The sequence below is a fragment of the Microbulbifer sp. ABF4_143 genome (assembly GCF_056160225.1).
In genome coordinates this window covers 113,679-170,984 of sequence record NZ_JBSWWT010000006.1, presented here as the reverse complement: position 1 = coordinate 170,984, position 57,306 = coordinate 113,679, and the positions used below count along the sequence as shown (strand labels likewise).

The following is a 57,306-nucleotide window of genomic DNA, read 5'->3' as shown; positions in this document are numbered from 1 at the left end:
AGGACGACGCGGCCAGCCCGAACGCAAAGGCCACCACCTGGGCGACGAAGCCCGGTGGATTGATACCCAGATAGCCGGCGATACAGATGGCCACCGCCGACGCGATGCGCGCGTAGCGCAGCTCCTGCTTGTCGGTGATATGCGGCATCAGGTTGCGCTTGAGCAGGTCGTGGGAAATCGATGTGGAGATCACCAGCAGCAGGCCCGCCGAAGTCGACAGCGCCGCGGCGACACCGCCGGCCGCCACCAGCGCGATCACCCAGGCCGGCAGATCGGCGATTTCCGGGTTGGCCAGCACCATGATGTCGCGGTCGATGCTCATCTCATTGCGCTCGTCGCCGGAGTAGAACATCTTGCCGTCGCCGTTCTTGTCCTCCCACGAAATCAGGCCGGTGCTCTCCCAGTTGGTTATCCAGCCGGGTGCCTCCTCATAGGCGGTGCCCTCGGCATCCGGACCGTTGATGGTGTCGATCATGTTCACCCGCGCAAAGGTCGCGATGGCCGGCGCGGTGGTGTACAGCAGCGCGATAAACAGCAGCGCCCAGCCGGCGGACTTGCGCGCGTCGCGCACCTTGGGCACGGTGAAGAAGCGCACGATGACATGGGGCAGGCCGGCGGTGCCCACCATCAGCGCGGCGGTGATAAAGAACACATCGATGGTGCTCTTGGTCCCCGAGGTGTACTCGGCGAAACCCAGTTCCGTCGAAAGCCCGTCGAGCTTGTCCAGCAGGTAGGTGCCGGAGCCGTCGTTCAGTTCCGCACCGAAACCGATCTGCGGAATCACGTGGCCGGTCATCATGATGGAGATAAAGATGGCCGGCACCAGGTAGGCGCAGATCAGTACGCAGTACTGGGCCACCTGGGTATAGGTGATGCCCTTCATGCCGCCGAGCACCGCGTAGAAGAACACTATCGCCATACCGATGATGACACCGGAGGTGATATCCACTTCCAGGAAGCGCGAGAAGACCACGCCGACGCCGCGCATCTGTCCGGCCACATAGGTGAAGCAGACAAACACCGCGCAGATCACCGCGACGGTGCGCGCGGTGTTCGAGTAGTAGCGGTCGCCGATAAAGGCCGGCACCGTGAACTTGCCGAACTTGCGCAGGTAGGGGGCCAGGCACAGCGCCAGCAGCACATAGCCGCCGGTCCAGCCCATCAGATAGACGGCGCCGTCATAGCCCATAAAGCTGATCAGGCCCGCCATCGAGATAAACGAGGCCGCCGACATCCAGTCCGCCGCCGTGGCCATGCCGTTGGCCACCGGGTTGACGCCGCCGCTGGCGACATAGAAATCGTGCGTGGACCCGGCCCGGGACCAGATGGCGATACCGATATACAGCGCGAAGGTGGCGCCGACAATCAGGAAAGTGAGGGTTTGGATATCCATGATCTGCTCCTATTGGCCGAACTCTTCTTCGAGCGCCTCTTCAAACTCTTCCGGTTCTTCGTGGTCCTCGTGCACATTGTACTTGCGGTCCAGCTTGTTCATCTTGTGTACGTAGACGACGATCAGCGCCAGGAATACATAGATGGACCCCTGCTGCGCAAACCAGAAGCCGAGCTTGAAGCCGCCGAGGCGGATCACGTTCAGCTCGTCGACCAGCAGAATGCCGCAACCGAAGGAGACCGCGAACCAGATGGCCAGCAGCGACAGCATCAGGCGCAGGTTCTCCTTCCAGTAGTCGTCCGCGTGTTGTTCGCTTTCGAAACTCATCGCTCTTCTCCCAAATAATTATCAGTGGTTATTGTTGTCGAATATTCCCCGTCGGCGCGGGCACTGTCAGAAAACATACTTTACTGAGAACTGCAGCCGCCGCAGCGCCCCCTCGTCGTCGAGAGCGCCGCTGGTGTTTTCGATTTCCTTGCGCGCAAAAATATATTCGCCGCCGAGGGTCATCTTCGGGATCGGCGAATAGAGCAGGTTCAGGTGCAGGCTCTGATAGCCCGAGGCGGTGGTATCGGAAACCGAGTCGGGGTTGTCGGCTTTGGAGGCCGAAAGCACCAGGTTGCTGCGCCACTCGTCGCTCCAGAAATGGCGCAGCGCGACGAAACCGCCGCTCTGCTCGATCGGCTCGATACCGCCATCCGCCTCGATAATGCCGGCGCGGAAGCCGTTCAATCCCATATAGCGCCCGAGCCCGTTGCCGGAGCTCAGCATAAAGCGGATATCGTCGCGACCGAACTGGTATTTGCCCGATACGCTGATCGCGTGAGCGCGCACCGATTCCCTGTCGGCGCCGCTGTCGTAGGCCAGCTCGCGACTCAGGGAGGCCACCGAGTAGCTGAAGTCGCCGATGCTGTCGTTGTAGCGCAGCACCAGGTCCGGAGTGCCGCTGTCGTCGTAGGGGTTTTCGCTGCCCCCGATTTCGACAGGATCGTACAGGGTCGTGGCCGGATTTTCCGCGGCCAGCTGCAGGCTGCCACCGCCGATCTTGCGCGTGTAGCGCAGCTGCGGCTGGCGCTCGAAAATGGTGCCCACCGGGCCGACGAAGTCCATGCCCTCCGGCAGCGCACCGACATTGAAGAAGGTGGACCAGGTCTGGCCCGCGAGCAGGCGGTTGCGCCCGTCCATCCGCCAGTCCACATAGGCGTGGCGCAGGCGCTGGGCGTAGGAGTTGCTGATGCGCTCGTCGCCCTGGCCGCTGGCCATCGCATCGATTTCCAGATGCGTATTGACCTGGCCGCCAGCCACCGCGGTGCGGCTCTTGATAAACAGGCGCGAAGACTTGGCGTGGGAATGGAACTTGCTGTCGCCGCCCTCGCCGCCGATCGGTATCGTCGACGGCACCAGGAAATCCTCGCCGATGCCGGCGGTGGCGGCGTTGCCGTCGGAATAGTCGCTGAACGCGCTGTCCAGTTTCATAAAGCCGCCGATCTCTATCTGCGTGCCCTGTGGCTGCTGTGGCGGCTCCGGGTTTTCCACCACCGCGCGGCGCTGTTGCGCCGCCTCGGCGGCGAGCTTGTCCACCTGCGCCTGCAGCACCTCTATACGCTGCTGCAGCGCCTCGGTGCCGGTCTGCGCCGCCGCCGACAGCGGGACCAGGTTGATCATCACGGCCGAGCACAGGCCCGCGGCGAGGCGGGCGGATTTTATTCTTATCTGCGACATAAGCTCCCTCCGAGCGCGATTTGTCGAAATACTGCTTTGCCGCTGACGATAAAAGCCTGTTCGCGCCCCCCTGGGTATTAACCATTGGTCTAAATCCGCCCCGCTTTCGACCAATGTCTAAGGACCCATTTTTTCTATTTCGACTTTTGTCTAATACGCCCACCCCTCGCCGAAATGCAGAATGCAGTAAACAAGAATGGCAAGATGACGAGGCCCACCGTGTCTGAGCAATCCCTCTACCCCGTACCGCAGCACTACGCCAACCAAGCCCTGCTGAATGAAGTGGAATACTTCGAGCTGTACAGGCGATCCGTCGAGGACAGCGAGGGCTTCTGGCGCGAACAGGGCCGGCGGCTCGACTGGATCAGGCCCTATACCCAGGTCAAGGACGTGTCCTTCGCCCGGGACGACCTGCATATCCGCTGGTACGCCGACGGCAGCCTGAACGTCGCCGCCAACTGCCTCGACCGCCACCTGGCCGAGCACGGCGACAGCACGGCGATCCTTTGGGTCGGCGACGAGCCCGGTGTGTCGCGCGAGATCAGCTACCGCGAGCTGCACGCGGACGTGTGCCGCTTCGCCAACGGCCTCAAATCGCTCGGCGTACAGAAGGGCGATGTGGTCACCATCTATATGCCGATGATTCCGCAAGCGGCGGTGGCGATGCTGGCCTGCGCGCGTATCGGCGCGATTCACTCGGTGGTATTCGCCGGCTTCTCCCCGGAGGCGCTGGCCGGGCGTATGGACGACGGCAGGTCCCGCGTACTGGTCACCGCCGATGCCGGCATGCGCGGCGGTCGCCCGGTGGCGCTGAAGGAGAATGTCGACAGGGCGGTCGCGCTGTGCCGCGAGACCACCGTGGACAAGGTGGTCGTCGTGAACTACACCGGCGGCGAGGTGACCTGGAGCCCGGAGCGCGACTGCGACTACGGCGAACTGATGGCGCAGCAGAGCGACGACTGCCCGGCGGAGGAAATGAACGCGGAGGATCCGCTGTTCATCCTCTACACCTCCGGCTCCACCGGTAAACCCAAGGGGGTGCTGCACACCAGCGGTGGCTATCTGACCTACGCCTCCCTGACCCACGAGTATGTGTTCGACTACCGCCGCGGCGAGCGCTACTGGTGTGCCGCCGATATCGGCTGGATCACCGGCCACTCCTATATCCTCTACGGCCCGCTGGCCAATGGCGCCACCACGGTGATGTACGAGGGCGTACCCAACTACCCGGACGCAACCCGCGTGGCACAGATCATCGACGAACACCAGATCGATATTCTGTATATCGCGCCGACCGCGATCCGCGCATTGATGGCCGAAGGCGACAAGCCGGTGGCCGGCGCCGACCTGTCCAGCCTGCGCCTGCTCGGCACCGTCGGCGAGCCGATCAACCCCGAGGCGTGGAAGTGGTATCACCGCACCTTCGGCCGCGGCCGCTGCCCGATCGTCGACACCTGGTGGCAGACCGAAACCGGCGCCGCCATGCTGACCCCGCTGCCCGGCGCCACGGCGTTGAAACCCGGCTCTGCCACCCGCCCCTTCTTCGGCGTGCAGCCGGCGCTGGTGGACAACGACGGCAACATCCTCGACGGCGCCGCCGAGGGCAACCTGGTGCTGCTGGACAGCTGGCCCGGCCAGATGCGCACCGTATTCGGCGATCACCAGCGCTTTGTCGACACCTACTTCAGCACCTTCGAGGGTATGTACTTCACCGGCGACGGTGCGCGCCGCGACGCGGACGGCTACTACTGGATCACGGGGCGCGTGGACGACGTGCTCAATGTGTCCGGCCACCGCATGGGCACCGCCGAGCTGGAGAGCGCGCTGGTGGCCCACGAGGCGGTCGCCGAGGCGGCGGTGGTGGGTTATCCGCACGATATCAAGGGCCAGGGCATCTACGTCTATGTGACCCTGAACAGCGATCTGCAGCCCAGCGAGGAGATACGCCAGCAGCTGCGCAGCTGGCTACGCGCAGAGATAGGCCCCATCGCCACGCCGGATGTGATCCAGTGGGCGCCGGGCCTGCCCAAAACCCGCTCCGGCAAGATCATGCGCCGCATCCTGCGCAAGATCGCCGCCGGCGAGTGCGACCAGTTGGGCGATATCTCCACCCTGGCCGATCCATCGGTGGTACAGCAGCTGATCGACAACCATACCGAGCTGGCCCAGAGCGCCTGATGGCTGTGCGCCGGGCATCGCGGCGCACCCGGCCAGCTGTATTCGCAGCGGCTCTGCCGGATATCGGCCAGAGCCGCTTCGCCGTTTTCGATAGGCAGAAACAATAAGAACAGATCGCAGTATCGGCGTACACTGATAAAAATATAATGCGTGTACGCACTCGCGCTCGCCGGGGGATCCACCTGCGGCGAGGCGCATTGATGATGAGGGAGCGATAACCATGCACGCCAATAGCGATAAAACAGTGCACAAGTTCATTATCGCCGACGACCACCCGCTGTTTCGCAGCGCCCTGCGCCAGTCCATTACCCAGGCATTTCCCGCTGCCGAACTGTACGAGGCGGAGGATATGGACAGCCTGCAGCGCTGCGTGGCCGCCCACGGCGACTGCGACCTGCTGTTGCTGGACCTGCATATGCCCGGCGCGCGCGGCTTCAGCGGCCTGATCTTTGTCAGCGGCCAGTACCCGGAGCTGCCGGTCATGGTGGTATCCGCGAACGAGAAACCGGAGGTGATGTGCCGCGCGATCGACTACGGCGCCTGCGGCTTCCTGCCCAAGTCGGCGCCGGTCGATACGATCACCGCCGCGCTGCAGCGGGCGCTGGCCGGCGATATCTGGCTGCCGCCGGGCGTGGCCGAACAGGGCGCGACGGAATCCTCCGACCCGGCCGTGGCCGACGCGGTCGCATCGCTGACCCCGCAGCAGTTCCGCGTCGCGACCATGCTCGCGGAGGGGCTGCTGAACAAGCAGATCGCCTACGAAATGAACGTCACCGAAGCCACGGTCAAGGCGCACCTGACCGCGCTGTTCCGCAAGCTGAACGTCAACTCGCGCACCCAGGCGGCCCTGGCGCTCGGCAGCCTGGATATAGAGCCACCGGGGCAGTTCACGCCGCCGCCGAAACACGCGCCGGCGCACGCCTGATTTCGCCCCTAGGATTCGGCCGCCTGCCGCCGCCGCGCCAGCCGCCGCACCAGGTTGCGCAGCGCCGCCGGCTTGACCGGCTTGGACAGATAGAAGCAGCCGCGCGCGGCGGCCGCGTCGCGCACCGGCTCGGAAATATCCGCGCTGATCAGAATGGCCGGCAGCGGCTGTCCCCAGCGCTGGTTCAGTCCGTCCAGCGCGGCGATGCCCGTCTCGTTGCAGTCGAGGTGATAATCGACGATGACCAGCTGCGGCGGCTGCTCGCCGGGCCAGCTGGCCAGCGCCTCCCGCAGTGAGCGCGCCGCCGTTACCCGGCAACCCCAGCCGCCGAGCAGGCTCTGCATGCCGCGCAGAATCGACTCCTCGTTGTCGATACACAGCACGCGGATTCCCGCCAGATCCGCGCCGGCGACCTGCGGCTGCGGCCGCACCCGCTCGGCCCGCGCCGCCACCCCCAGCGGCACGCGGATAGAGAACATGGCGCCGCGCCCCGGGGACGACTGCACGCCTATCGGGTGCTGCAGCAGGTCCGCGCTGCGCCTGGCGATCGCCAGTCCCAGCCCCAGCCCCTTGTCCGCCGGGCGCTCAGTGGAAGACAGGCGCACGAACTCGTCGAAAATCTGCGCCTGCGCCTCCGGCGCGATGCCGGGGCCGGTATCCCAGACCTGGATTTCCAGCGCCTCCGCAGAGGCGCGGCGCCGCACGCCCAGCAGCACCTTGCCGCGGCTGGTGTAGTGCAGCGCGTTGCTGAGGAAATTCTGCAGTATCCGCCGCAGCAGATGGCGGTCGCTGTGCACCCACAGGCTGCTGGGCCGGTAGCGCAGCTGCAGGCCGCGGCTGGCGGCAATGGCCTGGAACTCCACCGTCAGTGCGTCCAGCAGCTCGCCCACCGGGAAGTGCTCCCGTTTGGGGGTCAGGTTGCCGGCGTCCAGGCGGCTGATCTCCCGCAGCGCGCCGATCAGCTGCTCGGCGGTGTTCAGCGCGCTGTCGATATGGCCGATATCCTCCAGCGTCTCATCCCAGTCGCGGCGCGCCGCCTTCTGCTGCGCCGAGGCGATAAACAGGCGCGCGGCGTTGATCGGCTGCAACAGGTCGTGACTGGTGTGGGCCAGGAAGCGGGTCTTGGCCCCGTGCAGTTCGCGCATCTGCGCCTCCACTTCCGCACGGCGGCGGTTCTCCGCCTGCAGCGCCTCGTTGCTGTGCAGCAGTTCCGCGGTGCGCTGTTCCACCCGCTCCTCCAGGGTGCGCTGGTTTTCCTCCAGCGCGTCCACCGCCGCGCGGTAGTCGCTGATATCGGTGAAGGTGGTGACGAAGCCGCCGCCGGGCATCGGCGTGCCGCGCACCTCGACGATACTGCCGTTTGGCAGGCGGCGCTCGAAGCGGTGCGCACTGCCGTGGCGCAGCAGTTGCAGGCGCCGCTGGACCTCCGCCTCCAGATCGACGTTGTCGCCGTAGAGGCCGCGCTCGGCGTTGTGGCGGTACAGCTTCTCCACCGGGCAGCCGATATAGAGCAGCCGCTCCGGGTAGTCGAACAGCTCGATATAGTGCTGGTTCCAGGCCACCAGGCGCAGGTCCGCGTCCACCACACTGATGCCCTGGCTGATGGTCTCCACCGTGGTCTGCAGCAGCTCCTGGGAAAAGCGCAGCTTCTGCGAAGTGCCGTCCACCAGCCGCGCTATGTCCTCCAGCTGGAACGGGCGATTGGCCCGCAACAGGTCGATGACCTGGTGGGCGGTGGCGGAGCCGATAATGCCGGCGAGCGTGCTCTCCGCCTCCTGCACCGCGAAGCGCGGCGCCGCGTCGTCCGGCAGCAGGCGCTGCTGGCTGCGCCGCTCGAAACCGTTCCAGATCTGCTCCAGCCGCCGGCGCCCGACAAACGGCTGCATCAGGCTCTTCAGCTGCCCCACCTGGATCTCGCTCAGCTCCAGGTCCGCGCCGCTGTCCAGCGCCGACAGCTCGACGAAAGCCTCCGCCTGGCGGCGGTCGCGCTCCCGCGCGCGGCACAGCAGGGACACGGACACGAACAGCAGCACATTGGCCAGCAGGCTCCAGAAAACGCCGTGGCTGAGCGGGTCCAGCCCGCCGAGACCGAACAGCCGTTCCGGCCGCAGCCAGGCCAGTCCGAACAACCCCTCCGCGAGCAGCGGGTGCTGCGGATAGACCGCCGGCAGCACCAGGCAGAAGAACCAGAGGCCGTAGCCGGCCACCAGCCCGGCGAGCACGCCGAGGCGGTGCGCGCGGCGCCAGTAGAGGGCGCCGACCAGCGCCGGCGCCAGCTGCGCGGCGGCGGCGAAAGACAGCAGGCCGATGGACGCCAGCGGCGCGACGCCGGTGATGGCCTTGTGCATGCCCCAGCCCAACAGCAGCAGCAGCAGAATGCTGAGGCGGCGAATCAGCCGCAGGTGGTTGCCCAGCGACGCCGCCGACAGCGGCGTAAAGCGGCTCAGGAACAGCCACAGCGGTGCCACCAGTTCGTTGGAGATCATCACCGCCAGGGTCACCGCGGCGACGATCACCATGCCGGTGGCCGCGGAGAAGCCGCCGATATAGGCGAGCAGGGTCAGGGCGTCGCTGCCGCTGGCCATCGGCAGTGTCAGCACCAGGCTGTCCGGCTCCAGCAGCCCCTGCGCCAGCATCGGCTGCCCGGCGAGGGCGATAGGCAGGATCAGCAGCGCAAAGAGCCCCAGATACAGCGGCAGCAGCCAGCGCGCGGCGCGCAGGTCGCGCTGATCCTGGAACTCCACCACCGCCATATGGAACTGGCGCGGCAGGCAGATGATGGCCGCCGTGGCCAGCAGGGTCTGGGTCAGGAAATTGGCGTCGGGGATCAGCGGATCCAGGTGCAGCTCGGCGCTCGCGAGGCGCCCGCCGCCGATCAGCAGCCACGCGGCCAGGGCCGCCACGGCGGCAAAGGCCAGCAGCTTGACCACCGACTCCAGCGCGATGGCCGCCACCACGCCGCGGTTGCGCTCGCGCCCCTCCAGGTGGCGGGTGCCGAACAGCATCGCGAAGACACCCATCAGCAGCGCGGTGGCGAAGGCGGTATCGAGACTGATGATACCGCCGGATTCGGGCCCCGGGCCCACCGCGTCCCAGGCCATGGTCACCGCGCGCAGTTGCAGCGCGATATACGGCAGGCTGCCGACAATCGCCAGCAGGGTCACCAGCGCAGACAGGCCCCGGCTCTTGCCGTAGCGGGAGCCGATAAAGTCGGCGATGGAGGTCACCTTCTGGCGCTCGCTCACCAGCATCAGCTTGCGCAGGAAAGCGCCGCCGAACAGGAACAGCAGCATCGGCCCGAGGTAGATCGGCAGGTAGCTCCAGGTGCTGGTCACCGACTGGCCGACGGCGCCGAAGAAGGTCCAGGAGCTGCAATAGACCGCCAGGGTCAGCGCATAGACCAGCGGGCGATAGCGCAGCAGCCACTGCTTGCGGTGCTCGGCGCGCCAGGCCACGGCGAACAGCAGCGCCACATACGCCAGCGCAAAAAACAGCAGGTAGGGCTTGCCGATCATTCGTTCACTCTAGGGAATCTCTGAATAATTCCGCAATACCTCTGCGGGACCTGAAGGCTGCAGCTGTTAGGCGCAGCTCGCCGCGAATGGCCCAGCCCTTTGCAAGAGCTGCAACGCAGCAGATGCGGCCTTCAGGCCCCGCCCTGCGGGGCTTGCAGAGAGATTCACACTCTGCGTTGCGGCTTCTTGAAAGGTCTAGACATTCCTGCGAAGCCGCGCCTTGATTGTGAACCGCTCTGCGAGCCAGAGGCATCGCGGAATCATTCAGAGGTTCCCCAGGGCCCGATGACGCGCAAGTGATCTTTATACCCGATGCGACCCGCCGCAGCTATTAGCTATTGGTCGGCACAGACCTTGTCGAGGATTGCTTCCAGGGCCCGGTATTCATCCGGATCGAGCCGCGCGGCGATGGATTTGGCCAGCTCGGTGTAAACGGACTCCCGCGTGCGCAAGAACAGCTCCCTACCCCGCTCGGTCAGCAGGATATGCTGCGCCCTGGCATCGTAACGGCAGGTGACCCGCCGTATCAGGCCGCGCTTCTCCAGCTTGTTGACCATCACGCTGGCGGACGACTTCTGCACCTGCATCTCCGCCGCCAGGGCGGAAAGGTGGCTGCTGTCGTCGTGCTCCCCGCTGTCCGGCTCAGGCCCGCCGCTCTCGGCGATATAGACACACAGCAGGTAGTCGAACTCATTGCTGCTCAGCCCCTCCCGCCTGTCGCCGGTGGCTGCGCGGCTCCACGCCTGGGACAGCAAGCGCTGCAGGTTCATCAGGGATCTGTCCAGGCTCATCGGGGCACTCACCTAGTTAGAAAGGCTAACGAGTATAGGGCCACGCTTTTTCGGGTCAATGTCGCCACCCAGATAGTTTGACAAACTAACTAATCAACCATAAGGTTAGAAAGCCTAACTAAATAGCGGAGGACGACATGAACGGATCCGAGCCAAATCACAGCGGTTGCGAGAGCGGGGCCTGGGACAGGGAGACGGCCGACTGGTATGTATCGCGCTGGGGCGAACACCCGCTGCACAGCGCCGTCCCGGAGCTGAGCCGGCTTGCAGGTGCAGAGCGGGTACTGGATATCGGCTGCGGCAGCGGCACCGCAGTGCGCGAGATCGCCGCGCGCCTGTCCGCCGGCGAGGTGCTCGGCATTGACCCGACGCCGCGCATGGTCGAGCTGGCCCGGGAGCAAAGCCGCGGCCTGGAATTCCCGGTGCCGGTCGATTTTATCCAGGCCCCGGCGGAGCGGCTGCCCTGCCCCGACGGGAGCTTCGATCTGGTGCTGGCGATCAACTCCCTGCATCACTGGCGGGATGTGGAAGCCGGCCTGGCAGAGGTACGGCGGGTACTGAAGCCCGGCGGCCGCCTCGTCGTTATCGACGATCTGTGGGAGGAAATCCAGAGGCATATTGAGGACCTCCCCGTCGAGTCAAAAAAGACAGATCACCCGCACTGGCTGTCGCCGGAGGCGGTTGCCGATGCCCTGTCGGCGGCCGGCTTTTCCTGCACCACGGGGGAATATCGCGCTGCGGACATTGCCGTCTCCGTCACTACCGCCTGTAAACAGTCTTAGGAGGTAAATATGAACCTTACGCTCGCACTGATGGGCCTCTCCATCTATATCCTGATCTGGGAGAAACTGCCCTACTGGGGCAACTGGTTTAACCGCATTGTCGAGGCGCTGCCCGGCCCGCTGGCCTATCTGTACCAGGCCTGGCGCTGCCCTTTCTGCTTCGGTTTCTGGATTGCACTGGCACTGCACGCCACTACCGGCGTCCGGACGGTGGAAGCACTCGCGAGCATGCCCACCTATCTCGGCAGCGCCGGCCCGGCCATCGCCTGGTTCCTGGATGCGCTGGCCACGGCCACGCTGATCATGTTCGGCAAACTGTGCCTCGATGCCATCGCCGCGCCGGCTATCCGCGGCTACCAGATGACGATGGAATTCCGCCGGGGCGCCACAGCAGAGTGACCGGTTCCATGAAAAAAAATGTATGGACGCTCCGAAAGGCGACGGCGGCGGACGCCGGGGAACTGAGAGATTGTATGGTGAAAGCCTACTCCGCCTACCGGGACAGGCTCAGCGGAGAGCGGCTGCCGCCAATGGATGCGGATTACCGGGAGGAGATTGCCTCGTTTCCAACCTGGGTGGCGGAAATGAACGACGAGATTGTCGGTGGAATTACCCTGGTCGCCGAGCGAGGCTATATGACCCTGACCAATATAGCCGTGAGCCCCGAGCACCAGGGCATCGGTCTGGGAAAGGGATTACTGGCGTTTGCCGAAACGGAAGCGCGGCGGCAGGGCTTTTCCCAGATGCGCCTGGCAACCCACCGGCTGCTGTCCGAGAGCCTCGGTTTCTACCGGCACCTGGGCTGGACCGAAACCGGTCGCGATGCCGACCGGGTCTATATGCGGAAGGTCATACCGGCGTCACACCACTCCAGCCGGTAAAAGCGCGACGCGTCGATTGACAAGCCCGCGGTCTGGGCTAGGCTCGAACGTACAAGCCCCTGCCAGCCGAGAGAATCAGCCATGATTATTGCGACAGATATGCCGGAAGTGGCCCAGTGCGCCGCCACCCAGTGTGCCTACAACGCCGACTCCGCCTGCCACGCGCGGGCGATCACGATAGGCGACGGCAACGAGCCGGACTGCGACACCTTCTTCGGCAACTCCAAGCACACCCGCAGCTCCCGCACCGCCGGGGTCGGCGCCTGCAAGATGACGGACTGCAAGCACAACGACGACTTCGAGTGCGCCGCCGACAGCATCCAGGTGGGCACATCCGGCGGCTCGGCCAACTGTGTGACCTATACGCACTAAACGGCGACTCCAAAGCTCTTTTGCGTCGCCCCGGCAGACGCCGGGGCGGAATTCGCGCTACAGGCGCGGAACCCCGCAGCGCAACGCCGGCTTAATGCCCGGGCAGCTCCGCAAAGCCCATATTGAACAGCGTGAAGCTGAATATATCCGCGTACTGCTCAATGGTCTTCGAGACCGGCGTGCCGGCGCCGTGCCCGGCCTTGGTCTCGATGCGGATCAGGGTCGGCGCCGGGCCCGCCTGCTTGGATTGCAGTTCCGCGGCAAACTTGAACGAGTGCGCCGGCACCACGCGGTCATCGTGATCCGCAGTGGTCACCAGGGTGGCCGGGTACTCGACGCCGGCGCGCACATTGTGCACCGGTGAATAGCCCATCAGATACTCGAACATCTCCTCGCTCTCTTCCGCGGTGCCGTAGTCATAAGCCCAGCCGGCGCCGGCGGTGAAGGTGTGGTAGCGCAGCATGTCCATCACACCCACCGCGGGCAGCGCCACCTTCACCAGGTCCGGACGCTGGGTCATCACCGCGCCCACCAGCAGGCCGCCATTGGAGCCGCCGCGGATGGCCAGGTAATCGCGCGAAGTGTATTTCTGCTCGATCAGATACTCGGCCGCGGCGATAAAATCGTCGAACACATTCTGCTTCTGCAGTTTGGTGCCCGCGTCGTGCCAGCGCTTGCCGTATTCACCGCCGCCGCGCAGGTTCGGCACCGCATAGACGCCGCCCAGCTCCAGCCAGACGGCGTTGGCGATGCTGAAGCGCGGCGTCAGGCTGATATTGAAACCGCCGTAGCCGTACAGGATGGTGGGGTTTCTGCCGTTCAGCTCGAGACCCTTTTTATAGGTGATTGTCATCGGCACGCGCGTGCCGTCCTTGGAGGTGTAGAACACCTGCCTGGACTCGTAGGCACTGCTGTCGAAATCCGCCCCGGATTCGCGGTAGATCTGCGATTTCCCTTCGGCGACGTCGAAGGCGAAGATGGTTCCCGGTGTCTTGTAGTTGGTAAAGGTGTAGTAGAGCACCTTATCCTCTTTCTTGCCGCCGAGGGAGCTGGCGGTGCCCGGCCCCGGCAGTTCAATTTCGCGGATGCGCTCGCCATCGAAATCGTACTGATACATCCTGGACAGGGCGTCGACCATATAGCGGGCAAAAATATAGCCGCCGCCGGTGGATGCGCTCAGCACATGCTCGGTTTCCGGAATCAGGTCTTTCCAGTTGGCCGGCACCGGGTCCGCCGCATCCACGGTGACAATCTTTTTGTTGGGGGCATCCAGGTTGGTGACCAGGTACAGCTTGCTGCCGACATTGTCCAGCACATAGGTGTCGGAGTCGAAGTGATCCAGCACCGTGACCAGCGGCGCATCCGGCCGGCTCAGGTCGCGGATATACAGGTCGTTGCCGGAGGTGGACTTGGAGCCGGCGATCACCAGGTAGCGGTCGTCCTCGGTCACATAGCCGGAGACATAGCGGCGCTTCTGCTCCGGCTCGCCGCCGAACACCAGCCGGTCCTCGGACTGCGGCTGGCCCAGCTTGTGGTAGTAGAGCTTGTGCCGGTCCGTCTTGGCGGAGAGCTCGCTGCCCTCGGGCTTGTCGTAGCTGGAATAGTAGAAGCCCTCGTTGCCCTTCCAGGAGATGCCGGAAAATTTGACGTCCACCAGCGGTTCTTCGAGGATCTCTTTGGTCTCCGCATCCATCACGATGATCTTGCGCCAGTCGCTGCCGCCCTCGGAAATCGAGTAGGCGGCGATGGAACCGTCCTTGGAAAATTTCAGGCTCGCCAGTGAGGTGGTGCCGTCCTCGCTGAACTGGTTCGGATCCAGGAATACCTCCGGCTCGCCGTCGCCCTTCCGGCGCCAGACCACATACTGGTCCTGCAGGCCGTCGTTGCGATAGAAATAGGTGTAGTCACCCTCCTTGAACGGAGAGCCGACCTTCTCGTAATTCCAGACCTGCTTGAGGCGCTCCTTGAGCCTGTCGCGATAGGGAATCTGCTCCAGGTATCCGAAGGTGACCCTGTTCTGCGCCTGCACCCAGGCCCCGGTTTCCTCGCTGCGGTCGTCCTCCAGCCAGCGGTAGGGGTCTGCCACCTCGGTGCCGAAGTAGGTGTCCACCACTTCATCCCTGCGGGTCTGCGGGTATTCGATGCCGGTCGCCGGTGCGGCCGCATTCATATTCAGGTTTACACTGTCTTTGGTTTCGGGCGATTCCCCGGAACAGGCCGCCAGTATCCCGGACAGAACCAGGATCGGTATCTTTTTCATCGTTTATTTTTCTTCCCTAGCTGAGTTTTATCGGGTGCCCGGCAAAGGCACGACGACAAGCACAGCGGATCTACCGGTAAATTTCAAGCGACGGAGAGCGGCGGAACGCGAGACAGCAGATAGGCGAAGTGAAGGACGGATACACCGGATATTGTGCGGAAAAATCCGCCGATCGCCGTCAATTCAATAAGGTGTGAGACGGCGAGTCATCCATTCGGCGGGAAAATAGAGCTGGAGTCGGGCCAGGGCCGGCACCCGGTGCCGGCCCCGACAAGTCAACCCACCTTTTCCCCGTGCGCCTGCTTGTCGGCGTGGTAGGAGGAGCGCACCAGCGGGCCGCAGGCGGCGTGTTTGAAGCCGATCTGTTCGGCGTAGCGGCGGTATTCCTCGAACTCGTCCGGGTGCACATAGCGCTGCACCGGCAGATGCTCCTTGCTCGGCTGCAGGTACTGGCCGATGGTGAGCATATCGATATCGTGCGCGCGCATATCGTCCATCACGGCGAAGATCTCCTCCTTCTCCTCGCCCAGGCCGACCATCAGGCCGGACTTGGTCAGCACGTCCGGGCGGCGCTTCTTGTATTCCTGCAGCAGCTTCAGCGACCACTTGTAGTTGGCCCCGGGGCGGGATTCGCGGTACAGGCGCGGCACCGTCTCCAGGTTGTGGTTGAACACGTCCGGGGCCTCTTTTTCGAGGATATCCAGCGCGACGTCCATGCGGCCGCGGAAGTCCGGGGTCAGGATTTCCACCTGCAGGTCCGGCGACAGCTCGCGCGAACGCCGGATGCAGTCGGCGAAGTGCTGGGCGCCGCCGTCGCGCAGGTCGTCGCGGTCCACCGAGGTGATCACCACATAGCGCAGGCCCATGGCGGCGATGGCCTCGGCCAGGTGTTGCGGCTCTTCCGGGTCCAGCGGCAGCGGCTTGCCGTGGCCGACGTCGCAGAAGGGGCAGCGGCGGGTGCAGATCTCGCCCATGATCATGAAAGTCGCGGTGCCGCCGCTGAAGCACTCGCCCAGGTTGGGGCAGCTGGCCTCCTCGCACACGGTGGCCAGTTTCTGCGAGCGCAGTATGCTCTTGATGCGATCCACCTCCTTGGAGGCGGGCACCTTGACGCGGATCCAGTCGGGCTTGCGCAGCACCTGGTCGCTGGCGATCACCTTGACCGGGATGCGCTCCACCTTGTCGCCGTCGCGCAGCTTTTCCCCCGGCTGCAGGCGGCGGGTGCGTTTTACCGGTACCAGGTCGGGTTTGTCAGCCATTGGTCGTTTCCTGCTCCACTTTGTCCTGCTCGGGGGCGCATAGTTGCGCGAATGTATTTTCGTCCAGCGGCTGCCAGTTCGCTTCGGGCAGCGCCAGGGTGCGCAGCAGTTCGCGCACGAAGATTTCCGCCACGCGATTCCAGTCGGGCGCCGGCTGTATCAGCTCCGCCATCTGCACCATCTGCATGCCCGCGTAGCCGCAGGGGTTGATGCGCAGGAAGGGCGCCAGATCCATATCGATATTGATCGCTATGCCGTGGAAGCTGCAGCCGCGGCGCACACGCAGACCGATGGAGGCGATCTTGTTGCCGGCGCGCGGGCCCTCGCTCAGGTAGACGCCGGGGGCGTCGGCGCGGGGGGCGGCGGCGATATCGAACTGCTTCAGCATCTCGACGGTGGCGGTTTCCAGCCCGGTGACCAGGTCGCGCACGCCGATCTTGGCGCGCCGCAAATCCAGCAGCGGGTAGACCACCAGCTGGCCGGGGCCGTGATAGGTCACCTGGCCGCCGCGATCCACCTGCACCACCGGGATATCGCCGGTGTTCAGCAGATGCTCGGCCTTGCCGGCCTGGCCCTGGGTGAATACCGGCTCGTGTTCGACGCACCAGATCTCATCCGCGCTGTCTCCATCGCGGATATCGGTGTAGCGGGACATGGCGCGCCAGACGGACTCGTAGTCCCTGCGGCCGAGATTGCGCACGACGGTCATCAGAGCACCATATGCACGGCCGGGTGGGCCTTGAGTTCGTCGAACAGCGCCTGCAGCTGCGGCTCGCCGGTGGCGAGGATATAGAAGGTCATCGAGGTGAACTTGCCGTTCTTGCTCTCGCGCAGCGTGATGCGCTCTTCGTCCAGACCCGGCGCGTGACGGCGCATGACTTCCAGAACGAATTCGTGCACCTGGTCATCGGACTCCCGCACCACCTTGACCATATAGTCTTCGCAGGGAAACTCGATTTTCGGGGGCTGCTGATTGGGATCTTGACTCATACCGCTCTCCGGGGCCGCGCGGTAGATAGGGGTGAAACCGGGGGCGCGGCCGGGCGGCGATTATACAGCGGGGGGAGGGAATGATGAACGATGAATGATGAACGCGGAATGCGATGTGGGCGCCGGAGAGGCTGTGGCCACGATCAATCTTCCAGTCATCTCGAAGCTCGATCGCGGCCGCGGGCGTCTAAAGAGGCACAATGTCAGACCGTGTATTCACGGAGCGGATCCCCGAGCTTACCCCCGCTCCGGCTGTGCAAATCTGTCCCCGACAGGGGTCATCATTCAAAAAAGCCCATTACGAAACGCTTGAGCGCGTCCCACAGGCGCTTGAAGAAGCCGGCCTTCTCCACATCCTCGGCGACTACGGCCTTGACGTCGGCGACTGTCTCACCATCCAGGGTCACCACCACCTTGCCCACCGGCTGGCCCTTCTCCAGCGGCGCTTCCAACTCGCCGTCGATAATCAGATCCGCCTTGATGTTCTCCTCGCCGCCGCGGGGAATGGTGACGAATACGTCCTTCTCCACCGCGATACCCACCTGCGGCACCTTGCCGCCCCAGACGCGCTCCGTCTGCAGCACTTCGTCCGCGCTGTACACCTTGTGGGTCTGGTAGTAGCGGAAGCCGTAGGCGAGCAGCTTCTGGGTCTCGGCGGCGCGCTTCTCGTCGCTGTCGGTGCCCAGCACCACCGCGATCAGGCGCATGCCGCGCTTCACCGCGGAAGCCACCAGGCAGTAGCCCGCCTCCTCGGTGTGGCCTGTCTTGATGCCGTCCACGGCCGGATCGCGCCACAGCAGGCGGTTGCGGTTGGGCTGGTTGATGCCGGCCCAGCTGAAGTACTTCTCCGAGTAAATTTCGTAGTGCTCGGGGTGATCGGCGATCAGCGCGCGGGCCAGCACGCCCAGGTCGCGCGCGGTGGTCAGGTGTCCCTCCGCCGGCCAGCCGGTGGCGTTGACGAAGTGGGTATCGCGCATACCCAGCAGCTCTGCCTGCTGGTTCATGACCTCGGCGAACACTTCCTCACTGCCGGACACATGCTCCGCCAGCGCGATACTGGCATCGTTGCCGGACTGGATGATCACGCCGCGCAGCAGGTCGATGACCGGCACTCGGTCGCCCACCTTGACGAACATCTTGGAGCCGCCCTTGCGCCAGGCCTTCTCCGAGATGCGCACCTTGTCGTCTTCCTTGATGCTGCCCTTTGCGATTTCCTCGGAGACGATATAGGCGGTCATCATCTTGGTGAGGCTGGCCGGCGGCACCTGCTTGTCCGCATTGTGCTCCACCAGTACCTGGCCGGTGTGCGCATCCAGCAGCAGATAGGCGGTGGCCGCCAGCTGCGGCGGCGCGGGAATCAGCGACTGGGCCTGGGCCAGGCCGGCGCAGAGTATCAGAAAGGTGCAGGCAATAATCCGTTTGATCATGGTCGAGAGTCTCATTATTCCTCGTGTGCTTTGATTGCTTCGATAGCTTCCCGAAAAACCGTCAGTCGTAGACGACTTGCGGCTGGCCCAGGCGGCTCTGCTCCACCGTCTCGCGCGCCGCGACCAGCGCGCGCTGCTGGCCGATGGGCCCTATGCGCACCCGGTAGAGTCTCTTGCCGCCTCTCTCGATGGGACTGACCGATACAGGATAGTCGACCACCGATGCCACCTGTGCGCGCACCCTGTTGGCCTGGTCCGCGCTGCTGTAGGCCCCCACCTGCAGATAGGTGTTGGCGGGCAGTTTGAAGCTGGCATCCCGGGCCAGGCTCTCGCGCGCGGCCACGTCTTTTTCCACCGCCAGCGTCTCACCCGCCGGCGGCAGGGTCGCCGGGTCCAGCGCCTCGACCTCGACCCGCGCCACACCCTTGTTGATAAAACCCAGTTTCTGCGCCGCGGTGTAACTGAGGTCGATGATGCGGCCGGGCACGAAGGGCCCGCGGTCGTTGACGCGCACTATCACGCTGCGCCCGTTCTCGAGGTTGGTGACCTTGGCGTAGCTGGGCAGCGGCAGTGTCTTGTGGGCCGCGGACATGGCGTACATATTGTAGACCTCGCCATTGGCGGTGCGGCGGCCGTGGAATTTGTTGCCGTACCAGGAGGCGTGACCGCGCTCCTTGTAGCCCTTGACCTCTTTGCGCACCCGGTAGGTGACGCCTTTGACTCTGTAGGGGGATTTATTGCCGGCGGTGCCGATGGGTTCGCGCACCGGTGTCGGCTCAGGCGTCGCCAGCATATCTACCGGAACCGGCGGGCCGCTGTCTTTGATGGAGTCGAAATCGGGCTGGTGCTGCTGCCCGCTACAGGCAGCCAGTATCAGAGCGGCCAAGGCCACGCCCAGCCGCGCATTGCACTGAAACATAATCCCCCCGGCGGGCGGCAAGAAAGCGCCTTCCCCAAGCCGTTGTTATTCGAAAATATCCAAAAGCAGTTTCACAGTTGCAGCGCCAGACAGCTGCGCCGTGAAACTACTTCGAATTGATTTGAGTTAGTTCGATTGGCTGCGCGGACAATGGTTCCGCAATTTCCGCAGCCCGAGCCCCGAAGGGCTGGGGCGGCCTAGCCCCAGGTTTATGATCTGCCGCCGCGCGCCTTGACGATCTCCTGCGCCAGATCATAGGCGGCCATCGCGTAGAGGCGGCTGCGATTGTAACGGGTAATCACGGAGAAATTGTTGAGGCCTATCCAGTACTGCTTGCCCCGCTCCGTCTGCAGGGAAAACACGCTGGCCGGCATCTCCGGCGAAACCTGGGCGGTGGTCGGGAACCCCTTTTCCGCCAGCTGGCCGACGGTCCAGTTGGCATCCAGGGAATCGTTGACGATGGTCATATCGGCGTTGGGGCGCGGATTGGCCAGTACCACCACCGGCTCGCCGGGCTTCCAGCCGTGTTCGGCGAAGTAGTTGGCGACGCTGCCGATCGCGTCCTCGGTATCGGTCCAGATATCCACGTGGCCGTCGCCGTTGAAGTCCACCGCGTAGGCGCGGTAGCTGGACGGCATAAACTGGCCGAAGCCCATGGCACCGGCGTAGGAGCCCTTGAGTGCGGTCGGGTCCATACCCTGGTCGCGGGTCAGCAGCAGATAGTTTTCCAGTTCCTTGGTAAAGAAGGCGGAGCGGCGCGGGTAGTTGAAGGCCAGGGTCGCCAGCGCGTCCAGCACCCGGTAGCCACCCATATTGCCGCCGTAGCGGGTCTCGATACCGATGATGGCGACGATCATCTCCGCCGGCACACCGTATTTCTTCTCCGCCTCGCTCAGCGCCTTGGCGTTCTTGTCCCAGAAGTCGACGCCGCCGGCGATGCTCTGCGGCGTCAGGAAAATCTTGCGGTATTCATACCAGGGCTTGGCTTTCTCCGCCGGGCGCTTGATGGCCTTGAGAATCGAGTCCTTGCGCTTGGCCTCGCGCATCAGCTCGATGAGTTCGGCGCGGTCGAAGTCGTGTTTCTCCACCATATACTCGACAAATGCCTGGGCATTGGCGTTGTCGCCGTGGCCGGGTTCCTGAGCGCAGGCGGCGAGCACCAGCCCCATCCCCGCCAATAATCCTGTGGTCCACTTCAAAACAACCGCTCCTGTTCTCATAGTGCTTCTCTACACCCAATAACTGCCAATTTTTCCGCCGGGGTGCGCCTTTAGAATGACACCCTGCGCCGCTCCGTGCCTATGGCCATCAGGATACCGAACCCGGCCATCAGTGTAATGAGCGAGGTTCCGCCGTAGCTCACCATCGGCAGGGGCACGCCCACCACCGGCAGGAGTCCGGTGACCATGCCGATATTCACGAACACATAGACAAAGAATGTGAGCGTAATACTCCCCGCCAACAGCCGCCCGAACACCTGCTGGGCAATAAAACTAATATAGATGCCGCGCGCAATGATCAATACATACAGCAGTAACAGCAACAGTGCGCCGCGCATGCCCCACTCTTCCGACAACACCGCGATGATAAAATCCGTGTGGCTTTCCGGCAAAAAATCCAGCTGCGACTGGGTCCCCTGCATATAGCCCTTGCCGTAGAGGCCGCCGGAACCGATGGCCGCCTTGGACTGGAAAATGTTCCAGCCGGCGCCGAGGCGGTCCGCATCCGGGTTGAACAGGGTGAGGATACGCTGGCGCTGGTAGTCGCGCAGCCCCCACTGCCAGATGGGCCAGGCGGAGATCAGCAGCACCATCACCGCGGCGCCAATCAGCTTCCAACTGAGGCCGGCCAGGTAGAGCGCAAAAAGGCCCGAGGCCGCGATCAGGATGGAGGTACCCAGGTCCGGCTGGCGCACGATCAGCGCCGCCGGCACCGCGGCAATGGCCAGCGCGCCGAGTACGGTAACAAAGGACGGCGGCAGCGGGCGCTTGTGCAGGAAAGCCGCCACCGACATGGGCACCGCCAGTTTCATCACCTCGGAGGGCTGGAAGCGGAAGCCACCCACCTCCAGCCAGCGCTGGGCCCCCTTGGCGCCGACGCCGACGAACAGCACCGCCACCAGCAGGCCGCAGCCGCCGACATAGGCCCAGGGCGACCAGCGCCGATAGACATCCAGCGGTATCTGCGCGACCACGAACATGCCGACAAATGCCAGCACCATAAACACGGATTGCCGCTTCACATAGTGCACCTCGCCACCGGCGGCGCTGTAGAGCACGCCGAGGCCCACCGCGGCCAGCAGCATCAGCAGTACCAGCAGCGGCACATCGATATGCCAGCGGCGCGACAGGCTCACCGGGCGGCTCAGACCGCCGTGGAAGTCCGGCAGCCTATGCATATAATCGCGGCTAGCCACGGGTAGCCCCCCCCTCGTTATCAGTATTCACAGGTGCGCTCGCCGTCTGCTGCCGCGGCCGCGACATCCAGTCGAAGAAGACCTCCCGCGCCACAGGCGCGGCCACCTTGCCGCCTCCCTCGCCGTTTTCCACCAGTATCGACACCGCGATCTGCGGGTCGTCCACCGGCGCGAAGGCCACGAACAGGGCGTGGTCGCGGTGGCGCTCCTTCAGCGCCTCCGAGTCGTAGCGCTCGCCCTGGGCGATACCCACCACCTGAGCGGTGCCGGTCTTGCCCGCCACCTTGAAGTCCAGCCCGGCGCCGGCCTTCTTGCCGGTGCCCCTGGTGTTGTAGACCACCGCCTGCATGCCCTCGAACACCAGGTCCCAGTGCTCCGGGCGCGCTTCCACATAGTGCAGCACCTCCGGCGGCTGGACCACGCCGTCCACCGACATCACCACCTGGGGCCGGTAGTGGGTGCCGCGATTGGCGATGGTGGCGGTCATCACCGCCAGCTGCAGCGGTGTCGCCAGCACAAAGCCCTGCCCCAGTACCGCGTTCAGGCTGTCGCCAGGAAACCAGGGCATGCCGCGGGCGCCGCGCTTCCAGTCCCGCGACGGGAAGAGGCCGGCGCGCTCCACCGGCAGGTCGATGCCGGTCTTCTCGCCGAGGCCGAAGCGGGTGGCGATATCGTGCATGCCGTCGATGCTCCAGCGGTAGGCCATGTCCCAGAAATAAGTGTCGCAGCTCTCCGCCAGGGCCTGAATCAGGTCCACCTTCTTGCCGTGGCCCCAGCGCTTCCAGTCGCGGTAGATGCGCGGGTCATTGGGCAGGCGGTAGAAACCCGGGTCCTTGATGGCGGTCTCAGCAGTGATGACCCCGGCGGCGAGGCCGCCGAGCCCCATCATCGGCTTCAGGGTCGAACCCGGCGGGTACTGCCCCTGCAGGGCGCGGTTGAACAGCGGCACGTCGAGGGAGTCGGACAGGGCGCGGTAGTCGTTGAAGCTGATACCGGTCACGAACAGGTTGGGGTCGAAGGACGGCTTGCTGACGAAGGCGAGCACGCCGCCGGTCTTCACGTCTATGGCCACCACGGCGCCGCGCTTGTCCCCCAGCGCCTCGGAGGCCACCTGCTGCAGGCGTGTGTCCAGGTGCAGAGTCAGATCCGCCCCGGGCTTCGGGTCCTGGCGCTCCAGCACCCGCAGCACGCGGCCGCGGGCGTTGGTCTCCACATTCTCGTAGCCCACTTCGCCCAGCAGCAGGTCCTCGTAGGAGCGCTCCAGGCCCACCTTGCCGATGCTCGCGGTGCCGTGGTAGCGGCGCACATCCTCCTCGGTGAAATTGGTCAGTTCGCGGTCGCTGATGCGGCCCACATAGCCGACACTGTGGGCGAAGAGGTCCGAGAGCGGGTAGTAGCGCACCAGCTCCGCCTCCACCGACACCCCGGGCAGGCGGAATTCGTTGACGCTGATACGGGCAATTTCCTCCTCGCTCAGGCGGAAGCGCAGCGGCACCGGCTCGAAGGGACGCCGGCGCTGCATGCGCTTGCGGAACTTGGCCACGTCGCTGTCGTCGAGGCGCACCAGGTGCCCGATCAGTTCCAGGGTCGCATCCAGGTCCTCGACCCGCTCGCGCACAATCGACAGGTTGTAGCTGGGGCGGTTGTCCGCCAGCAGGGTGCCGTTGCGGTCGTAGATCAGCCCGCGGGTCGGCGCCACCGGGCGCACCTGGATGCGGTTTTCGTCCGACTGAGTGCGGTAGTTCTCGTAGTTGACCACCTGCAGGTTGTAGAAGCGCGCCACCAGCACCCCCAGCAGCAGCGCCACCGCGACGAGCGCCACCAGCATGCGGTTGCGAAACAGCCGCTGCTCGGTGAGGGGGTCTTTCAGGTGCAGGTCGTGGGGCATGGATATTTGTGGGATTGGCGCGCAAATAATTGACTACGGAGTGTACAGGTTTAGTGGAGAAGGATGAATGCGCGATTTGGCATTTCCCCCGTAGGAGCGGCCTTTGGCAGCCCCTACTTGTGATACGGGTGTCCCGCCAACAGCGTCCAGGCGCGGTAGATCTGTTCCGCCAGCACCACGCGCACCAGCGGGTGCGGCAGGGTCAGCGGCGACAGGGACCAGCGGCTCCGGGCGCGGTCCAGGCAGTCGGCGGAGAGGCCGTCGGGGCCGCCGATCAGCAGGCTGACGTTGTCGCCCTGCATGCGCCAGCCCTCGAGCTGTTGCGACAGCTGCTCGGTGCTCCAGGGCCTGCCCTTCACATCCAGCGCGACCACATGGTCGCGGGGGCCCAGGGCCGCCAGCATGGCCTCGCCCTCCTTCTGGCGCGCCTTTTCGATCAGCGCCGGAGAGCTCTTCTGCCCGCGGTTGCCGAGGGGGATCTCCACCATCTCCAGCGCGATTTCCCGCGGCAGGCGCTTGGCGTACTCGGCGTAGCCCTGCTGCACCCAGCCCGGCATCTTGCCGCCGGCGGCGATGATGCGGATCTTCACGGCGGATCAGGACTGGTGCGGGTCGCTGCCGTCTGCGCCCTCGCGGGTGTTCGGCGTCATCGACCAGAGCTTTTCCAGGTCGTAGAAGCTGCGCACCTCCGCCTGCATCACGTGTACCACCAGGTCGCCGTAGTCCACCAGCACCCACTCGCCCTGGTCCATGCCCTCGACGCCGATGGGGCGCACACCGGCCTTCTTGCCCTCTTCCACCACATTGTCCGCCAGGGATTTGACCTGGCGGCTGGAGGTGCCGGTGCAGATCACCAGGCTGTCCATTACATCGGAGAGTTCGGATACATCCAGGGACACTATGTCCTTGCCCTTCAGATCCTCCAGTGCCGCGAGGGCGATATCTTTGATATTCGTCATAACACCTTTTTGTCAGTCGTCGCCCGGGCCGCCGCACGCGGCGCCCTGGCGATAGAGTTGATTGCGTTCAATATATTCCAGCACCGCCGCCGGCAACAGGAAGCGCGGGGACTGGCCGCTGCCGATCAAATGGCGGATATGGGTGGCGGAGATCGGCAGCAGCGTCTGCTCGCGCACCACCAGGCGCCCGTGCGGTGCCCGGTGCAGATCCCCGGCACCGCCGGCGTGCCGGCGCAGGATTTCCGCCACCACCCCCTCTTTCGGCAGCTTCCAGCCCGGGCGCGTGGCCACCACCAAGTGCGCCAGCTGTAACAGCCGCTCCCAGCGGTGCCAGCTGGGCAGGGTCAGCAGCGAGTCCAGGCCCATGCAGAAGCTGATGGAGACCTCGCCGCCCAGTTCGCCGCGCAACTCCTCCAGCGTGTCCACCGTGTAGGTGGGCCCGGGGCGGTTCAGTTCGCGCTCGTCCAGCTGCAGCTCAGCGCAGCCCTGCAGCGCCAGCGCCAGCATCCGCCGGCGCTGCTCGGCGGATACCCCCGGCGTCTGCCGGTGCTTCGGCTGGTGGCTGGGCAGCAGGCGCATTTCGTCGAAACCCAGCGCCTCGCGCAACTCCAGCGCCATACGCAGATGGCCGAAGTGCACCGGGTCGAAGGTGCCACCGAACAGGGCGATGCTGTGCCGTTTGCTGCTCATTGCTCAATTGACCCTGTAGGATGGGCACGCTGCGCTCCTCTGCCCACCCTACGCCTGCCAAGGATTCATTCGCCTGCAAGCAGGCTCCTACACACGGATATGGCCGTCGCCCAGCACTATCCACTTCTGCGACGTGAGCCCCTCCAGACCCACCGGGCCGCGGGCGTGGATCTTGTCGGTGCTGATACCGATCTCCGCGCCGAGGCCGTATTCGAAACCGTCCGCGAAGCGGGTGGACGCGTTGACCATCACCGAGCTGGAATCCACCTCGGTGAGGAAGCGCCGCGCGCGGCTGTAGTCCTCGGTGACGATGGACTCGGTGTGGCCGGAGCCGTACTCGGCGATATGGTCCATGGCCGCGTCCATATCCGCGACCACGCGGATCGCCAGCACCGGCGCCAGATATTCCTCGCTCCAGTCGCTGTCGGCGGCCGCCGCGCAGTCCGCCAGTATCTGCCGGGTCCGCGCGCAGCCACGCAGTTCCACGCCCTTGTCCCGGTAGGCCTGCGCCAGGCGCGGCAGTATCTCCTGCGCGATCCCCTCAGCCACCAGCAGGGTCTCCATCGCGTTGCAAACGCCGTAGCGGTGGGTCTTGGCGTTCAGCGCAATCGCGAAGGCCTTTTCCGCGTCGGCGCGGTCGTCTATGTAGACGTGGCAGACGCCGTGCAGATGCTTGATCACCGGCACCCGCGCCTCGCGGCTGACCCGCTCGATCAGGCCGGTGCCGCCGCGGGGCACTATCACGTCCACATATTCCGGCATGGTGATCAGCGCGCCGACCGCGGCGCGGTCGCGGGTGTCCACCACCTGCACCGCCGTCTCCGGCAGGCCGGCCTCCTTCAGGCCGGCGGCGATACAGGCGGCGATGGCACCGTTGGAGTGCAGCGCCTCGCTGCCGCCGCGCAGTATGGTCGCGTTGCCGGACTTCAGGCACAGGCTGGCGGCGTCGACGGTCACATTCGGGCGGGACTCGTAGATGATGCCCACCACCCCGAGGGGCACGCGCATCTTGCCCACCTGGATACCGCTGGGGCGGTATTTCAGATCCTCTATCTCGCCCACCGGATCCGGCAGTTCGGCGATCTGCTGCAGCCCCTCGATCATGCCGTCGATGCGCGCGTCGTTCAGTTCCAGCCGGTCGAGCAGCGCCGCGTCCAGGCCGCTGTCGCGCCCCGCCTGCATATCGCGCGCGTTGGCCGCCACCACTTCGGCGCGGCGCGCGTCAAGCTGCGCGGCTATGGCGCGCAGGGCGCGATTTTTGCTCGCGGTGTCGGCGCGGGCCATCAGCCTAGACGCCGCGCGCGCGGCGCGCCCCATCTCCTGGAGTTTCACCCGGGCGGTTTGCTGATCGGCGGTTTCGTCAACGGGACTGTTCACTGCGGCTCTCCATGCGGTATCGGATCGGCCGCGCAGTATAACCCAGCAAGATTCGGGTTGAACGGCGAATGCTATTCCCTGGCCCAGCGGTCCAGGTTTGCGGCTATATCCGCCAGCCGCACCAGCGGGTCCTCGATGGCCAGCAGCGCCACCCGCACACTGTCTTCCAGCGGCAGCAGCTGCGCCAATTGCCAGGACAGCGCATCGGCGGAGTCCACCGGGTCGAATTTCAGCGACAGCATGGCCGCGTGCTGCTTCAGCTCGTCGAGCACCGACAGCAGGCCGTCGCACTCGGCGGGTACCGGCTTGGGTTCCGCCTGCGGCAGCCACTCGACATCGCCGAACAGCAGGCCGTCTTCGGCGCGCTGGGTCGCGGTGATACGGAAGCGGCGCTGGCCCTTGACCAGCACATGCAGCAGGCCCTCCTCCCCCTGGCTCCAGTCGACGATCTTCACATAGACTCCCAGCGGCCACACGGACGCGCGCCCCACCTCGCCGCCGGAGCGGATCAGCACCACACCGAAACCGACGTCCGCCTTCAGGGTCGTGCTGACCAGGCGCAGGTAGCGCTGCTCGAAGATGCGCAGCGGCAGGGCCACACCGGGAAACAACGCCACGCTCAATGGAAACAGGGGAATCTGGGGCAAGGTTCTCTCTCTGACCGGAATCTTCCTTAAAGATAACATCCACGCCGGCGGCTATCGGAAAAGAATTTTGTGCCAGTTCGTCTAGACTGATCGGAAACAGGGTCGCGGAGATTTCCGATGCGTTGGCGCCAGGGCCGCAGAAGCAGCAATATCGAAGACCGTCGCGGCCAGCCGCCGGGCACCGGTGGCGCAGGCGGGCTCGGCAACCTGCTGGCGCTGGCGCCCCTCCTGCTGCGCAGCAAGACCGGCTGGGTCATCCTCGCCATCCTGGTCGCCCTCTATCTCTTCGGCGGCGACCGGCTGTTCCAGGGCGCACCGACGGAAACCCGGCCGCCCGCCCTGGGGCCGGCGCAGTCGGGCCAGCCGGGCAGCGCCCCCGGCGACGAGGTGGCGGACTTCGTCTCGGTGGTGCTGGCCGACACCGAGGACACCTGGGGCCAGCTGTTCCAGAGCGCCGGCTACCGCTATGCGCCGCCCAAGCTGGTGCTCTACGACGACGCCGTGCGCTCCGCCTGCGGCCTCAACAGCGCCGCGGTCGGTCCCTTCTACTGCCCGATGGACAGCAAGGTGTACCTGGACCTCAGTTTCCTCGGCGACCTGAAGCAACTGGGCGCACCGGGCGACTTTGCCTTCGCCTATGTGATCGCCCACGAGGTGGGCCACCATGTGCAGAACCTGCTCGGCACCTCGCAGAAAGTGCAGCAGGCGCGCATACAGTCCGACAAGGCCACCGCCAACCGCCTGTCGGTGATGCTGGAGCTGCAGGCGGACTGTTTCGCCGGTGTCTGGGCCTTCTACGCCCACCGCGACCGGCAGATGCTGGAACCCGGCGATATCGAAGAGGGACTGGCCGCGGCCGCGGCGGTCGGCGACGACCGGCTGCAGAAGCGCTCCGGGCGCGCCGTGTCTCCCGACGCCTTCACCCACGGCAGCGCCGAGCAGCGGGTCTACTGGTTCAAGCGCGGATTCACCTCCGGCGACGTGAACCAGTGCAACACCTTCGCCGCCCTGTCCGGGCGCGAGTGAATTGTGGCGGGTGGCGCCGGCCCGTCGGGCGCACTAAGCTGCTGTGCGTAGATAACCAATCAGGAGACATCCCATGCCCAAGGCTACAGCACGGCACATACTGGTGGACAGCGAGGCGCAGTGCCGGGAACTGAAACAGCAGATCGAAGGCGGTGCCGACTTCGGCAAGCTCGCGCGCGAACACTCCAACTGCCCGTCCGGCCGCTCCGGCGGCGACCTGGGGGAGTTCAGCCAGGGGCAGATGGTGCCGGAATTCGACAGGGTGGTTTTTTCCGGCGAACTGAACAAGGTACACGGCCCCATCAAGACCCAGTTCGGCTACCACCTGCTGGAGATCACCAGCCGCAGCGACTGAGCGCCCCTCCCCTGCCAGCCAAAAGCCGCGCACTGCCGCGGCTTTTTTGTATCCGCTGTTGGCTTCCTCTCCGCATATGCTATTGTGCGCAAAATAAATAAAACAGAGAGGAGATCGCACATGATCAGAGTCCGTCAATTCGCGCCGCTGCTGTTTGCCCTCAGCCTGCTCGGCGCCTGCACACAGAAAACCGGACAGAGCCCGGAGCTGCGGGCGCTTTTGGACCCGCAAGCGGAGCTCTGGCAACAGAGCCAGCTGCACAGCGCGCGCCATTTCCACAGCGCCGTCACCGGGCTGCAGCGGCAGCTGGCAAGGCCCGATGCCGACTTCGCGCAACTGGATCGCCTGCTGTACTTCCTGCGCGCCTACAGCTACTTCGGCCCCACGAAGCCGATAGATCACCTGCAGTGGCTCAATCTGGACCGGGCCCTGACCCAGTTGCGCCAGCACCCGCTCTTCTCCGCCGACGGCGCGACTGCGGCGCGCCTGCAGGAGCACTTCGCCGTCACCCTCTACCGCTACTACAACCGCGCGCCGCTGGACGCGCAGCTGGCGCCCCATATCCACGCGCTGAACGCGATACTGCAGCGCTACCAGCGCGGCGAACTGCACAAGGCGGAGCAGTACAGCCTGTGGGAGACCTTCCGCGCGCTCGGCTTCCTCGGCTACGAGGCGCGCCGCAACGCGCAGATCAAGGACGCGCTGAACGAACGGCAGCGGGTGCAAAAGGCCCTGCTCGCCTTCGCGCGCAGCGACAACGCCATGGGCGCCGGCGACTGGCCGCTGAATCACAGCCTGTGGGCACTGGGCAACCTGCAACTGCTGCAGGATGAAGAGGCGGCCGCGGCGCTGGACGAAAGCGTGTGGCAGCTGCTGGCGAAAGACCTGCCACAACTCGACACGGAGCGGCGCAAACAGCTCTACACGCGCCCGTACCTGGTCACCTCCTTCCGCGGCAAGAGCGCCTGTGAGGAGACCTTTGCCGGCCGCTGCGCCTTCCCCACCGAAGAGGAGGCGCTGCCCATCACCTACAGCTGCTCGGCATCGCTGATCATCCGCGCCAACGCCATGAGCGAGCGCGAACTGCAGCAAACCTGCGCAAACCTGCTGGCCCGCGAGGAGTCCTTTCACCAGAAACTCGCCAGCGGGCGCAAGCCGGTGGCCGACGACCACAACCGCGCGCTCGAGGTGGTGGTGTTCGACAACTACAGCCAGTACAACCAGTACGCGCAACTGCTGTTCGATATCAACACCGACAACGGCGGCATGTTCCTGGAGGGCGAACCGGAAAAGCCCGGCAACCAGGCGCGCTTTATCGCCTTCGAGGCCTTCTGGAAACAGCCGCAGTTCAGTATCTGGAACCTGGAGCACGAGTATGTGCACTACCTGGACGGGCGCTTCAACAAGTACGGCGGCTTCGGGCACTTCCCCAGCCACCTGGTGTGGTGGTCCGAGGGCCTGGCCAACTACATCGCCCACGGTGACGACTACGACAGCGCCACGCGCGACCTGGCGGACAGCCGCCCGTCGGAGTGGCCGACCCTCGGCGACATATTCGCCACCGAATACGCCGACGGCACCGCGCGGGTCTACTCCTGGAGCTATCTGGCAATCCGCTTCCTGCACGACACGGACACCACGGCCCTGCCGCGCCTGGCCCAGCGGCTGCGCGAAGACGACTTCGACGGCTACCGCACCCTGCTGGATCAGCTACACGCGGATCTGCAGCCGCAGTTCGAGCGCTGGCTGCAGCAGCAGTCACAACAACTGGCGACCGGTGAGCGCCCCGAACAGCTGCCGCGCAGACTCTACCGCTACCTGTACCGCGACTACCTGCAACCGGCGGAACTGGCCATGGACGAGCTGCACAGGCACCGCGGCTGAGCCGGGCGGCGCGGCCGCGTCCAGCGCAAATTAACTTATTGCACACAAAATAAAATAAAGCTAACCTCGATATTGCTTCTGCACACAAAAATAAATGCTGACATTCAAAGAGGAAAGCGCAATGGCGAACAATAAGAAACTTCTGACCCTGGCTATAGCCGCCGCGATAAGCCAACCGGCACTGGCGGACGAGCGGCGGGATATCGAGACCGCGGAGCTGGAAGAGGTGGTAGTCACCGGCTCGCGCATCCAGCGATCCACCTTCGAGACCCCGGCCCCGACCACCGTGATCGACGCCGAATCCATCAAGATGAGCGGCGAGCTGAACCTGAACGAGGTGCTGTCCACCATGCCGCAGTTCGGCGCCGGTTTCGACGCCACCGACGGCAGCTACTCCTTCGGCAATTCGGGACTGAACGCACTCGACCTGCGCGACCTGGGTGTCAAACGCACCCTGTCGCTGGTCAACGGCCACCGCCCGGTACAGATCACCAGCGACGACAACACCATGGTCACCGAGATCGGCATGATCCCGAGCGAGCTGGTGCAGCGGGTGGAGGTATTGACCGGCGGTGCCTCCGCCGTCTACGGCGCCGATGCGGTGGCCGGCGTGGTGAACTTTATCCTGAAGGACGACTACGAGGGGATCTCGCTGCGCAGCCAGATCGGCGACTCGGAGGCCGGCGGCGCCGGCAACAAGTCCGTGACCCTGACTCTGGGACAGAACTTCGCCGACGGCCGCGGCAACTTCGCCGCCTCCGTCGACTACTTCGAGCAGGACCCGCTCCACTTCCGCGACCGCGAGCACGCCGCCGGCCGCGTGCGCTACGTCAGCAATCCGGAAAACACCGGTCCCGACGACGGCATCGCGGACTTTATCATCCACGACGACATCACCTACCCGGACTTCAACGTGGTGGGCCACACCTTCGGCGTCTGGAACGGCGAGCACGGCGGTTCCGACTGGTACCAGCTGGAGGGCGACGACGCCGTGCTGCGCACTCCCGCCTCCGCCATCGCCGACGGCTGGAAGGCCACCGACGGCAGCGGCTTCGACCCCAACGCCTACAACTTCGCGCGCAGCCCCTACGAGCGCCTGAACGGCTACGGCCGCGCCACCTATGCAATCTCCGACACCACGCGCCTGAGCGCAGACCTGATGTACTCGAAGACCGAGTCCTACGACGAGATAGACCCGGACTTTATCTGGGGCGACTGGACCACGGTGGAAAACCTTCAGGCCGCGGGCATCGCGGTGCCCGACAGCGTGCTGAACGTACTGGCCAGCTACGGCGACAACTGGCTGCAGCTGCCCTACACCTTCGACGAGGCCGGCCCGCGCTGGCACACCAACGAGCGCGAGTACCTGGCCGCCAGCGTCAGCCTGCAGGGGGAATTCGCCAATGGCTGGAACTGGGACACCTACCTGACCAGCGGCTACACACAGGCCGAGCTGGTACAGGGCAACAAGCTGCGCCTGGACCGCATAGACACCGCCAACTTCACCCTGATAGGCCCCTGTGCCGAGGCCGGCAACTGCCCGGCGTTCTCCCCCTTCGAACCCGCCTCCCGCGAAGTCATCGACTATGTGATGGCGAGCCACAGCACCACCACAGACGTGCAGCAGCACGGCTTCGCCGCCAACCTGAGCGGCGACCTGTTCAAACTGCCCGCCGGCGATGTGATGTTCAGTGCCGGCGCCGAGGCCCGCTACGAGAGTCTCGACTACCAGCCGTCCGAACTGTGGCAGTCCGGCAACCTGAGCTCGCAACAGACGCCCATCGACGACGAGGGCCGCACCATCAGGGAAGTCTACGGCGAACTGCTGGTGCCGCTGCTGGCCGACCTGCCGGCGGTCAAGAGCCTGGAATTTGAAACCGCCGTGCGCGGCGCCCGCTATTCCACCGAATCCGCCAACTTCACCAGCTGGAAGACGGGCCTGAACTGGGCCATCAACGACAGTGTCCGCGTGCGCAGCGTCTACTCCAAGGCGGTGCGCGCGCCGCAGCTGGGCGAGATGTTCCTCGGCACCAGCATCGGCTACTCGGACCTGACCGACCCCTGCGACGCGCTGCAGATCGACGGCGGCCCCGCCGACGGGCGCCGCAAGGCCAACTGCCAGGCGCTGGGTATCGAGGAGGGCTGGGACTCCAACCTGAAGGGCCGCCGCGGCCAGGTAATCTCAGAAGGTAACGAAGAACTGAAGGAGGAAGAGGCCACCACCTTTACCGCCGGTATCGTCTTCACCCCCAGCTTCGTGGACGGACTGAATATCTCCATCGACTACTACGATATCGACCTGACCGACATGATCGTGCGCTTCGGCGCCAACGCCAACCTCGCCTACTGCGTCGATCTGGAGAGTATCGACAACGACTTCTGTGCCCAGGTGGTGCGCGCAGCAAACGGCGATGTGCTGTCGGTGCGCGATACCTATGTCAACGCCGACGGCTCCCGCCGCCGCGGTGTGGATCTCGAGGCCGACTACCAGTTCAGCCTCGCCGACACCCTCGGCATTCCCGGCGACCTGCGCCTGAACCTGATCGCCACCCGCCAGCTGGAGAGCTCCTACACCGCAATGAACCTGGTCAGCGGCCGCGAGGAAACCACCGACTACGCCGGTGAGTTCGGCGTGCCCGAATGGAAGGGGGACTTCACCACCACCTACAGCCTCGACGACCTGACGGTGCGCCTGACTACCAAGTACACCGAGGGCGGCCCCATCGACCTGGACGGCAACCCGGAGCGCTACGAGGACTTCACGGTAAGGGATTCCCTCTACTACAACCTCTGGACCGGCTACCGCTTTACAGAGAGCACCGAGGGCTATTTCGGTATCAACAATCTCAGCGACGAGACCTGGACCGACCACCCCTACACCTCCTACGGCTCCGCCAACTACTCGCTGCTCGGCCGCTACCTCTACGCGGGCGTGACGGTGAATTTCTAAACTCCCACCCTCTCCATCCTTTGCGCCGCTTTCGCGGCGCTTTTTTTAGGTTCTTCGCACTTTACCGGGAAACGCGGCTTTGATCTTTAGGAAGAAGTAGTCGTTGTCCCGGTAAAGTGCGATGAACCTAAAAAAACCGGGAGCGGATTCCGCTCCCGGTTTTTTTGTCTTCCGTCAAAGGCGGCCGGTTCAGGAACTAGCCAGCCCCTCCCCCACCGCCAGCGGCTTTCCCGGCGACTTATCCTGTGGCCCCGGGGCCTCCAGCGGCTTGATCAGCAGCAGCAGCAGCGGCAGCAGCGTCAGCGAGCCGAGCAGCGCCGCGGACATGGCCAGTGCGGTCAGCAGGCCGAAATAAATCGACGGCACAAACTCGGACAGCGCCAGTATCGAGAAGCCGGCGATAATCGTGATGGCCGTGTAGAACATGGCGCGGCCGATGGTCGCGTGGCTGCGGTGCATGGTCGCCAGGTAGTCGCCGTCCTTCGCGAATTCGCTGCGGAAGCGGTACAGGTAGTGGATCGCGTGGTCCACGCCGATACCGACGGTGATCGCGGCGATAGTGATCGTCATCATATCCAGCGGAATGCCGGCCAGGCCCATACCGCCGAGCACCACGCAGGCAGCGAGCATATTCGGCACCAGCGCGATAATCGCCAGCCACAGGGAGCGGAACAGCACCAGGAACATCAGCAGTATGCCGACAAACACCGCGCCCAGGGTCAGGATCTGCGACTTGAACAGGCTCTGCAGCATATTGTTGTAGAGCACCAGCAGGCCGGTCTGGTGGATATTCTCCGGCGCTATGCCCATCTCGTCGTGGGCGTAGTCGTAGATGCGCCGGATCAGTTCGTCGCGGCGCAGGTTCGGATCCGTCTCCATCGCCCGCAGGGTGATGCGCGTCTGGTTGTGCTCGACGGAAAGGTAGGGATCCACCAGCACATCGCTGATCTCCTGCGGCAGGCTGGTGCGCGCCACCGCCAGCTCGAAATCGTTCAGCGGGCCGCCGTTCAGATCCCTCGCCACCTTGTACAGCGTGGCCAGGGACTGCACCTTGCCGATCTCCGGCTGCTGCTCGAGAAAGTCGTGCAGCTGCTCTATCCGCGCCAGGCCGGCGGCGGTGAACCAGTAGCTCTGCTCCGCCGTATCGCCGTCGCTGCCGAACGGATCGTCCGCGGCGAAGGGATCCTCCTCGCCGGATATTTCTTCGGCGTCCATCGCGAAGGGGTCCTCGTCCCCTTCGAATGCCGGCGTCTCCTCCTCGGGCTTATCCAGAATGATATCCAGGGTCACTGTGCCGCCGAGGCGGCGGTCGATGACCAGCATGCCCCGGTAGATCTCGGTGGAATCGTCGAAGTAGTCGATAAACCGGTTTTCCACCTTGAGCTGTGAGATACCCACCGCGCTGGCGACCGCCGCCAGCAGGGATACGCCGAGCACCACACCGCGGCGGCGCTCGGCGAAGCGCGAGAAGAGCAGCGTGAAGGCGTGGGAGTTGTCCGCGCTGACGCCGCCGGTGCGCTTCGGCAGGATCATCAGCAGTGCCGGAATCATCAGGAAGGACAGCGCCAGCGCCAGGCTCACGCCGATGGTCATCATCCAGCCGAAATCGATCACCGGGCGTATACCGCTGACCACCAGCGATGCAAAGGCGACGATGGTGGTCAGCGCCGTGTACAGGCACGGCTTGGCCATAAAGCGCACCGCGGCCAGCGCCAGCTGCTCGCGGTCCCACTCCGGGTGCTGGGCGATATATTCCCGATAGCGCACCGCCAGATGGATAGTGATCGCAAGCGTGATAATCAGCAGCAGCGCGACGAAGTTGGCCGAAATCACCGTCAGGCGCCAGTCGAGCCAGCTGAGCAGACCGAGCATGATCACCGCGGTGGTCACGCAGGTGGCGAGTGGTATCAGCACCCAGCGGGCCTGGCGGAAGATGATCAGCAGCGTGAGGATAATAAACAGCAGTATGCCCGCGCCGAAGGTCACCAGGTCGCTCTTGATAAAGGCGATCATATCGGCGGTGATCATCGACACGCCGCCGAGGAACAGCTCCGCCTCGCCCTGATAGCCGGCGAGTATCTGCCGCACCTGCTCCACCCGCACGCGCGACTGCTGCTCCTGCTCGGTGCGGTGCGCGAGGTAGGCTGCCGAGACTTCCTCGAGCCGCGCCGCCTCTTCCGCACTCAGTCCCTCGCTGTTGCGCTTGCGGCGCAGCGCGTCGCGCTCGCGCACCAATTCTATGCCGCGGCTGTCCAGCGCCAGATTCACCAGCAGCGCGGTGGTCTGGCCGTCCGGGCTCAGGATCAGTTCGCGGTAGATGGGGCTGGACAGGAATTCCTGTCGCGCAAGTTTTTTATCGGTGCCGGGTGTGGACAGGGTGCGGATGCCGTCGCTGATATCGGTGATCGACAGCTTGGGGCTGTACAGCAGCGGCACGTCGAGAATCGTCTGCACGCTGGCCACGCCGTCCACCTGCGCCAGCGCATCGCGCAGGCGGCGCAGAGTGGCCAGCGACGCATCGTCGAACAGGTCGCCGCCCTTGTAGCGATAGGTCACCACCAGAAAGTCGCCGCTGGCGTAGCGCTCGGCGATTTCGCGGTAGTAGTCGAGCGCCTTGTCCGCCTCCAGCGTCAGCGAATCCGCAGAGGCGTCCAGCTTGAAGCGCGGCAGGCCGAGCGCGGCCGCCAGCGTCAGCAGCGCGACCGCGATCAGCACCGTTTTCGGGCGGCGGATTACCAGATTCTCGTAGAAGGTCTTTAGAGCTGACAGCATAAATTTCGCTTAAATTAACAATATAGCTAGCAGTGCAGGGGCGAATCTTGTGCTCACCCTGACCGATATGGGCGAACACAGGGTTCTACCCTGCCGGAAAAATTTGGGAAAAACCTTCAGGGCTTGTCGATATGTCCCAGGTCCCGCTCGGGGAACAACAGATCCCTGACCCTGCGCTTAAGTTCCTTGGGCCCGGGAAAACCGCCGTCGCGCACGCGCTCCCAGATCACCGTATCGCCCGCGCGTATTTCAAATACGCCGCCGCTGCCGGGCTTCAGCGCCACCTGTTCCAGGTCGTCGGCGAAGGTGTACAGCAGCTCCTGGGCCATCCAGGTGGCGCGCAGCATCCAGTTGCACTGCACGCAGTAGTGAATCGTGATAGCCGGCTTCATTCCGCCCCCTGTTCGCCCCAGCTGGGCAGCAGCTTCTGTTCCACACCCAGTTGATCCAGCAGCCGCGCGACGACGAAGTCCACCAGGTCTTCGACCGAGCGCGGCTTCTGATAGAAACCGGGACTGGCCGGCAGTATCACCGCGCCCATGCGGGTCAGCTTGAGCATATTTTCCAGGTGGATCTCCGAATAGGGCGCCTCCCGCGGTACCAGTATCAACTGGCGGCGCTCCTTCAGGGCCACGTCTGCGGCGCGCTCTATCAGATTGTTGGAGGCCCCGCAGGCAACCGCCGACAGGGTGCCGCCGCTGGCAGGGCAGATCACCATGCTGGCGGCGGCGCCGGTGCCGGAGGCCACCGGCGAGAACCAGTCGCGCTTGCCGAACAGCGTCAGCTGCCCCTCGCGGGCACCGAAGCGGTCGGCGAGAAAGACCTGCAATGCGCTCTCGTCGCCGTCCGGCAGCTGCAGTTCGGTCTCGGTATTGATCACCACCCGCGCCGCGTCGGACAGCAGCAGCCACACGCGCACATCTGCGCCCAGCAGGCACTGCAGCAGGCGCAGGCCGTACTGGGCGCCCGAGGCGCCGGTCATCGCCAGGGTGACTGTCTTGCTGAAAGAGGATGACACCAGTTCGGCTTCCGTTATCTGTGTAGGATGGGCAAAGGAGCGCAGCGGGCGGAAAACCGCTCCATGCGTTTTCCGCATTCCCGCCATCCATGGCGGGCTCGTGCCCTTCGTTGCGTAGATTGATGGGCACGCTGCGCTTTGCCCATCCTACCGAGTCGCGAGTCCCTAGCCTCGGATCCCGTGTTTCCGCTCCAGCGCGCCCAGCAATCGCTGGTGAATGCCGCCGAAGCCGCCGTTGCTCATCACGACGATATGGCTGCCCGGCTCGGCCAGATTGACCGCGGATTCTACTCCAGCGTCGATATTGTCGAAAATCTTCGCCGGCACCGTGGAGTGGTGCACTACCTCGCCCAGGAACCAGTCCATGCCCTCGGGCTGGTACCAGAGCACCAGGTCGGCGCCGGAACAGGACTGGGCCAGGCGGTGCTGGTGAATGCCCATACGCATGGTGTTGGAGCGCGGCTCTATCAGCGCGATGATCTTGTCGCTGCCGACCTTGGCGCGCAGGCCGTTCAGCGTGGATTCTATTGCGGTCGGGTGGTGGGCGAAGTCGTCGTAGACACGGATACCGGCCACCTCGCCGAGGCACTCCATGCGCCGCTTGACGCCGTCGAAGCTGCCCAGGGCCCGGGCGCCGAGCGCCGGATCCACGCCCACATGGCGCGCCGCGGCCAGGGCCGCGAGGCCGTTGCGCACATTGTGCAGGCCGGTCAACTCCCACTCGACCCGCGCCACCTCGGCGCCGCGGAACTGCACCGCGAAGCTGCCGCCGTCCGCGGCGATATCCACCGCGCACCAGTCGCCGAGACGCACGCCGTCCCCGGCCCCGGCGGCGAAGCGCTGCACCTCGCTCCAGCAGCCCTGCTGCAATACCGCTTCCACCGCCTCCTCGGCGGACGCGACTATCAGGCCGTTGCCGGGCACGGTGCGCACCAAATGGTGGAACTGGCGCTGGATCGCGGCCAGATCGTCGAAGATGTCCGCATGATCGAACTCCAGGTTGTTGATCACCAGCGTGCGCGGGCGGTAGTGCACGAACTTGGAGCGCTTGTCGAAGAAGGCGGTGTCGTACTCGTCCGCCTCCACGACGAAGAAGGGGCTCTCGCCGAGGCGCGCGGACACGCCGAAGTTGCCCGGCACGCCGCCGATCAAAAAGCCCGGCTGCATATCCGCCTTCTCCAGTATCCAGGCCAGCATGCTCGCGGTGGTGGTCTTGCCGTGGGTGCCGGACACCGCCAGCACCCAGCGCCCGCCGAGGAAGTGGTCGCACAGCCACTGGGCACCGGACGTATAGGGCATGCCCCGCTCCAGCACCGCCTCCACCGCCGGATTGCCGCGGGACAGCGCGTTGCCGATGATCACCAGGTCCGGCGCCGGCTCCAGCTGGGCCGGATCATAGCCCTCGGTGAGCTGGATACCCGCCCGCTGCAACTGAGTACTCATGGGGGGATAGACGTTGGCGTCCGAGCCGGTCACCCTGTGCCCCTCGGCCACGGCCAGCTGGGCCAGACTGCCCATAAAGGTGCCGCAGATACCTAGAATATGGATATGCATGGCGGAAATTTGTACTCCTCGTAGTAGCCGCGCAAGCTTAACACGGCGAATCACGGCAGTAATTGCCAAATACCCCAGTTTCGATGCAATTTCATCGCCATTCCATTAGACTCCGCCCCCTAATTTGCCAGCCTCACCCCCCGGGCGGTAGTAGAAACTACCGCCATTGGCCGGCGGCCAATGCGCACTGTAAACAGGATGACCATGTCGAAAAAGAACGCCTTTTATGCTCAATCTGGCGGCGTGACCGCCGTGATCAATGCTTCCGCCTGCGGAGTCATCGAAGCCGCCCGCGAGCATCGCGACCATATCGGCACTGTGTACGCGGGATTGAACGGCATCCTCGGCGCGCTGCGCGAGGAGCTGATCGACGTGAGCCAGGAGAGCGCGGACACCATCGCCGCGCTGCGCCACACCCCGTCCGGCGCCTTCGGCTCCTGCCGCTACAAGCTGAAGAGCCTGGAGGAAAACCGCGCCGAGTACGAGCGTTTGATCGAGGTGTTCCGGGCCCACGATATCGGCTACTTCTTCTATAACGGCGGCGGCGACTCCGCCGACACCTGCCTGAAGGTGTCCCAGCTGTCCGAGAAGATGGGCTACCCGATCCAGGCCATCCATATCCCGAAGACCGTCGACAACGACCTGCCGATCACCGACAACTGCCCCGGCTTCGGCTCGGTGGCCAAGTATGTGGCCGTATCCACCAAGGAGGCCTCCCTGGACGTGGCCTCCATGTGCGCCACCTCCACCAAGGTGTTCATCCTCGAGGTGATGGGCCGCCACGCCGGCTGGATCGCCGCCGCCGGCGCCCTGGCTCAGGAAAACGAAGGCGACGCACCGCATATCATCCTGTTCCCGGAAGTGGCCTTCGACAAACAGAAATTCCTGGCCAAGGTGCAGCGGACCGTGGACGAGAAGGGCTACTGCGTGATCGTCGCCTCCGAGGGCGCCCAGTACGAAGACGGCACCTTCCTCGCCGACGCCGGCACCACCGACGCCTTCGGCCACAAGCAGCTGGGCGGCGTGGCGCCGACGCTGGCCAATATGGTCAAGAGCGAACTGGGCCTGAAATACCACTGGGCCCTGGCGGACTATCTGCAGCGCGCCGCGCGCCATATCGCCTCCGCCACCGACGTAGCCCAGGCCTACACGGTCGGCCGCGCCGCGGTGGAAATGGCCGTGGCGGGCAAGAACGCGATCATGCCGGCGATTGTGCGCAACGCCGGCCCCGAGTACAGCTGGTCCGTGGCAGAGGCGCCGCTCAGTGAAGTGGCCAACGTCGAGAAGATGATGCCGCGCGAGTACATCAGCGAGGACGGCTTCGGCGTCACCCAGGCCGGGCGCGACTACCTGCTGCCGCTGATCCAGGGCGAGGACTACCCGCCCTACAAGGACGGTGTGCCGCAGTATGCGCAATTGAAGAAAGTGCTGGTGGAAAAGAAACTGAAGGAAGGTTTCGACGTTTAAGCCGCAGCGGTCGCGCCGACCATCGAAAGCCCCTGTGTCGCCACAGGGGCTTTTTTGTGCGCGGCGGGAGGGTGCCCCCTTGAAAACCCCAATTGCGGCTTGAACGGAAGCGGAAGTTGCAATTTTCTTAACTGCCAGACAACAGGCCTTTACTCGAAGCATCTTCGGCTAGCGAGTGAAGAATCCGACACACTGATCGGCCTTCTGGCATTAGCGAATCACATCCGGGGGCGGCCGCCACTCGATCACCGCGGCGGTCTCTTTGTCCTCGCACAGCCACACCGTCAGCCGGACGCCTTCGATCAGAGTCCCCCTGGATACCTCGATGGCGCTCCAATCGCTCTCGGTGAAGCGGCGCCCGTGAATATAGAGCCGCGCCAACAGGGCATCGGCGGACTCATACTCGAAGCGGATACTTTCCAGCGTGTCGGCGTCGGTAGCCACCGTCAGACTCAGGCTGTGCTCGCCGCGGTTGTACCGGCTCGCGACGCCGGTCCAGGAGGTGACCAGGTTGCGATCGCAAGTGAAATACTCCGGCACCATCAAGCGCTCGCCGCCGTGAACCATCGCGGCAGACAGTGCCAACAGCAGTAGCAGAAAATTCCATCGCGCTTTACACATAGTACACCGGTAAAAGTGGGGAGGCGACTGGTCGCCTCCCCGGATCTCGGCGCAACGCCGCTTACAGATTCCGATAGACGAAACTCATCTCATCGGCGCGCAGCGCCTGGCCGGCGGTAAACTCGTACATGCAGGAGTCGTCGGTATAGTCCATGAAGTTTTCAATCGGGTCCAGACCCGCTGCATTCTTGCCCTTGGTGCAGCTGTCGCGCCCTACCGGGCAACCGTAGGCCGGGCTCTTCTCGGCCGGGGTGTCGCTGACATAGTCACCGCTGCCGCCGCAGCCGCCCTGGAAGGTGTGGTACAGGCCGAGCCAGTGCCCCACCTCGTGGGTTCCCGTATCGCCCTCATTGTAGGGCTCCGCATCGCCGCCCGGCAGCGTGCGGTAGAGCACCACCACGCCGTCATTGACCGGGTTGGATGCGTAGTCGCTGGGGAATGTCGCCCAGCCCAACAGGCCGCCACCCATGTTGTTGGTATAAAAATTCAGGTCGCCGGCGTCCCCCTGCCTCAGCGCCGCCTTCATTTCCGCTTCGGCGCTCGAACCGTGCCCCGCGGTATACCAGGCATCGTTTGCGGTGACATCCGTAGCCGCCAGCCGGAAGGTAAACGGCGTATTGCGGTAGGCATTGTTCAGCACATTGATCTGGGCATTGATATCGCCCGAGGAAAGCATGCCATTGTTACTGCTGTCTGTGATCACGTGCATATAGACATCGACAACCACGGAGCCCGCGGGGCGGGGCGTATAGCCACTGCCGCCCGGCTTGCCCTTCATGCTGTTAAAGTGCCGCTCCTTCAACTCCGCTTCCGCGTGAGTTGGCGTCTTGGTGCCGCAGCGCAGAAAATTCGCATTGGGATTGGCATGGGAAAACGCATGTTCGCTTTGTGCATTCCCAATCGCGGGCAACGCAAACAGGCTGAATACCACAGCGAGAGAAGTGGTCTTTGGTGCAAATTGCATTATTGTTCTCCTTGTCGAACTCGACCTCGTCGCTTTAGGGGGCGACGTGACGCCATCTATTCGACCAATGACACCGCAGACCCCGCCAGTTCGAAAAGAGGAATATCAAACCGCATATTTTCCGCCACAGCCGCCGTTACACCGAATCAACTGCAGCCAGGTAGATTGGCAATTATTGGGTGCAGACCCATGGTAGTCGAGGCACAGGAAATATAAACGGCGTTTTATCAGTGCCATTCCCAATTTTCTGCACCCCGATCGGCGCTCCCCGCTCTAGAAATCCAACAGACGTACCAAATTGTCCGCAAAACAATCAAATCCATCTTGGGGTCGATAGCTCCTCCGAGGAGGAGCATTCAGCATCACCTCTTTAACCATTGACCCAAAAGAGACAACACAAAACTCTAAACAGAATCCGTTCTCCCGAAGCCAGGAGGCAAGAAGACTACTACACCGTCAGCAGTCCAAGTTATGCACAGTTCCTGGGGAACCTCTGAATAATTCCGCAATGCCTCTGCGGAGCTTGCAGAGCGGTTCACACTCTGCGTTGCGGCTTCTTGAAAGGTCTAGACATTCCTGCGAAGCCGCGCCTTGATTGTGAACCGCTCTGCAAGCCAGAGGTATCGCGGAATTATTCAGAGGTTCCCTAGGAGGCAACTGCCAGCTGAATACTGTCACTGTATATACAGCCGCTATAATTACACCCCCAGTACTCACGGATTTACTTGTTGAGTTTTCAACCTAGTATCACAGGAAAAACTGTCAGCCGGCGGCATCCCATCATCGCTTACACTGACTTTCCGCCTGTAATCAATCCTTTTTTGAAGAAGCCAAGCGATCAGTATCGCGTTGAAATAAGCAAATAACAGCAGCCCAACCTTGTTCAAAACTACTGTTACCGCCATCCCGGAAGCAGTTACCGCCTGTGATATGGAGACCTTTGCATTCATTATATTTAAGAATGCCCACCACAGAGCCTCAGGTGCGGTATTTATAGTGCCGCCTGAATCTCTTTCGAATTCAAGGATCAGACTCGCACCTAATGTGTAGGCCAAAAAAGTTACAAGCAAAACAAAAAAGGTAAAACTTTGAAACTTACTCTCTTGCAACGACTGATAAAGAACTCTTAACGATTTTATTGTTCTAATAAACCTTAGTATACGAACAACACGCGACAACCTTCCCCAGCGCAATGGATCAAGGGCAGGGATTGATGCAACCAAGTCTATCCACCCCCACTTTAAATATCTCCTCTTGCTTTCCGCAGAAAGCAAATTTACAAAGAAATCTGCAAGAAAAACCAGACAGACAGCGAAATCTATATACTGCAATACCAGCTTGATTTCCGGATCTTTGACAACAAAAAGATCAACACAAACCACACCAAGCACATAAATACTAAGCACCAACAAAAAAAGCTGATATACAGGACTTCCTTTTTCTTTCACTATACCTCCGTTAGGCAACCACAGGCGCACAGGATTTTTTGACAAACATCAACCGCTCGAGGCGACTGTAGTGGTCAAGTATTTTTGGCCACTGTCTTTTGAGCATTCCAGTATTTTTCTTCTGCCACATTCTGCGGCAAATCGTCGCTGTTCTGATGTGGCCATATTTAGCCACGAATATCCATACATGACCACATGAAAATACCCATATCCGACCGCAGGCGCCGGATACTCAGCTGGTACTAATTTTCAATTTAATAAAATCGCTTGGCGGTCGTCATCGCTTTATTCAGGTACCGCTATAAACTGCCCGCCTCGAACTCAAAAAAAGCGAGCCGGAAAGGCTCGCTTTGCAAAACATCAATAAAACAGGAATCCGAAATCAGAACGGCAGCCACCAGGGCCCGCGAATGGAAACGGAGTGGGTGGCGCTGTCCTCGCGCCCGTCGCTGTCGCTGACCGTCAGGGTGATCGCGTAGTTGCCGCGCCGCTCGTAGCGGTGCCAGGCCCGCCGCCCCTGCGCCTCGGTGCCGTCACCGAACTCCCAGCGGAAACTGAGGTGCCCGTCACTGCCCTCGCGACTGCGGTCCTGCACCAGTACCCAGTTGAAGAAACGCCTCACGCGAAAGCGCGCCTGGGGTCCCGCGTCGCTATCCTGCACCAGCAGCTCCCGCGCTGAAGTCGCCAGCGCGCCGCGGTCGTCCTCCACCTGCAGGATCACCGTGTAGCTGCCGGTCTCGCGGTAGCGGTGGCTGGGGTGCTGTTCGGAGCTTGTTTCACCGTCGCCGAAGTCCCAGTGCCAGCCGACGATATTGCCGTCACTGTCGCTGCTGCGGTCGGTGAAGCGCACGCGCTTGCCCTGCGCCTCTGTGGTGAAGTCCGCACTGGGAGCCGCGTTGCCGGCGCGCAGGTCCAGTTCTATCACCAGCGGGTCGTGGTCGGAGGCCCGGTAGGGGTCGGCGCCGTAGAGGGAATCCCGCTGTGCCTCGCTCTTGTGCTCGGTGTTGTAGTCCAGCGCGCGCGGTTCGTCGGCGTTGATATGCCAGTCGGCGGTACCGGTCACCAGCGGGGCCAGGGCGGCGTTGGCGAGGGCGTGGTCCAGGTAGCCGGCCTGGGCGTCGAACACGTAGGAGTGGGCCGCGTCGCCGTGGAAGTGGGCCAGCAGATCGGTGTAGCCGGCATCCTGCAGCGCGGTGATCGGGTTTTCCTTCGCGTAGCTGTTGAGGTCGCCGAGTATCAGCACGCCTTCGGTGCCCGTGCCGGCGGGGTCTGTCGCCAGCCAGTCGGCCAGCGCCTCGGCGGCCTGGGTGCGGGCCTGATTCCAGCAGCCCTGGCCGTCGCGCTGGTCGTCGTTCAGGCTTCCGTCATTGGGGCAGCCGCCCTTGGATTTGAAGTGGTTGACCACCACCGCCAGCGATTCATTGCTGGCCAGTTCGGTAAAGGCCTGCAGCAGCGGCTGGCGGTTCAGGTCGTCGAAGGGGTAGCTGGCCAGCGTGGCGGCGTCGCCCAGGGGCCGCACCCTGTCGGCCCGGTAGATGATACCCACGGCGATTTCGTCGCTGCCCAGCTGCGCCAGGCCCGGATTCACGAAAGCATAGATCTGGCCACCGGCGGCGGCGTTGAGGCCGTCGACCAGGTCCTGTATCGCGCTCTCGGCGCCGTAGCCATCGTTCTCGATTTCCATCAGGCCGACGATATCCGCACCGGTGGCGAGAATGGCCGCGATGACCTTGTCGCGCTGGCGCTGGAACTCGTCGGGAGTGTCGGCGCCGCGGGCGGTCGGGAAGCCGCCGCCGTTGCCGTCGCCATTGAAATAGTTGAGCAGATTCAGGCTGGCGACACGCAGGCTGCCTTCGCCCGGCAGTGCCGGTGCGGAGGTGCGCGGATTGGCGGCGGTGAATTGCGGCGCTTGCACCGGCTGCAGCCGGTAGGCGCCGAAGCCGTAGCCGATAACGCCGCGCAGGCCGGTGACTGTGCTGCCGGCGCGCAGGGTATTGGCGGCGCTGAGGGCCGGAGCCGGATAGGGAATGGTTTCCGGGTTCTGCAGCCTGGAGCCGTCGTCGAGCAGCAGGCGGTTGAGGTCGTTCGCCGCCTGCTGCGCCAGGGCGGCGGCGCCGGGCTCGGCGATATGGGTGGGCGTGTAGAGGCGGCCGGCGGACAGGACCAGTTCGCCGTAGCGGGCCAGGTTGTAGTTGCCGCTGACGGTCAGCGTCTGCGCAAACTCGGCCAGCATGCCCTCATGGCGCTCCGGCTGATCGGCGCTGGCAAACGGCAGGCGGATCTGGGCGGCGCTGACGCTGTGGCCGCTACCGCAGACGCTGACGCCGTCGACCCGGTCGAGCTGGGTGAGACCGTAGTATTCGCTGACCCGGCCGCCGACGCGCACCAGGTCGCCCTGCTGCACATCCACGCCGAAGCCGTTGTCGTAGACGAACAGGCCCTCGGAACTGGTGTCCAGGCCGTCCTGGTCGCCGTCCTCCTCCTGCAGGAAGAAGCCGCCGAGACCGGTAGCGGCATCCTGGAAGTCGCCGACCACCACCGCTTCTATCTCGTGGCGCTCGCCGGCGAGCGGACTGGCCGCGCCCGTGCCCTGTACCGCGCTGATCCGCGTGGCCGGGTCGCCGCAGCGGCCCAGGGTGACACCGCCGCTGCCGCCGTGCCGGCCCAGGTCAGAGAAGTTGTCCTGGCCGGCACTGCTCCACTCCAGGGACGGATCGAAGGGAGCGCTGCCGTCGGTGCGGCCATCCGCCACCTCGGGGTTGCGCAGCAGGGTCTGATTCTGGGTGCCGATGGCGGCATCGCCCCACCGGCTGCCGGGATCCACGCCTATCTGGCCGATCACGTCGACGGGGCCGGCCGGGCCTACCAGGGCCACCGCGTCGTCGCCATTGAACAGGCCGCCGCCGTAGGTCTGATCGGCCTCGGCGAGCAGCGCCGCATCCGCCCCCGAATGGGCGAGTACGAACACCTCGCCATCGGCGAGGCTGCCGCCGAGGGCGATATCGGCCCCGGCGGAAGTGGCGCCGTTGAAGTAGACCCGGACGGAATAATTTTCGAGATCCACCGCAGAGCCGCTGCCGTTGTAGATTTCCAGCGCCTTGTTGTTGCCGCTGCCCTCGACATATTCCGAAATAACCAGGCCGCCGGCCTGGGCGCCGCCCGCCAGCAGCGACAGCCACAGCGCCAGCTGCAGCGATATATTGCATTTAGTCATTGTCAGTCCCTATCGGTATCGGTTGCCGCAATTGGCGGGGCGGATTCTGCACCGGGATTCCTAAGAAGAGATGTCAGGACAGTGAAAAATAGCGGTCTGTTTTGTTGCGGCGGAAACAGCGGGATGCGTGACAAAGAAGACGAATAATTTTCGATTAAGGTGAAACCTATATGCGGCGGCGCAATTCGTCAGGGGGAATTCTGGGGAGGCTCCGGTGCGGATTTCGAAATCCGCCAGCTACGCGGCTCCGCAGCCCCCCGGGCCGTGTTAAGGTCCTGCCGATAAATACAATAATTGAGACGGACCATGGAAACCTTCGACCTTCTGATTATCGGCGCCGGTGTATCCGGTATCGGCGCCGGCTGTCATCTGACCCGCAACTGCCCCCACCTCAGCTTCGCCATTCTCGAGGGGCGCGACAGTATCGGCGGCACCTGGGACCTATTCCGCTACCCCGGTGTGCGTTCCGACTCGGATATGTTCACCTTCGGCTACAGCTTCCGCCCCTGGCAAGGCACCAAGGCGCTGGCGGACGGCGAATCCATTCGCAACTATGTGCGCGACACGGCACGCGAATACGGCGTGGACGGGAAGATCCGCTTCCGCCACCGCATGTTGAGCGCCGACTGGTCGTCGAAGGACAGGCTCTGGCGCCTCGAAGTCGAGCGCACCGCAGAGGACGGGAGCAGGGAGGTGATCGCGCTGCAGTGCCGCTTCCTGATCACAGCCACCAGCTACTACGACTATGAAAAGGGCTATATGCCGGACTTCGACGGGCTGGCGGACTACCGCGGCAGACTCGTGCACCCGCAGCAGTGGCCGGTAGATCTCGATTACAGCGGCAAGAAAGTTGTGGTGATCGGCAGCGGCGCCACCGCCGTGACTCTGGTGCCGGCGATGGCGGGCAGGGCCGCCCATGTCACCATGCTGCAGCGCTCGCCCAGCTATGTGCTGTCGCGCCCGCTGGTGGATCCCGTGGGCAGTTTTCTGCAGAAAATCCTGCCCGCGCGGATCGCCTGGGGCGCTACCCGCTGGGTCAATATTCTGCTGTCGATTTTTCTGTACAAGGCCTCGCGCCGCTGGCCGCAGAGGGTGCGCGGCTATCTGCGCCGCCAGGCGCAACGGGAGCTGGGCGAGGTGCCGGCGGCGCCCCACTTCGACCCCGACTACAACCCCTGGGACCAGCGCCTGTGCCTGGTGCCGGATGCGGATCTGTTCCACGCCCTGCGCGACGGCAGCGCCAGCATAGTCACCGACCGCATAGCGCGCTTTACCGAAACCGGCGTGGCGCTGGAATCCGGCCGCCATCTGGAGGCGGACCTGGTGGTGCCGGCCACCGGCCTGGTGCTGCAGTTTCTCGGCGGCGCCGAGATGCGTATAGACGGCAGGCCGCTGGACTCGAAACAACTGGTCAACTACCGCGGCATGATGTTCGGCGGCGTGCCGAATATGGCGGCGCTGTTCGGCTACACCAACAACACCTGGACGCTGAAAATCGATCTCACCTGCGACTACCTGTGCCGCCTGTTCAGACATATGCGCGAGAACGGCTACGACACCTTCACCCCGCGGCTGGATCGGGACCTGCAGACGGAGCCGCTGATCGGCCTCGAGTCAGGCTATGTACGCCGCGCCCGCGACATACTGCCGCGCCAGGGTCACCGCCCGCCCTGGCGCAACCACCAGAACTACCTGCGCGATCTGCTGACAATACGCTTCGGGCGCTTCGACGACGGCGTTATGACCTTCACCCGCGCGGACGCCGGCTGCACTCGGCTGGCGGGAGAGTCTGGATAGAGAGGCGGTTTCGAATCAATCGGGTCGGTCTTTATGCGCCCTGGTCGGACCAGACCGCAAACTCGTTGCCGCAGGGCTCGGCAAAGTGAAAGCGCCTGCCCCCGGGGAAGGAAAAGATCGGCTTGATTACCTCGCCGCCGGCGCCCTGCACCTTTTCCAGCGTGCGCTCCAGATCGGCGCTGTAAAACACGATCAGCGCGGCGCCCTTGTCGGTGCTGGAATGCGCGTCCGCCAGAAAGAAACCGCCGTCCAGTCCCTGCCCGGAAAAGGCGGTGTACTCGGGGCCATAGTCGACAAATGACCAGCCGAACGCCTTTTCGAAAAACGCCTTGGTGGCGCCGAGATTTTTCGACGGAAACTCGACGTAGTTGATTTTTTCGTGTTCGTTCATTGTTTTCCTACTCCTTTTTATTCCCCGAAGCGACGGGCCTCGCCGGCGTATCCACGACGCGAAAGGTACCAGCGGCAACCGCAAAGGGTTCGCCGTCGGCGAGTATAACAGCGCGATCGGTCGCGCGTTCAAAGTCCAGCATCGCGTAGAGCGCGATTCCGCTCCTGCCCCGATACAGCTGCGGGCGATAGATAACGATCGCCATGCGCGCATCCAGACGCTTGTAGGAATAGCCGGCTTCTCCCACCAGCTTGCCGCCGGCGGTCACATAGCATTCGCTTTCGGTTTCGTAGGAGACGGTATGCGTGGAGAGCTCGGTGAAGTCTCCGGCTTCGGAGTGGTGGACACCGGTCCACTCGAGACTCAGCCCCACAAGGCTGTCAAACGCACTTTGCATAGCGGCTTCCCGGTATGTGACCTGAATCAATGGGCCGGGGCACTGCCCCAGATTTCCTCCAGGCGCCGGTCGCGCCCGCAGCGGTAGCGATAGTACTTGTAGCGGATCGGATTGCGCTGGTAGTAATCCTGGTGGTAGCGCTCGGCGGGATAGAAGACGCCGGCAGCGACGATTTCCGTGGCGACGGGCTTGTCCAGCTGTTTCTCGACCTCCGCCCTGCTCGCTTCGGCCAGCTTCTTTTCCTCTTCGCTGCCGTAAAAGATGGCACTGCGATACTGGTTGCCGCGGTCACAGAACTGGCCGCCGCCGTCCAGCGGGTCCACATTGCGCCAGAAGACGTCCAGCAGCTGCGCGTAGCTGATCCTGTCCGGATCGTATTTTACCTGCACCACTTCCGCGTGCCCGGTACCGCCGGCGGACACCTGGTCGTAGCTGGGGTTCTCCAGCTGCCCGCCGCTGTAGCCGGAGGTGGTCTCCAGCACGCCCTCGAGCCTGTCGAAGGGCGGCTCCATACACCAGAAGCAGCCGCCGGCAAAGATGGCGGTGCGGACACTCTGCGCGTCCCCGGCATAGGCTGCGATTGCCGCCAGCGAAAACCATAGGATGATCAATCGGCGCACATTCGGCTCCTTTCTGTTCTGTTGCTGTCCCCTTCCGTCGCCCGGCCGCGGTCATCTGTTACATTTTTCCCCTACAGTGTCAGAGTGCCCTCGCAGGCGCGCGTGAAGATCTGCCGGTAGTCCTCCGCATCGAACGCTATCGGGTTACCGGCGGCGGAAAGGTCCGACGCCGCCATGCGGCCGACCCTTTCCGCCTCGGCGTCGTCTATACCGATATCCCGCAGCCGGTTTGGGATGTGCAGCTGTTCACGCAGCCCCAGCACCCAGGCCAGGACCGCATCGAAGCCGCGCCCGGGCAGATCCAGGTAGCGCGCCAGCCGCGCCACCGGCTCTTCGATCGCGCCGCGGTTGGCGATCAGCACATAGGGCATCAGCACCGCATTGAGCAGGCCGTGGTGGGCATCGTAGAGGGCGCCGAGCGGGTGGGCCAGCGCGTGCATGGCGCCGAGACCGCGCTGGAAGGCGGTGGCGCCCATGCTGGAAGCCACCAGCATCTGCTGGCGCGCCTCCAGGTCGGCGCCATTTCCCGCCGCCCGCGGCAGGTACTCCCTGACCAGGCGCATCCCCTCCAGCGCTATGCCCTCCGCCATCGGGTGGTACGACGGCGAGCAGAAGGCCTCCAGGCAGTGGGACAGCGCATCCATACCGGTGGCGGCGGTGATCTCGGCCGGCAGTTCCAGCGTCAGTTCCGCATCCAGGATGACGATGGCCGGCAGCATCTTCGGGTGGAAGATAATGCGCTTGCGCTGCGCCTCATCGTCGGTGATCACCGACGAGCGCCCGACCTCGGAGCCGGTACCGGCGGTGGTGGGCACCGCAACCACCGGCACCATGCCGTCCTCGTCGACCCGCAGGTAGTTGTCCCCCTGATCCTCGAAATCCCATATCGGCCGCTTCTGCCCCGCCATCAGCGCGATGGCCTTGCCCGCATCCAGCGCCGAGCCGCCGCCGATCGCAATAACACCGTCGTGCCAGCCCCGGTGCAGCACCTCGACGCCGTCGGCGATATTGCGGCCGTTGGGATTGCCCTTGATCTGCGAGAAAACCTCGACCTGCAGGCCGCCGTCGCGGCATATCTGCAGCGCACCCTGTATCAGCGACAATTTTGCCAGCCCCGGATCGGTGACCAGCAGCGGCTTGCGCATCCTGAGTTCGCGGCAGGCGTCGACCAGCTCGGCGACGCGGCCTGGGCCGACGCGTATCGCGGTGGGGTAGTTCCAGTTCGCCTGTTTCAAATTCGCTCACCTCCCTGTATCAAAACTATTGTTTCGCAACAATTCTTGTCGAACGAACAAAACCCTCTATATCGAATTGATCGATGGATTTACATTGATCCTCGTATCCAATCATCAGTTGGTGGTTGCCACGATACAAATGCCAGTAAACAACACAGCTATCGTCACTACTAAATTTCGATACAAAACCGAAAAAGTTCCCGATTGTTACGCTTTCTACTTCTCTTCCCAAATCCCACTGGACTTGCTCCACCCGTTTCCTGGCTTCCCGACCAACGCCTTGAGGAGAGTAGATGATAAAGACATTTACTTGCGCACCAGAGTCATTACTCTTTAGCGTAACGCTATCCGCCGTCTCTCCAGCTTCGGCACACCAACCCTCACCAACCGGTATGATCGCATGGGAAAGCCGGTACTCTTCCGCGGCTGCCGGCCAGGAAAATACACACGCAAGACAGCAACCAATGATTCGACTTAGCCCTTTCACGCCAGAAATCCCGCTGGAAAATTATTCCCACAATGACCATTGATCAGCGCTCAATAGGTCTCACCGATTCAATCATTTCGATGACCGGCCTATAATCTACGGAGTCGCAGTCACCAACATAGCCCGCCGACAGTAAATAGCCGCCATTCAACAGAATCCAGTTGGCATGGCAGCCGTCGTCCAATTCGAAAGGAATGAAGTAACCGGAGTAATCTCCGATCTGAACCGAGCTGACGGGCCAGTTGTTTTCCCGGTAGTGCTCGAGGAACAAACTCAAATCCTGACTTCCGCCCCTGGTATATCGCACCTGAATGACGATCTGCGCTTTTCCATCCGCGCGCTGGAAATAGACAGCCTTGGAGTCTTCGCGCTTGCTTGGCGACCAACCCTCCGGGACGGGCACAGCGGCATCTCTTGCCACGATTTCATTCGCGCTTAGCGAGTGGGACAAAACGAACAAAACGCCGATTGCACCGAGCCGGTATTTCCATTCGATCTTCATCATCATCTCTTGAAGTGAAAGGATTTGGGCCGTGTCAGCTGCTCGAAACCGACACCGGAGAGGCTGCAGCCGCGCCCGGAATTCTTGACGCCGGTCCAGGCCAGGGCCGGGTCCAGATAGTCGCAGCGGTTTAAAAATACGGTGCCGACCTCGAGCCGGTCGCCGAGCGCCAGTGCGGCCTGTTCGTCGCGACTGAAAATAGCCGCGGTCAGGCCGAAGTCGCTGTCGTTCATCAGTTCCAGCGCCTGTGAATCATCGCGTACCTTCTGCACCCCCACCACCGGGCCGAAGGATTCCTCGCGCATCAGGCGCATACCGCCGTGCACGCCGGTGAGCAGCTGCGGCGCCAGGTACTGGGTACCGCGCCTGTCCATCTCGAAATCGCGCGGCTCTATATGGGCGGTCGCGCCGGCGGCCACCGCCTCGTCTATCTGTGCGCGCACCAGGTCTGCGGCCTCGGCGCGCACCAGCGGGCCCAGGGTGGTTTCCGGATCGTCCGGGCGGCCGAGCCGGTAGCGGCGCACCAACTCGACCGCGCGCGCGACAAAATCGTCGAACAGCCGCTCGTGCACATAGACGCGCTCTATAGCGCAGCAGGACTGGCCGGAATTGAAATAGGCACCGTCGACCACCGCCTCCACCGCCTGATCCAGATCCGCGTCGGCGCGCACATAGGCCGGATCCACGCCGCCGAGCTCCAGGCCGACGTGGATAAAACGGCCGGCGGCGGCGCGCTCGACCATCTCGCCGCCGGCCACCGAACCGGTAAAGGCGACGTGATGGATTTCCGCTGCACGGATCAATCGCTCGGTATCGCCGTGGCTCAGGTGCAGATACTGGAAAACCCCCTCCGGCAGACCGGCCTCGGCGAAGGCCTCGACCATGCGCTCGGCGCACAGCGGCGTCTGCGCCGAGTGCTTCAGCAGCACCGCATTACCGGCCAGCAGCGCCGGTACCACCGCGTTGACGGCGGTCAGGTAGGGGTAGTTCCAGGGCGCTATGACCAGCGAGATACCCAGTGGCTCGCGGCGGATAAAGCGGATAAAGCCGGGCTTGTCCGGCAGTTGAATATCGGCCAGGGCCTGCTCGGCGATGGCCGCCATATGGTTGGCGCGCTCGGCGAAGCCGAGAATTTCCCCGCCGGCGAAGCGGAGCGGGCGGCCCATCATCCAGCAGAGTTCCTCGCCGAGCTTTTCCCGGCGCCCGCTGATCAGGGCGACCGCCTGGCGGACTATTGCGACCCGCTCGGCGACGGGGGTGCACTTCCAGGCGGGCTGGGCGCCGGTGGCCCTGTCCAGCGCGGCCCGGATTTCGGGCCCGCTGGCCAGGGGGCGTTCGACGTAAACTGAGTTGTCGATCGGGGAGATGCACTGCAGTTTGTTCACATTTTTTCTCGGCGGTTTGGCGGGCCTGGGCTCGGCGGTCGATCAAATAATTTCGAAGTAGCGATCCAGCTCCCAGTCGCTGACATGGCGGCGGTATTCGCGCTCCTCCCACTCGCGGCTGGCGGCGAAGTGCTCGACGAAATCGCCGCCGAACAGCTCCCGCGCCGCGTCCGAGGCCCTGAACCGCTGGGCCGATTCCCACAGGGTGCGCGGCAGCGCCAGCTCCGGCGGCTGTTCCGCCGCGTAGGCGTTGCCGGCCACCGCGTCCCCCGGCTCCCACCGCTGCATCACGCCGTAGATCCCGGAACCGAGCGCCGCGGCCAGGGCCAGATAGGGATTAGCGTCGGCGGCACCGAGGCGGTATTCGGTGCGCTGGGACTTGTCACTGCCGGGAATCACGCGCAGGGCCGCGGTGCGGTTCTCCACCCCCCAGGTGGCGTCTGTGGGCGCCCAGAAGCCGGGCACCAGGCGCCGGTAGCTGTTGACCGTGGGCGCCAGCAGGGCGAGGAACTCCGGCATCAGCCGCTGCTGTCCGGCGAGGAAGTGGCGCTGCACATCGCTGATATTCTGCGGCTGCTGCGGATCGAAGAAGGCGGACACGCCGCTGCTGCGGTCGCGCAGGGACAGGTGGATATGGCCGCTCTGGCCCGGATAGTCGGCGGACCACCTGGCCATAAAGGTGGCCATCAGGCCGAGCCGCTGGGCCAGCACCTTGATAAAAGTCTTGAACAGCGCCGCCTTGTCCGCGGCCGCCGTGGCCGAGTCGACGGTGATGGCCGCCTCCAGCACGCCGGGGCCGGTTTCCGTGTGCAGGCTCTCGAGGGGGAAGTCCATCCGCTCGCACAGGTCGAGAATCTCCCGGTAGAGCTCCGCGTGCACCGAGTTGCGCAGCATCGAGTAGCCGAACCAGTCCGGCGTGAAGGGTTTCAGGTTGCGGAAGCCCTTGTCGCGGGCCGAATCCGGGGTCTCGTCGAACAGGAAGAATTCGTATTCCAGCGCCGCCAGCGGCTCGAAGCCGAGCCCCCGGCAGCGCTCGATGACCCGGCGCAGGGTCGCGCGCGGGCACACCGCCTGGGCCTGGCCGTCGAACTCGGCCAGGAACAGCAGCATATCGCCCTCGAAGGGGACCTCGCGGCAGCTCTCGGGCAGTATGCGCACCGGCGCGTCCGGGTAGCCGGTGTGCCAGCCGGTGTAGCGGGCGTTGTCGTACAGCTGGTCCTTGACGTCCCAGCCCAGCACCACGTCGCAGAAGGAGAAGCCGTGCTGCAGCGAGGACAGGAACTTCTCGCGGCTCATATACTTGCCGCGCATAACGCCGTCGTTGTCGAACAGCCCCACCTTGACGTGGCTGAGGCCGCGCTCCTCGACAATGGCGCGCGCCTCCTCGGCAGTCCCGATTTCCCTGGGGTTCAGCATGGGGCCAGCCTCCCTGTTGTTATCGGTTTGGTTGTTGTGGCTGGTAACAGGATAGACCCGCCAGGAGGTTGGCAGGCCCTAACTAACGGCTATAAGGGCGCCGCTTTCAGCGTCGCTGTCGAGCGTTTATAATCCGCGCTCCCAAATTTCCGATCACTCTTCAGTCAGGACCAGCAATGAGCTTCGACAAGATCCCCGCAGGTAAGGACCTGCCCAACGATATCAACGTAATCATCGAGATCCCGGCCAACCACGACCCGATCAAGTACGAAGTGGACAAGGACGCGGACGCGGTATTCGTGGATCGTTTCGTGGCCACCCCGATGTTCTACCCGGCCAACTACGGCTATGTGCCCCAGACCCTGTCCGAAGACGGCGACCCCCTGGACGTGCTGGTTGTGGCCCCCTACCCGGTGATGGTCGGCTCCGTGATCCGCTCCCGCGTGATCGGCGTGCTGAATATGACCGACGAGTCCGGCGTGGACGCCAAGCTGCTGGCGGTCCCCCACAGCAAGCTGACCAAACTCTACGACCACGTGCAGGAGATCTCCGATCTGCCGGAGCTGCTGATCAAGCAGATAGAGCACTACTTCGAGAACTACAAGGCGCTGGAAGCCGGCAAGTGGGTGAAGGTGGACGGCTGGGCCGACGCCGAAGCGGCGCGCGCCGAAGTGCTGGCCTCCCGCGAGCGCTACCTGAAAGAGAACGGCTGAGCCTGACTGAGCCCAATAAAAAACCGGCCCCGCGCCGGTTTTTTTGTGACTGTCGCAGGGGCAAACCTTGTGTTCGCCCCTACGGGTCGATCTGCCAGTCGGGAATATCCACCGCCACCGGCGGTTTGCGCGCGCGCTCGCTCTCGTCGACCAGATTGCCCTGCGCCGGTTTCAGACTCAGGTGATCGACAGACACCCGCACCGCCTCTTTCCGCTCCCGCTCGTGCTCCTTGACCAGATTGCCCTCCATCGGCGCCAGGCTCCAGTCGGGCTGCACCTGAGGCTGCGCCGTTTGCGGCTGCGGCTTTTCCTCCACCCGCGGCGCCGGCGCAGGCTCGCCCTCGGCTTTGAGCGCGGCCTGGGCGCCCATCTTGGCCAGTGTCGCTTTCAATTGCTCGGCCTGGGCCTCGGTCAGACCTTTCTTGATCGCCAGCGGGCGGCCGCTGAAGAGTTTCTCGACGGTTTCCGGCCCCGCCTTGAACAGGCGCGCCAGGTTGGCCTTGACGTCAGCGGCGGTGAAGCCCGGCACCAGGTCGCCGCGGAAGATCAGGCTGTAGGTCAGCTGGGAGTTGGGTTGCGACATCGGCTTGCCTCTTCTTATGCGTCTTATTCGTCGGAGTCCAGGGTCTGGTCCATGGTATAGGCGGGCGCGGCAACTGTGGTGCCGCCGACCCGGCGCGCCGGAACGCCGGCCACGGTGGTGTGTTCGGGCACGTCGCTCAACACCAGGCTGCCGGCGGCGATCTTCACGCCCGCGCCGATCCTGACCGGCCCCAGTATCTTGGCGCCGGCGCCGATCATCACACCGCGGCCGATTTTCGGGTGGCGGTCACCGCCGCCACTGCCGCTGCCGCCGAGGGTCACCGAGTGCAGTATCGACACATCGTCCTCGACCACACTGGTCTCGCCCACCACCAGGCCGGTGGCGTGGTCGATCATAATGCCGCAGCCGAAGCGGGCCGCCGGATGTATATCCACCGCGAACTGCTCCGACACGCGGCTCTGGAAATAGAGCGCCAGCGTGTGCCGTCCCTGCCCCCACAGCCAGTGGGCCACGCGGTGCGACTGCAGCGCGTGGAAGCCCTTGAAATAGAGGAAGGGGGTCAGGTACTGATCGCAGGCCGGGTCGCGGTCGTACCAGGCACAGATATCCGCGCGCATGCAGCGGGAAATGGACGGGTCGCTCTTCAGCGCCGCGGCGATGACTTCCTGCAGCGCGGTGGCGGTCAGCGCATTGTGGTCCAACACCGACGCCAGCTGATAGGAGAGCGCATCGTCGAGGGACTTGTGGCGCAACACCGTGTTGTGGAAATAGCTCGCCAGCACCGGCTCACCGGCCGCCGCCTCGCTCGCCTCGGCGCGCATCGCGCCCCAGACGTCGCGCTTGTCAATCTCACCTTCGATGATCGGCTCCTCGGTTATTGGCTGTCCGGATAGCAGTGTTCCGGCACCCGCACGAAGCGGGTATATATCTCGTCTATCTGCGCGCACACAGTGTCGCACAATTCCAACTCACAGCGCTGCAACTGTTCACAGAGCCGCTCCGCGGTCAGCAGCCGCTGCAGCTCGCGCGCGCGCGGCGCATAGCTCAGGTGCCAGCGCTCCGGCGCCACGCCGCCGCGGTCCTCGGCGTAGGGGCGGAAGAGCCCGTAGCTCTGCCCGGCCGCGATACGCCGGTCGAGCCAGCGGTGGAAGGGGC

General features: G+C 64.1%; 51 protein-coding genes (2 of these 51 running past the window's edge). 13 read left to right on the top strand and 38 right to left on the bottom strand.

Features of this window, described 5'->3' with window-relative positions; translation table 11 throughout:
- The 3 genes from ACXAF3_RS06780 to ACXAF3_RS06770 form a co-directional block, all read right to left on the bottom strand.
- On the bottom strand, positions 1-1,393 hold the 5' portion of the coding sequence (locus ACXAF3_RS06780; RefSeq protein ID WP_475111534.1) for a sodium:solute symporter family protein. Its footprint begins 314 nt before the window's first position; 1,393 of the gene's 1,707 nt are visible here — the first part of the coding sequence; its start codon is at positions 1,391-1,393; its stop codon lies off the left edge, out of view.
- 9 nt (positions 1,394-1,402) lie between these two features.
- On the bottom strand, positions 1,403-1,720 hold the full coding sequence (locus ACXAF3_RS06775; RefSeq protein WP_475111533.1) for a DUF4212 domain-containing protein: 318 nt from the start codon (positions 1,718-1,720) through the stop codon (positions 1,403-1,405).
- A 66-nt stretch (positions 1,721-1,786) separates the two neighbouring features.
- A complete protein-coding gene (locus ACXAF3_RS06770) occupies positions 1,787-3,115 on the bottom strand; it encodes a DcaP family trimeric outer membrane transporter (RefSeq protein ID WP_475111532.1) in 1,329 nt (442 codons plus the stop codon).
- Between the two features lie 219 nt (positions 3,116-3,334).
- On the opposite strand from ACXAF3_RS06770, the gene acs reads away from it, so the two are divergent.
- Both acs and ACXAF3_RS06760 read left to right on the top strand, forming a co-directional pair.
- Positions 3,335-5,293, top strand: coding sequence for an acetate--CoA ligase (gene acs / locus ACXAF3_RS06765; RefSeq protein ID WP_475111571.1), 1,959 nt, complete (start codon positions 3,335-3,337; stop codon positions 5,291-5,293).
- 220 nt (positions 5,294-5,513) lie between these two features.
- Positions 5,514-6,218: a LuxR C-terminal-related transcriptional regulator gene (locus tag ACXAF3_RS06760; protein WP_475111531.1), complete on the top strand. Its 705-nt coding sequence runs from the start codon at positions 5,514-5,516 to the stop codon at positions 6,216-6,218.
- Positions 6,219-6,226: 8 nt separating this feature from the next.
- Here ACXAF3_RS06760 and ACXAF3_RS06755 read toward each other — a convergent pair whose 3' ends face one another.
- Both ACXAF3_RS06755 and ACXAF3_RS06750 read right to left on the bottom strand, forming a co-directional pair.
- Positions 6,227-9,733 carry a hybrid sensor histidine kinase/response regulator gene (locus ACXAF3_RS06755; protein ID WP_475111530.1) on the bottom strand — a complete coding sequence of 1,169 codons (3,507 nt, stop codon included), beginning with the start codon at positions 9,731-9,733 and terminating at the stop codon, positions 6,227-6,229.
- A 335-nt stretch (positions 9,734-10,068) separates the two neighbouring features.
- Positions 10,069-10,524 (bottom strand): MarR family winged helix-turn-helix transcriptional regulator, encoded by a 456-nt coding sequence (locus ACXAF3_RS06750; protein WP_475111529.1) that lies wholly within the window; start codon positions 10,522-10,524, stop codon positions 10,069-10,071.
- 137 nt (positions 10,525-10,661) lie between these two features.
- On the opposite strand from ACXAF3_RS06750, the gene ACXAF3_RS06745 reads away from it, so the two are divergent.
- The 4 genes from ACXAF3_RS06745 to ACXAF3_RS06730 all read left to right on the top strand — a co-directional run bounded on the left by ACXAF3_RS06745 (position 10,662) and on the right by ACXAF3_RS06730 (position 12,559).
- Complete coding sequence (locus ACXAF3_RS06745; protein ID WP_475111528.1) at positions 10,662-11,306, top strand: class I SAM-dependent methyltransferase; 645 nt, start codon at positions 10,662-10,664, stop codon at positions 11,304-11,306.
- Positions 11,307-11,315: 9 nt separating this feature from the next.
- Positions 11,316-11,705, top strand: a complete 390-nt coding sequence (locus tag ACXAF3_RS06740) for a hypothetical protein (RefSeq protein WP_475111527.1) — start codon at positions 11,316-11,318, stop codon at positions 11,703-11,705.
- Positions 11,706-11,779: 74 nt separating this feature from the next.
- Complete coding sequence (locus ACXAF3_RS06735; protein ID WP_475111526.1) at positions 11,780-12,187, top strand: GNAT family N-acetyltransferase; 408 nt, start codon at positions 11,780-11,782, stop codon at positions 12,185-12,187.
- 81 nt (positions 12,188-12,268) lie between these two features.
- The gene (locus tag ACXAF3_RS06730) at positions 12,269-12,559 is read left to right on the top strand and encodes a DUF1540 domain-containing protein (RefSeq protein WP_475111525.1); all 291 of its coding nucleotides are present in this window, start codon (positions 12,269-12,271) and stop codon (positions 12,557-12,559) included.
- Positions 12,560-12,650: 91 nt separating this feature from the next.
- Here ACXAF3_RS06730 and ACXAF3_RS06725 read toward each other — a convergent pair whose 3' ends face one another.
- From ACXAF3_RS06725 to ACXAF3_RS06660, 14 genes are all read right to left on the bottom strand, one after another.
- Positions 12,651-14,819: a prolyl oligopeptidase family serine peptidase gene (locus ACXAF3_RS06725; RefSeq protein WP_475111524.1), complete on the bottom strand. Its 2,169-nt coding sequence runs from the start codon at positions 14,817-14,819 to the stop codon at positions 12,651-12,653.
- A 275-nt stretch (positions 14,820-15,094) separates the two neighbouring features.
- On the bottom strand, positions 15,095-16,078 hold the full coding sequence (gene lipA, locus ACXAF3_RS06720) for a lipoyl synthase (RefSeq protein ID WP_475111523.1): 984 nt from the start codon (positions 16,076-16,078) through the stop codon (positions 15,095-15,097).
- Positions 16,071-16,787: a lipoyl(octanoyl) transferase LipB gene (gene lipB / locus ACXAF3_RS06715; RefSeq protein ID WP_475111522.1), complete on the bottom strand. Its 717-nt coding sequence runs from the start codon at positions 16,785-16,787 to the stop codon at positions 16,071-16,073. The genes lipA and lipB overlap by 8 nt, the downstream gene beginning before the upstream one ends.
- A complete protein-coding gene (locus ACXAF3_RS06710; protein WP_475111521.1) occupies positions 16,787-17,068 on the bottom strand; it encodes an HP0495 family protein in 282 nt (93 codons plus the stop codon). The genes lipB and ACXAF3_RS06710 overlap by 1 nt, the downstream gene beginning before the upstream one ends.
- A gap of 281 nt (positions 17,069-17,349) precedes the next feature.
- Complete coding sequence (locus ACXAF3_RS06705) at positions 17,350-18,495, bottom strand: D-alanyl-D-alanine carboxypeptidase family protein (protein WP_475111570.1); 1,146 nt, start codon at positions 18,493-18,495, stop codon at positions 17,350-17,352.
- A gap of 61 nt (positions 18,496-18,556) precedes the next feature.
- Positions 18,557-19,414: a septal ring lytic transglycosylase RlpA family protein gene (locus ACXAF3_RS06700; protein WP_475111520.1), complete on the bottom strand. Its 858-nt coding sequence runs from the start codon at positions 19,412-19,414 to the stop codon at positions 18,557-18,559.
- Between the two features lie 209 nt (positions 19,415-19,623).
- Positions 19,624-20,634, bottom strand: a complete 1,011-nt coding sequence (gene mltB / locus ACXAF3_RS06695) for a lytic murein transglycosylase B (protein ID WP_475111519.1) — start codon at positions 20,632-20,634, stop codon at positions 19,624-19,626.
- 50 nt (positions 20,635-20,684) lie between these two features.
- Positions 20,685-21,830, bottom strand: a complete 1,146-nt coding sequence (gene rodA, locus ACXAF3_RS06690) for a rod shape-determining protein RodA (RefSeq protein WP_475111518.1) — start codon at positions 21,828-21,830, stop codon at positions 20,685-20,687.
- On the bottom strand, positions 21,823-23,718 hold the full coding sequence (mrdA, locus tag ACXAF3_RS06685; protein ID WP_475111517.1) for a penicillin-binding protein 2: 1,896 nt from the start codon (positions 23,716-23,718) through the stop codon (positions 21,823-21,825). Before mrdA ends, rodA begins: the two co-directional genes overlap by 8 nt.
- 113 nt (positions 23,719-23,831) lie before the next feature.
- On the bottom strand, positions 23,832-24,308 hold the full coding sequence (rlmH, locus tag ACXAF3_RS06680) for a 23S rRNA (pseudouridine(1915)-N(3))-methyltransferase RlmH (RefSeq protein ID WP_475111516.1): 477 nt from the start codon (positions 24,306-24,308) through the stop codon (positions 23,832-23,834).
- A gap of 6 nt (positions 24,309-24,314) precedes the next feature.
- Complete coding sequence (gene rsfS / locus ACXAF3_RS06675) at positions 24,315-24,677, bottom strand: ribosome silencing factor (RefSeq protein ID WP_475111515.1); 363 nt, start codon at positions 24,675-24,677, stop codon at positions 24,315-24,317.
- Between the two features lie 12 nt (positions 24,678-24,689).
- The gene (gene nadD, locus ACXAF3_RS06670) at positions 24,690-25,367 is read right to left on the bottom strand and encodes a nicotinate-nucleotide adenylyltransferase (protein ID WP_475111514.1); all 678 of its coding nucleotides are present in this window, start codon (positions 25,365-25,367) and stop codon (positions 24,690-24,692) included.
- An 87-nt stretch (positions 25,368-25,454) separates the two neighbouring features.
- Complete coding sequence (locus tag ACXAF3_RS06665; RefSeq protein WP_475111513.1) at positions 25,455-26,744, bottom strand: glutamate-5-semialdehyde dehydrogenase; 1,290 nt, start codon at positions 26,742-26,744, stop codon at positions 25,455-25,457.
- 71 nt (positions 26,745-26,815) lie between these two features.
- Positions 26,816-27,391, bottom strand: coding sequence for an LON peptidase substrate-binding domain-containing protein (locus tag ACXAF3_RS06660; RefSeq protein WP_475111512.1), 576 nt, complete (start codon positions 27,389-27,391; stop codon positions 26,816-26,818).
- 117 nt (positions 27,392-27,508) lie between these two features.
- Between ACXAF3_RS06660 and ypfJ the strand changes: the two genes are divergently transcribed.
- The 4 genes from ypfJ to ACXAF3_RS06640 all read left to right on the top strand — a co-directional run bounded on the left by ypfJ (position 27,509) and on the right by ACXAF3_RS06640 (position 33,606).
- Positions 27,509-28,417, top strand: a complete 909-nt coding sequence (gene ypfJ, locus ACXAF3_RS06655; RefSeq protein WP_475111511.1) for a KPN_02809 family neutral zinc metallopeptidase — start codon at positions 27,509-27,511, stop codon at positions 28,415-28,417.
- A gap of 73 nt (positions 28,418-28,490) precedes the next feature.
- The gene (locus tag ACXAF3_RS06650; protein ID WP_475111510.1) at positions 28,491-28,772 is read left to right on the top strand and encodes a peptidylprolyl isomerase; all 282 of its coding nucleotides are present in this window, start codon (positions 28,491-28,493) and stop codon (positions 28,770-28,772) included.
- A 120-nt stretch (positions 28,773-28,892) separates the two neighbouring features.
- The gene (locus ACXAF3_RS06645; RefSeq protein ID WP_475111509.1) at positions 28,893-30,656 is read left to right on the top strand and encodes a collagenase; all 1,764 of its coding nucleotides are present in this window, start codon (positions 28,893-28,895) and stop codon (positions 30,654-30,656) included.
- A gap of 121 nt (positions 30,657-30,777) precedes the next feature.
- Entirely contained in the window at positions 30,778-33,606 is a 2,829-nt protein-coding gene (locus tag ACXAF3_RS06640) for a TonB-dependent receptor plug domain-containing protein (RefSeq protein ID WP_475111508.1), read from the top strand.
- Positions 33,607-33,795: 189 nt separating this feature from the next.
- Here the strand turns inward: ACXAF3_RS06640 and ACXAF3_RS06635 are convergent, their stop codons facing one another.
- The 4 genes from ACXAF3_RS06635 to mpl form a co-directional block, all read right to left on the bottom strand.
- The gene (locus ACXAF3_RS06635; RefSeq protein WP_475111507.1) at positions 33,796-36,378 is read right to left on the bottom strand and encodes an MMPL family transporter; all 2,583 of its coding nucleotides are present in this window, start codon (positions 36,376-36,378) and stop codon (positions 33,796-33,798) included.
- 116 nt (positions 36,379-36,494) lie between these two features.
- Positions 36,495-36,770: an Rdx family protein gene (locus ACXAF3_RS06630; protein WP_475111506.1), complete on the bottom strand. Its 276-nt coding sequence runs from the start codon at positions 36,768-36,770 to the stop codon at positions 36,495-36,497.
- A complete protein-coding gene (locus ACXAF3_RS06625) occupies positions 36,767-37,474 on the bottom strand; it encodes a flavin prenyltransferase UbiX (protein WP_475111505.1) in 708 nt (235 codons plus the stop codon). The genes ACXAF3_RS06630 and ACXAF3_RS06625 overlap by 4 nt, the downstream gene beginning before the upstream one ends.
- A gap of 87 nt (positions 37,475-37,561) precedes the next feature.
- On the bottom strand, positions 37,562-38,950 hold the full coding sequence (gene mpl, locus ACXAF3_RS06620; RefSeq protein WP_475111504.1) for a UDP-N-acetylmuramate:L-alanyl-gamma-D-glutamyl-meso-diaminopimelate ligase: 1,389 nt from the start codon (positions 38,948-38,950) through the stop codon (positions 37,562-37,564).
- A gap of 204 nt (positions 38,951-39,154) precedes the next feature.
- Between mpl and ACXAF3_RS06615 the strand changes: the two genes are divergently transcribed.
- Entirely contained in the window at positions 39,155-40,417 is a 1,263-nt protein-coding gene (locus tag ACXAF3_RS06615) for a 6-phosphofructokinase (protein ID WP_475111503.1), read from the top strand.
- A 210-nt stretch (positions 40,418-40,627) separates the two neighbouring features.
- Here ACXAF3_RS06615 and ACXAF3_RS06610 read toward each other — a convergent pair whose 3' ends face one another.
- From ACXAF3_RS06610 to ACXAF3_RS06595, 4 genes are all read right to left on the bottom strand, one after another.
- Complete coding sequence (locus ACXAF3_RS06610; protein WP_475111502.1) at positions 40,628-41,038, bottom strand: hypothetical protein; 411 nt, start codon at positions 41,036-41,038, stop codon at positions 40,628-40,630.
- Between the two features lie 61 nt (positions 41,039-41,099).
- Positions 41,100-42,002: a zinc metalloprotease gene (locus tag ACXAF3_RS06605; protein WP_475111501.1), complete on the bottom strand. Its 903-nt coding sequence runs from the start codon at positions 42,000-42,002 to the stop codon at positions 41,100-41,102.
- 713 nt (positions 42,003-42,715) lie between these two features.
- Positions 42,716-43,450 carry an ion transporter gene (locus tag ACXAF3_RS06600; RefSeq protein ID WP_475111500.1) on the bottom strand — a complete coding sequence of 245 codons (735 nt, stop codon included), beginning with the start codon at positions 43,448-43,450 and terminating at the stop codon, positions 42,716-42,718.
- A 382-nt stretch (positions 43,451-43,832) separates the two neighbouring features.
- Positions 43,833-46,664 carry an ExeM/NucH family extracellular endonuclease gene (locus ACXAF3_RS06595; protein WP_475111499.1) on the bottom strand — a complete coding sequence of 944 codons (2,832 nt, stop codon included), beginning with the start codon at positions 46,662-46,664 and terminating at the stop codon, positions 43,833-43,835.
- 306 nt (positions 46,665-46,970) lie between these two features.
- Between ACXAF3_RS06595 and ACXAF3_RS06590 the strand changes: the two genes are divergently transcribed.
- The gene (locus ACXAF3_RS06590) at positions 46,971-48,461 is read left to right on the top strand and encodes a flavin-containing monooxygenase (protein WP_475111498.1); all 1,491 of its coding nucleotides are present in this window, start codon (positions 46,971-46,973) and stop codon (positions 48,459-48,461) included.
- A gap of 31 nt (positions 48,462-48,492) precedes the next feature.
- Here ACXAF3_RS06590 and ACXAF3_RS06585 read toward each other — a convergent pair whose 3' ends face one another.
- From ACXAF3_RS06585 to ACXAF3_RS06550, 8 genes are all read right to left on the bottom strand, one after another.
- On the bottom strand, positions 48,493-48,852 hold the full coding sequence (locus ACXAF3_RS06585) for a VOC family protein (protein ID WP_475111497.1): 360 nt from the start codon (positions 48,850-48,852) through the stop codon (positions 48,493-48,495).
- A 7-nt stretch (positions 48,853-48,859) separates the two neighbouring features.
- On the bottom strand, positions 48,860-49,249 hold the full coding sequence (locus ACXAF3_RS06580) for a hypothetical protein (protein ID WP_475111496.1): 390 nt from the start codon (positions 49,247-49,249) through the stop codon (positions 48,860-48,862).
- Between the two features lie 26 nt (positions 49,250-49,275).
- Positions 49,276-49,869, bottom strand: a complete 594-nt coding sequence (gene msrA, locus ACXAF3_RS06575) for a peptide-methionine (S)-S-oxide reductase MsrA (RefSeq protein ID WP_475111495.1) — start codon at positions 49,867-49,869, stop codon at positions 49,276-49,278.
- A gap of 71 nt (positions 49,870-49,940) precedes the next feature.
- On the bottom strand, positions 49,941-51,104 hold the full coding sequence (locus ACXAF3_RS06570) for an iron-containing alcohol dehydrogenase (RefSeq protein ID WP_475111494.1): 1,164 nt from the start codon (positions 51,102-51,104) through the stop codon (positions 49,941-49,943).
- Between the two features lie 25 nt (positions 51,105-51,129).
- Positions 51,130-51,591, bottom strand: coding sequence for a hypothetical protein (locus ACXAF3_RS06565; protein ID WP_475111493.1), 462 nt, complete (start codon positions 51,589-51,591; stop codon positions 51,130-51,132).
- Between the two features lie 43 nt (positions 51,592-51,634).
- Positions 51,635-52,093 carry a hypothetical protein gene (locus tag ACXAF3_RS06560; RefSeq protein WP_475111492.1) on the bottom strand — a complete coding sequence of 153 codons (459 nt, stop codon included), beginning with the start codon at positions 52,091-52,093 and terminating at the stop codon, positions 51,635-51,637.
- Positions 52,094-52,095: 2 nt separating this feature from the next.
- Positions 52,096-53,478: an aldehyde dehydrogenase family protein gene (locus ACXAF3_RS06555; protein WP_475111491.1), complete on the bottom strand. Its 1,383-nt coding sequence runs from the start codon at positions 53,476-53,478 to the stop codon at positions 52,096-52,098.
- A gap of 42 nt (positions 53,479-53,520) precedes the next feature.
- Positions 53,521-54,894, bottom strand: coding sequence for a glutamine synthetase family protein (locus tag ACXAF3_RS06550; RefSeq protein WP_475111490.1), 1,374 nt, complete (start codon positions 54,892-54,894; stop codon positions 53,521-53,523).
- A gap of 176 nt (positions 54,895-55,070) precedes the next feature.
- On the opposite strand from ACXAF3_RS06550, the gene ppa reads away from it, so the two are divergent.
- The gene (gene ppa / locus ACXAF3_RS06545) at positions 55,071-55,607 is read left to right on the top strand and encodes an inorganic diphosphatase (protein WP_475111489.1); all 537 of its coding nucleotides are present in this window, start codon (positions 55,071-55,073) and stop codon (positions 55,605-55,607) included.
- 79 nt (positions 55,608-55,686) lie between these two features.
- Here ppa and ACXAF3_RS06540 read toward each other — a convergent pair whose 3' ends face one another.
- The 3 genes in view from ACXAF3_RS06540 to ACXAF3_RS06530 are tightly spaced (at most 53 nt apart) and all read right to left on the bottom strand, a layout consistent with a single transcriptional unit that may run on beyond the window.
- Positions 55,687-56,190, bottom strand: a complete 504-nt coding sequence (locus tag ACXAF3_RS06540; protein ID WP_475111488.1) for a hypothetical protein — start codon at positions 56,188-56,190, stop codon at positions 55,687-55,689.
- Between the two features lie 23 nt (positions 56,191-56,213).
- Positions 56,214-56,972, bottom strand: a complete 759-nt coding sequence (gene cysE, locus ACXAF3_RS06535) for a serine O-acetyltransferase (RefSeq protein WP_475111487.1) — start codon at positions 56,970-56,972, stop codon at positions 56,214-56,216.
- A gap of 53 nt (positions 56,973-57,025) precedes the next feature.
- On the bottom strand, positions 57,026-57,306 hold the end of the coding sequence (locus ACXAF3_RS06530; protein WP_475111486.1) for a M15 family metallopeptidase. The gene runs 439 nt beyond the window's last position; only the last 281 of its 720 coding nucleotides appear in the window; the start codon falls outside the window, past its right edge; its stop codon occupies positions 57,026-57,028.

Excerpts from the sequence above, each read along its gene's own strand:
- ACXAF3_RS06775 (WP_475111533.1), bottom strand. The coding sequence starts at position 1,720 with ATGAGTTTCGAAAGCGAACAACACGCGGACGACTACTGGAAGGAGAAC.
- ACXAF3_RS06770 (WP_475111532.1), bottom strand. The coding sequence starts at position 3,115 with ATGTCGCAGATAAGAATAAAATCCGCCCGCCTCGCCGCGGGCCTGTGC.
- ACXAF3_RS06760 (WP_475111531.1), top strand. The coding sequence starts at position 5,514 with ATGCACGCCAATAGCGATAAAACAGTGCACAAGTTCATTATCGCCGAC.
- ACXAF3_RS06755 (WP_475111530.1), bottom strand. The coding sequence starts at position 9,733 with ATGATCGGCAAGCCCTACCTGCTGTTTTTTGCGCTGGCGTATGTGGCG.
- ACXAF3_RS06750 (WP_475111529.1), bottom strand. The coding sequence starts at position 10,524 with ATGAGCCTGGACAGATCCCTGATGAACCTGCAGCGCTTGCTGTCCCAG.
- ACXAF3_RS06745 (WP_475111528.1), top strand. The coding sequence starts at position 10,662 with ATGAACGGATCCGAGCCAAATCACAGCGGTTGCGAGAGCGGGGCCTGG.
- ACXAF3_RS06740 (WP_475111527.1), top strand. The coding sequence starts at position 11,316 with ATGAACCTTACGCTCGCACTGATGGGCCTCTCCATCTATATCCTGATC.
- ACXAF3_RS06735 (WP_475111526.1), top strand. The coding sequence starts at position 11,780 with ATGGTGAAAGCCTACTCCGCCTACCGGGACAGGCTCAGCGGAGAGCGG.
- ACXAF3_RS06730 (WP_475111525.1), top strand. The coding sequence starts at position 12,269 with ATGATTATTGCGACAGATATGCCGGAAGTGGCCCAGTGCGCCGCCACC.
- ACXAF3_RS06725 (WP_475111524.1), bottom strand. The coding sequence starts at position 14,819 with ATGAAAAAGATACCGATCCTGGTTCTGTCCGGGATACTGGCGGCCTGT.
- lipA (WP_475111523.1), bottom strand. The coding sequence starts at position 16,078 with ATGGCTGACAAACCCGACCTGGTACCGGTAAAACGCACCCGCCGCCTG.
- lipB (WP_475111522.1), bottom strand. The coding sequence starts at position 16,787 with ATGACCGTCGTGCGCAATCTCGGCCGCAGGGACTACGAGTCCGTCTGG.
- ACXAF3_RS06710 (WP_475111521.1), bottom strand. The coding sequence starts at position 17,068 with ATGAGTCAAGATCCCAATCAGCAGCCCCCGAAAATCGAGTTTCCCTGC.
- ACXAF3_RS06705 (WP_475111570.1), bottom strand. The coding sequence starts at position 18,495 with ATGATCAAACGGATTATTGCCTGCACCTTTCTGATACTCTGCGCCGGC.
- ACXAF3_RS06700 (WP_475111520.1), bottom strand. The coding sequence starts at position 19,414 with ATGTTTCAGTGCAATGCGCGGCTGGGCGTGGCCTTGGCCGCTCTGATA.
- mltB (WP_475111519.1), bottom strand. The coding sequence starts at position 20,634 with ATGAGAACAGGAGCGGTTGTTTTGAAGTGGACCACAGGATTATTGGCG.
- mrdA (WP_475111517.1), bottom strand. The coding sequence starts at position 23,718 with ATGCCCCACGACCTGCACCTGAAAGACCCCCTCACCGAGCAGCGGCTG.
- rsfS (WP_475111515.1), bottom strand. The coding sequence starts at position 24,677 with ATGACGAATATCAAAGATATCGCCCTCGCGGCACTGGAGGATCTGAAG.
- nadD (WP_475111514.1), bottom strand. The coding sequence starts at position 25,367 with ATGAGCAGCAAACGGCACAGCATCGCCCTGTTCGGTGGCACCTTCGAC.
- ypfJ (WP_475111511.1), top strand. The coding sequence starts at position 27,509 with ATGCGTTGGCGCCAGGGCCGCAGAAGCAGCAATATCGAAGACCGTCGC.
- ACXAF3_RS06650 (WP_475111510.1), top strand. The coding sequence starts at position 28,491 with ATGCCCAAGGCTACAGCACGGCACATACTGGTGGACAGCGAGGCGCAG.
- ACXAF3_RS06645 (WP_475111509.1), top strand. The coding sequence starts at position 28,893 with ATGATCAGAGTCCGTCAATTCGCGCCGCTGCTGTTTGCCCTCAGCCTG.
- ACXAF3_RS06640 (WP_475111508.1), top strand. The coding sequence starts at position 30,778 with ATGGCGAACAATAAGAAACTTCTGACCCTGGCTATAGCCGCCGCGATA.
- ACXAF3_RS06635 (WP_475111507.1), bottom strand. The coding sequence starts at position 36,378 with ATGCTGTCAGCTCTAAAGACCTTCTACGAGAATCTGGTAATCCGCCGC.
- ACXAF3_RS06630 (WP_475111506.1), bottom strand. The coding sequence starts at position 36,770 with ATGAAGCCGGCTATCACGATTCACTACTGCGTGCAGTGCAACTGGATG.
- ACXAF3_RS06625 (WP_475111505.1), bottom strand. The coding sequence starts at position 37,474 with ATGCGGAAAACGCATGGAGCGGTTTTCCGCCCGCTGCGCTCCTTTGCC.
- mpl (WP_475111504.1), bottom strand. The coding sequence starts at position 38,950 with ATGCATATCCATATTCTAGGTATCTGCGGCACCTTTATGGGCAGTCTG.
- ACXAF3_RS06615 (WP_475111503.1), top strand. The coding sequence starts at position 39,155 with ATGTCGAAAAAGAACGCCTTTTATGCTCAATCTGGCGGCGTGACCGCC.
- ACXAF3_RS06610 (WP_475111502.1), bottom strand. The coding sequence starts at position 41,038 with ATGTGTAAAGCGCGATGGAATTTTCTGCTACTGCTGTTGGCACTGTCT.
- ACXAF3_RS06605 (WP_475111501.1), bottom strand. The coding sequence starts at position 42,002 with ATGCAATTTGCACCAAAGACCACTTCTCTCGCTGTGGTATTCAGCCTG.
- ACXAF3_RS06595 (WP_475111499.1), bottom strand. The coding sequence starts at position 46,664 with ATGACTAAATGCAATATATCGCTGCAGCTGGCGCTGTGGCTGTCGCTG.
- ACXAF3_RS06590 (WP_475111498.1), top strand. The coding sequence starts at position 46,971 with ATGGAAACCTTCGACCTTCTGATTATCGGCGCCGGTGTATCCGGTATC.
- ACXAF3_RS06585 (WP_475111497.1), bottom strand. The coding sequence starts at position 48,852 with ATGAACGAACACGAAAAAATCAACTACGTCGAGTTTCCGTCGAAAAAT.
- ACXAF3_RS06580 (WP_475111496.1), bottom strand. The coding sequence starts at position 49,249 with ATGCAAAGTGCGTTTGACAGCCTTGTGGGGCTGAGTCTCGAGTGGACC.
- ACXAF3_RS06560 (WP_475111492.1), bottom strand. The coding sequence starts at position 52,093 with ATGAAGATCGAATGGAAATACCGGCTCGGTGCAATCGGCGTTTTGTTC.
- ACXAF3_RS06550 (WP_475111490.1), bottom strand. The coding sequence starts at position 54,894 with ATGCTGAACCCCAGGGAAATCGGGACTGCCGAGGAGGCGCGCGCCATT.
- ppa (WP_475111489.1), top strand. The coding sequence starts at position 55,071 with ATGAGCTTCGACAAGATCCCCGCAGGTAAGGACCTGCCCAACGATATC.
- ACXAF3_RS06540 (WP_475111488.1), bottom strand. The coding sequence starts at position 56,190 with ATGTCGCAACCCAACTCCCAGCTGACCTACAGCCTGATCTTCCGCGGC.
- cysE (WP_475111487.1), bottom strand. The coding sequence starts at position 56,972 with ATGCGCGCCGAGGCGAGCGAGGCGGCGGCCGGTGAGCCGGTGCTGGCG.